Genomic DNA, 57671 nt, shown 5'->3' with positions numbered 1-57671 from the left:
GTAAGTAATGTCTTCTTCATAAAGAGGACTATTCTGGTTGGCTGCTCCTTGATGAAATTGTGCTGAGCCAGTGATAAATGCGCGGATATTTTTTCGTATGGGTAATGACAGACCCATAGAAAGTTCGGCGCCCAAATAGCCTCCTTTGGCATTATATTGTTGGCGATTGCTATTGGCGAATTTGCGATCAACTTGATAAAAGTAATCTTGTAATTTTTCAGTCGCAAAAGTTAAGCTAAAAGCGATGTTTAAGCCTACTTCTTTAAAAATTGCACCACGCTGTTGGTATGAAATGGTTGGCTCTATAACAAAACCACGATCGTCGATGCGATCAAAATCAGTAGAAAATACCGCTCTTGCTTGCAAGCGAGCTTTGAGTCTTGCATCTCCACCTTGTGAAAATTTATAGTCTTTAACGCGATAAATTAATTGTGGGCCTATTTCAAATAAGAAGTCTAATTCAGGCATACCAGCTCGAGATGTATTGTCATCACTGTCGGCAGAGAATGCACCGCCAAAGGAGAGGTCTAATTCAAAATCACTTGTTTCAACCACAACTGCACGCATGCCATCACCACCCCCAACCCGAAACACATCGCCCCGATAAACGACATAGGGCGCGGCTAATGCAATGAAATTTCGCTCGCCTGATGCCGGGTAATTAGCGACTTCTATAGCGCCACCACCAAGTCCAAACTCCCATAAAGGCTGACTTTCGTTGATGTTCTCAAAGCCAGTTAGCCCGCGAACAGGGGACTCGTCTTTGTCATTAGCAATAACGGGCGATACGAAGATAACAGCAGTAAAAATCGCTAAAAAATACAGTTTTATAAAAGACATTCAATAACCTTGTTAGAAAAAATTTTTTTATATATTAATCGTAAACCATAGTGCGCGGTGATTAAAACTATTTTAATTATTTTAGTGGTAGGTGTTTAATGTTGATACTGAAAAAAAATGTTCGTTCGATAGATAGCGTTTCTGTGGCGACTTAATAAATAATTTAAAATATTTTTTACGGATAAAATTCTTATACTTGCTAGTAATCATAACTCGTTACAATTGAATGTTTAATAACCCTCAAAAGCTATTTGTATCTTACTTGCCGATCCGGATAAAATGACATTAATTATAATTATAAAACAACGGACCGTTATGCACCTCAATTCACTAGCAACTTCATTATTATTATCACTATTCTTAGTCACAGTGTTAAGCGCTTGTAATGAAGAAAAAGTAGCAGACAAAGAAAAGAAAGTTTATCAGGTGCCCGTAGAAACTACTCTTGTTGACAATAGAACTATCACTAATACTTATCGAACAACTGCTGTGCTTGAAGCAAAAGCTGAAAGCAAAGTCACCAATAAAGTCACAGGCATGATTAACAAGATATTAGTTGAAGAGGGAATGTCGGTTACCAAAGGACAAATTTTAGCTGAAATTGATTCTGAAAATTATTTATTAGAACTTGAACGTACCACTATAGATGTCGACTCTGCGGTTGCCGAATTTAACCGCAGTAGACCAATAGATGGTGAACAACTGATATCGGTTAAAGATCTAGAGAAGCTTGAGTTTTTAGTGAAAACAAGAAAAAACCAACAAAAAGTGGCGGCGATACAAGTACGTGATTCAAAGGTAAGAGCGCCAATATCAGGTGTTATTGCTTCAAGAATGGTGAAAGAAGGCAATATGACCGCTAATGTTGGTGGTGAAATGTTTACCATTGTTGCGCTCGATACCTTACAAGGGGTTGTTTATTTACCCGAATCTGAAATGAATAATGTTCATGTTGGTCAACAAGCGTATTTAAACTTTCCGGCAAATGCAAAAGAAGTTCCTGCAACGGTTGGCTTAATCTCACCAATCATTGATACCGAGTCGGGGACTTTTAAAGTGACCTTAAAAGTTAATAATGATAACCATGTCTTAAAACCAGGGATGTTTGCCAAAGTGTCACTAACACTTGATGTTCATGATAACGCGCAAATTGTGCCACAAAATGCCTTGCTTGTTACCGACACTGAAACCAGCTTATTCGTTATTCAAGATAATAAAGCTAAGAAAGTTACAGTGGTTACCGGTTTTGAACAAGATGGCTTTGTTGAAATATTAACGCCACTAAATGCCCTTGAACCGGTAGTGATTGTCGGTCAGCAAGGTTTGAAAATTGATAGTGCTGTAAAAATAATAGGTGAAGAAGAAACCCAAAAGAAGAACGTTGAACTAACTACTGATAATAACGCCGTTAAGGAAAATGCTGATAATCAAGCAACACAAGACTAATAAGTTGTGAACTAGCTTTTACCTAATCATTAAATCTAAAGGAATTATTATTCATGAGTATTGTTAGTACTGTGGTTAAACGCCCGGTAACAGTAGCGATGTTTACCCTCGCTGTGATGTTATTTGGCATGGTGGGGTTTTCTCGACTCTCTGTTGCTTTGTTGCCCGATCTTTCTTATCCAACGTTAACCGTAAGAACCGATAACGCCGGCGCCGCACCTGCTGAAATAGAACAATTGATCAGTAAACCCATTGAAGAGTCAGTTGGTGTTGTTAAAGGGATACGCAAGGTTCATTCTATCTCAAAAGCTGGACAGTCCGATGTTGTTATTGAGTTTGAATGGGGCGTGGCGATGAACTTTGCGACGCAGAATGTCCGTGAAAAGCTTGACATAATTGCCTTGCCAAAAGATGTTAATAAACCCATTATTTTACGTTTTAACCCCGCACTAGACCCCATTATACGTTTAGGGCTGTCCACTGAAAATAAGCATCCTCGGGCATTAAAAAAGATACGTACTTTTGCTGAGCAAGAAATAAAACGACAGCTGGAAACTATTTCTGGTGTTGCCGCTGTGCAGCTTGGTGGCGGTTTACAGCAAGAAATACAGGTTGTATTTGATCAAGAAAAAGCTGCGCGCCGAGGTATAACAGCACAAAGTATTGTTGCACGTATCCAAAGTGAAAATATTAATATGTCGGCAGGTCGTGTTTACGATGGTCAGCAAGAGTATTTAGTTCGAACAGTGAACCAATTCGTCTCACTCGAGCAACTTGGCAATATGATTGTTAAGCAAGCCGATGGCAAAACTATTTATCTTAAAGACATTGCACAAGTTATTGATGGCGAAAAAGAACGCACCGATATTACTCGTATCAATAATAATGAAGCGATAGAACTGGCCATTTATAAAGAAGGCGATGCTAATACGGTAACCGTAGCAAAAGCGGTAAATAAAAAATTAGCCGAGCTTGAAGAAACTTTACCCGAAGCACTGACTTTTACGGTTATTTATGACCAATCTGAATTTATTGTCAATGCGGTAGACGAAGTGAAAAGTGCGGCTATTATTGGCGGATTACTTGCCATGTTGATTTTATATTTATTCTTGGGTAATTTTTTCAATACGATTATTATTTCACTAGCGATACCTATTTCAATTATCGCGACCTTTAATTTAATGTTTGCTAATGACATTAGTCTTAATATTATGTCGTTAGGGGGCATTGCCTTAGCGGTTGGCTTATTAGTTGATAATGCGATTGTCGTGCTAGAAAATATTGCGCGCTATCGCGAAAAAGGCGCCAGTATTATTGAAGCGGCAATAAAGGGTACCGATGAAGTCTCGGGCGCTGTTATTGCTTCTACACTGACCACTTTAGCGGTGTTTTTTCCTTTAGCTTTTGTGACCGGTTTTGCCGGGCAATTATTCAGTGACCAAGCGATGACGGTGACTTTTGCGTTACTCGCTTCTTTAATCGTGGCGCTAACCTTAATTCCTATGCTGGCATCACGTCAATTTAGCCAAAATAAAGAAATGCCTATAAATGACAATAATGATGACTCATTAGAAAAACAAACCGATAAAGTGCCGCTAACTAGAAGAAAGAAAGTCGTTAATATCGTCGTGCACATTTTGGCCTTTCCGCTTTTATTGGTTTTTAATTACTTACCTTTATTATTAACCAAAACTTTGTTATTGATTACTAATTTAATCACTAAGGTCGTCAGCTTTATTTTTAAACCGGCACATAAAGCTTTTAGTTATTATTTTGAAAAACTAGCGTCAGCCTACAGTCGGTTATTAAAAGTCGCCTTGCAAAATAGAGCTATTTTAGTGGCACTTAGTTTAGTGTTTGCGCTGGCGGTCAGCAGTTTATTACCAAAAATTGCGGTTGAACTTGTTCCTGAAGTGGCAAAGTCGGAATTTACTATCGAGTTAACCTTGCCACAAGGAACGCCCATAGATGTTACTGATCAACGGCTAAAAGACCTTGCTGCGACTATTGCCGAAGATAAACGAGTCAAGCACAGCTATTCGTTAGCAGGTAGCGGTAGCTTAATGATGAGCTCAGCCAGTAAAGGCGGTGAAAACTGGGGACAACTGTTAGTGGCACTTTACAGCAGTGATGATCTTGAATCAGTTAAAGCTGTGGTTCGCGCGAAAGTTGCTCAAATGGCTGATGTCACCGCTGAAATAGCGCAAACAGAAATGTTTACAACAGAGCGTCCTTTGCAAATTATTTTGTCAGGATACGATCTGGTGGCTTTGAAAAAATACAGCGACCAATTAATGCAAACAATGTCGATGGATAATCAGTTTATTGACCTAAACAATAGTTTACGCGCCGGTCAACCTGAGTTAAAAATCAGCTTTGATAATGAGCGCTTAGCAAGTTTAGGGTTAAAAGCGTCTGATATAGCCGATCAGTTAGTCACTAAAATTGCTGGCTCGGTGGCGAGTAAATACAACTTACAAGACCGACAAGTTGATATTCTAGTTCGCGCCGATGAAAACGCGAGAAATTCAGCACAAGCTATTCGTCAATTAACGGTTAACTCGCAGCAGGCCAAATCATTACCACTAGCCGCCGTTGCCGATATTACCGAAAGTATTGGCCCTAATGAAATCAACCGTATTGACCAAAGTCGTGTTGCTATTATTTCGGCATCACTGGCTTATGGCGACTTATCTGCAGCGGCCGCCAAAGCCGAAAATCTAGTGAAAGAACTCTATTTACCTTTTAATATCAAAGCACGAGTCGCAGGGCAAAATGAAGAAATGGAAAGCTCTTTTTCTTCCTTAATGATGGCGTTAGCGTTAGCGGTATTCCTTGTTTATTTAGTGATGGCTTCACAATTTGAGTCGTTATTAAATCCATTTATTATTTTATTCTCTATTCCATTAGCCGTGTTAGGTTCGGTATTAGGCTTATATGTTACTGGGACCAATATCAGCGTTATCGTACTCATAGGTATTATTATGCTAACGGGTATTGTGGTGAATAATGCCATTGTTTTAGTAGATAGAATTAATCAGTTACGTCATCAAGGTGTTGATAAACTTGCTGCTATTATGGAAGCGAGTCGTTCACGTTTTCGCCCGATTATTATGACATCTTTAACCACTATTTTAGGTTTAGCGCCGTTGGCATTTAGCAGTGGAGAAGGCTCTGAATTAAGAGCACCTCTTGCCATTACGGTAATGAGCGGTTTACTGGTTGCAACAATGCTAACGTTACTTTTAATTCCTGTTTTGTATAGCTTGTTTGACCGAAAAACCTATATTGTCGAAAGCGATGAACTTGACAATGATGGTTTTGAAAGCCAGCAAGCTAATAGCGCATCGTCTAATAATGTAGCCGAGGCGTAAGATGACAAATTCAACGTCTAAAAAGAAAACAGCTAAGCAAAGCATTTTTGACTTACCAGTAACTGTTTGGTTAACCGCTTTAGCGATAAGGCGGCCTGTTACCACGGCTATGTTGATGTTGTCGCTTTTTGTTACTGGGCTTGTCGCCAGTAAATTATTGCCACAAGAAAGCTGGCCATCACTGAATATTCCGATGGCTTTTATTAATGTGCCGTATAACGGCGCCACACCTGAAGAAGTTGAACGCTTAATTACCCGGCCGATAGAAGAAGCCGTTTCGACTTTAGGCGGTATTACTGAAATGCAGTCAAGAAGTCGGGCCAACGGTGCTTCTATTCAGGTAATGATGGATCTTAGTAGTGATCTCGATAGTAAAATATTAGAGGTACGAGAAAAAGTCGATATGGTGCGCCATCTTTTACCTGAAGACGTGCAAAACGTAATGGTACAAAAGTTCTCTACTGAAGATCTACCCATCATGAGCTTGGTGTTATCGGGTAATAAAGATCTCTCCACCGCTTATGACTTTATCGATAAAAAACTGAAAAACCCGCTAGAAAGGCTTCAAGGTGTCGGTAAAGTTGAAATGCGTGGCGTTGTTCAACCCCATATAGAAATTCATTTGGACAGTATTAAGCTCGCGATGAATCGTGTTGATCAAGCAAAGTTATTGCAAGATCTACGTGACAGTAATTTTTTAGTGAAGTCAGGCTCTATTCTCAATGGAGGTAGAAAGTTCAGAGTTTCTCCTGACGGTGAATATCACAGTTTAGACGACATTAAAAACTTTCAAGTTAAAGTGGGTGTTCGGTTAAGTGAAGTAGCGACAGTGAGTTTAACCGCTCCTCCTAAGAATAGCGAAATTAGAACAGATAGAAAGAAGTCAGTTGGCTTAGAAGTCTTTAAAGAGTCTGATGCTAATGTTGTCGAGGTGACAAATAACATTGTTGCTTTAATTGAAGTGCTTCGCCAAGAAGATGACTTTAAAGCGATTACCATTGGAATTAAAGATAACAGCGGTGAAGAAATTCAAGAATCATTAGGTGATTTGTTAAAGGCGGGCGCCTTAGGTATTGTCTTGTCTTTTATTGTTTTATTTATATTTTTGCGCAATAGCCACATTACTTTTATTGTTGTTGCTTCTGTGCCGATTTCGTTAAGTTTTGCGTTAGCTGGCATGTATTTTATGGGCTACACCTTAAACATGCTCTCACTGGCGGGGCTTTTTATTGCCGTTGGTTTACTGATTGATAACTCCGTCGTTATTTGTGAGAGTATCCTTCAACAACAAGATAAAGCCTTAACCTCAATAGACAAAATTCTTCATGGTGTTGATAATGTCAGTATTGCCATTATCAGTGGCACACTCACCACCACCATTGTATTTATGCCTTTGCTGATGGGTGAAAAAAACTTTATTACCATCTTAGTTGAGCAAATAGCCGTGGCGATTTGTTTACCTTTATTGGCATCATTAATTATTTCAAAAACCGCCATTCCATTAATGCTTAGTCGTGTTAACAAAAAGGCCTTGTCGTCAGTTGTTACCCAAGGAAAATTAGATCGCTGGTATCGTCCTAATTTAACAAGAATACTGACTCACCCTAAAACAACCGGGGTTTTCATTTTATTACTTTGCATTAGTGGTGTGTTAACCAAGCAAATGGTCAATATTAATGGCGAAAAGGGTAAAACTGTCAAAGAAATCAATATTGTCTATCATATCCAAGGGCAACAAAAGTTAGCTGATGTCAGTAAATTAGTCGATGAGATGGAGCAGTACTTATACGATAATCAACAAGCCTTCGAGTTTACACAAGTCAATAGCCGGATTTGGTCAGATTTTGCCATGTCTCGCATAAAACTTAACGATGGTTATTCAAAAACACTTTATGATTTAAAAGCAGAGATTAAAAAAGGTTTCCCCGATACGGCCATTGCAGAACCATCATTTGACTGGTCAGAACAAAAAGAAAATTTGGTCAAACTTACTTTAAACGGCAGCTCAACCAAGCGTTTAATACAATTGAGCGAATCTGTGATCAGTCAGTTGAGTAATGTTGAAGGTTTTGCTGAAGTTGGCATCGATAACGAAGATAAAAACATGGAGTTAGTACTGCGTATCGACCGAGAAAAAGTGTCACGTTTAGGTTTAAACACCCAAGATATCGCTAGTCGTATTTCGAGTGCACTGCGTGGGACTAACTTGCGTTCGTTTCGTGATGCTAAGCTAGGTGAAGTTGATATTCGCTTGGTCTATCACGCTGAACAGGCTGTGCCGCTCGAACGTATTAAAGAGTTACCTATTTATGAGAGTAACGGCAGAGTTATTACCTTACAGCAACTCGTTGTTTTTGACACACAACCGATAATGCAACAAATTACGCGCTCAAACAGAAGAACCACCTTAGGAATTTCTATTAATTTAGCTGACTTAAGCCGTGTTGAAGCCTCGATGAAAATTAAAGAAGTGATGGAGAATATTGTTTTTCCTTCGGGTTATGATTGGAACTTAGGACGCCAATTTGCGCAAGACGAAAAAGCAGCGAAAGACATGATGATGAACATGATGCTTGCCTTAGCGCTTATTTTTATTGTTATGGCAGCGCTGTTTGAATCGCTATTAATGCCAATCGCTATCTTGTCTTCGATTGGTTTAGCTTTTATTGGTGTTTACTGGACCTTTGCTATTTTAGGCATGGGGTTGGGTGAAACAGGCCTGATCGGTATGTTGATTTTAATGGGTATAGTGGTGAATAACGGTATTGTCCTCATCGATCAAATCAACAAGTTAAAAGTAGACGCTGAGAATATAATGACGCCGATTATCGACGCTTGTGTTAGCCGTATTCGGCCAATATTTATGACAGTTGCAACAACTATTATTGGTATGGTGCCGTTAGCATTAGCATCAAGTGATAGCCAAGCTTACCCGATGGCGGTTGCCATTATTGGAGGTTTGTTGTTTTCAACCTTTACCAGTTTGTTTTTGGTACCGTTTTGTTATTTGATGCTGGTTAAATTGGGCGAACGGTCAAGCAAGCGTTTTTCTATCGCCAAAGCCTTTGCTGATAAAAAAATTCCATTATAGTTTATCACTCGTATCGTTTCATCGAGGGGGATAAGAGTAAATGTTAACTCCCCCTTGTGCGATAAATATTCTATAATAAAGATATCAAAAAATTTCCGAGTTATCCCATGGAATACGAATTTATAAACGACCCTACTACTCGCTATGCGAAAGCAAAGTTCTCTTTTGAACATGAAGTTTTTGGCCCTTGGCTTGAAGTTGAAGTAGGTAACGATCCACAAAAATTAACCGCGTTGTTAACGCTCATCGATAAAGCCGAGCACGCAAGTGCACAAGAGCAGGAAATTGTTGGCAGTGAGTATACGGTTAGAATCATTGAAAAAGATGTTTCGATTGCTGCTAACGCGAGCTTAAATGGTATTGAAGCTTTACCTGAAGCACTCAGTGCTGATGATATAGACTTTGACGATCAAGAGTCAGCAAGTTGTGGGCTAGAAGACTTTCGCGAATTATTATTGTCTTGGGCAAGATTCACCACACGTTAACTCACTCGGTTAACCTCAAGTTATTCATTCATTATTGATAGATGAATAACGTTTTCATCCTATTTACGCTTTTATTCTTAATAGTTTTCTGATAACAATGACTTTTGGCACTGTTGTCTGACGCCACTTTTTTTTATTCTTTTACAAACTTTGTAGGAGAATAAAATGCCGATAACACGTAAAACCCCTTTCGAACTTTCTAAGCTGACTATTGATAGATCTCCGCAAACTAAAGCTGCGGGGCTATCAGGTAACTATACTAGTATCTTGATTGTTACGTTACTCAGCACAAGTTTATATTTTGTCGGTCAGACACTGTTTTTTCCAACAAGTGCTGCTGAAATTATTAATCACCTTGAAACTGATAACAAACGAGTAAATGAGTCAGTTAACGTCGATATTAAACAACACTCTCCTACCACCCATGATGTAAATAAAGCAGAACCCATAAATAACAGCGTACTTGATGCGAGCGGCCATGTGGTTGCGAGGCGCATAGCCACAGTATCTTCTCGTGTAACTGGTAAGCTAAACCGCTTAAATATTGAGGAAGGACAAAGGGTAAGTAAATCAGAAATACTCGCCGAACTTGATGATAAGCAAGCATCGATTTCATACCAACTTGCTTTAGCGGAATTATCAGCAAAGCAAGCGGGTTTTGACGAGTTCACTTTACTTTTCAAACAGCAAAATCAGCGATTTAAGCGTAATGAGACGCTGGCCAGCAAAAAGCTGATCAGTGAGCAATTACTTGAAGACAGTGCCTTTAAAAATGCACAACTCGCCATCCAAATACGTCATAAAAAAGCCATGGTTGACTCCGCAAAGCAACGAGTTGAATTGGCGCAGTATCAGTTAAATCAGCATAAAATTCGCGCGCCATTTGATGGTGTCGTGATCAGTAAAAATGCCCAAGTGGGTGAGCTTATTTCAGCGGGATCTTCTGGTGGTGGTTTTATTCGTACCGGTGTCGGCACTATTGTTGATATGAGCTCGTTAGAAATTGAAGTTGAAGTAGGTGAGAGCTATATCAATCGTGTTTATCCTGGACAAAAAGTATTCGCTAGATTAGATGCATACCCGCAATGGAGTATTAGCAGTGAAGTCGTTGCTGTTATACCTACCGCAGATCGTCAAAAAGCGAGCATTAAAGTCAGGGTGAAATTGTTAACAGCAGATCCTCGGATTTTACCTGATATGGGGGTGAAGGTTAGCTTTATGAAAAACGATCAACACTCGTTAGATGTTTTCCCTAGTAGCTCAAATAACCACGTAGATATAGCCGCACTTTAATGAAAGCCTCTCTGCAGATTTTAGGAAAAAATGATGAAAAATAGCTATAACATTACATTAAAAAATATTAACAAAAGTTACCAGAAAGGTAAAAACACGGTAGTCGTTCACCACGATTTTAACTTAACGATTAAATCAGGTGAGTTTGTCGCATTAATGGGACCATCAGGTTTAGGAAAAAGCACCTTGTTGCATTTAATGGGCGGCCTTGATCAACCGACATCAGGTGAGGTTATTATTGGTACACAGCGTATTGATCATTTAAAGCAAGCGGCATTAACCCAATGGCGCGCTGAAAACATTGGTTTTGTTTTTCAGTCACATCATTTATTACCGGTGTTAAGCGCGCAGGGTAATGTTGAACTGCCACTCGCGTTAACCTCGTTAAATAAAAAGCAACGACAAGAGCATGCTAGTTATGCGCTAGAGCTCGTTGGCATGAGTGAGCGTGCTAGTCATTTCCCCAAAGAGTTATCTGGTGGGCAAGAGCAGCGAGTTGCTATTGCACGCGCTATTGTCAGTGACACGCATATATTATTATGTGATGAGCCAACGGGAAATTTAGACCGAAAAACAGCCAATGAAATTCTGGCATTACTTGACCAACTTAATCGCGATTTTGGTAAAACCATTGTTATGGTTACACATGATAAAAAAGCAGCTGACTACGCAAGTAGAGTGATTAATTTAGAGTCTTATATTGGCGAAGAACATAACTGTCATATGGGGGAAAGCAGATGAACCTACTGATATTAGTTTGGCGGAACAGCTTTCGTAAAAAAGTACGTTTTTGGTTAACCTGTACTTCTGTCATGGTGGCTTTTTTCTTATTGACGACCTTGTCTGGAGTAGATCAGGCGCTTACGGCTAATGTAAGCAGTAGTAATCAATACCGTTTAATGACCAGTCATAAAATATCAATGACACAATCTCTCCCCATTAACACTCAACAAAAGATTGCGGCATTACCGGGCGTAAAACAAGTGAGTTATGCATCTTGGTTTGGTGGGTACTTTCAAAATGAAAAAAATCAGCTACCCGTAACTGCGGTTGACCATCATCATTATTTCAATTTATTTGATGAATATATAATCCCTAGTGAGCAACTAGCGCAATGGAAAAAAACGCGCACAGGTATTGTTATTGGTCAGGGACTTGCTGATAAATATGGTTGGAAAATCGGTGATACCGTGCCATTAAGCTCTTCTATTTGGATGAATAAAAGTGGTTCATTTAATTGGTCGTTTACCGTTTCTGCCATTTACCAAACAGCTCAGTATTCATCTGCTGATAATAAAGTGTTTTTCCAACATGCTTATTTTGATAAAGGCCGTGCTTATGCTAATAATTCTTTGGGGTGGTTATCGACTGAAATAACTGAAAATGTCAACGTAGATGACGTTATTGTTGCTATCGATTTATTGTTCTCACATACCAACAATCCAACCCGTACCACGACTGAACAGGTTTTTATTAAAGAACAAGCACAACAGTTTGTTGATATGGCTATGGTCATTAACCTTGTGGTTATTGCGGTATTCTCTACTTTATTACTGATTGTTTGCAATACCATGATCCAAACTATTCGTGAGCGTAATAATGAAAGCGCAATGATGAAAGCTTTAGGGTTTTCAGCGACACGTTTAATTCAAGGTGTTTACCTAGAGGCTTTGTTATTAATTGGCTTAGGCGCTTTGGCGGGCAGCATTCTTGCCTCTTTATCTCTAGCATTGGTCGGCCAGAGTTTTAATGATTTTTTACCGGGTATATCGATTGCGCCAAGTCATTATATAACCGTATTTGCCTGGGTAAATATTGCTGCCGCTTTTTGCACTGTATTTCCGGCGGTAGCGATTAAACAACTTGTTATCAGCAAAACGTTAGGAGACAAGGCATGAATATTTCATTAAAGGCGCAGCATTCATGGTTTATCAATATAAAACAAGCACAAGCGTTAACGGTTATTAATTTTAAAAGTTTCCCGCAGCGTATTATTGCTTCTATGGTGAGTATATTAAGCATTGCTTGTGTTGCTGGCGTTATTTTAAATGTTCTGGCAATGACTGAGGGAATGATGAAAACACTGGAACGTACTGGTTTAGATAATACCGTATTAGTGATGCGCGCGGGAGCCTCTTCAGAATTGCAAAGTGTGATGTTTCCAGTAGAAGTTAATATTTTAGCGAATAATCAAAAAATTATTAAAGATGAACAAGGGCTGGCGCAAGTATCGGCTGAAATGTTTGTTAATGCTGAAGTGACTTATATTTCTAATCTAGATACCGTAGCTCAAGAAACAAAAACGAAAAGTTTAGCGTTGCGAGGTATCAGCAAATCGACTCAACAATTTCGCCCTAATTTTCGTTTAGTCAAAGGTGAAATGTTCGCTACGGGTGTGCGTCAGCTAATTGTTGGTCAGGCAATAACGCGTAGAATGCCAGAGTTAATTGTTGGCAAAGTTATCACCTTAGGTGGAGCAGCGTGGACAGTCAGCGGGATTTTTTCTGATGGTAATAGTGTTTTTGAATCAGAATTGTGGGCTGATATTGGCATGGTACAGAGTGATTATCGTCGAGGAAATACGCTACAGTCTATCCGCTTAGCATTAAAAGATATTAGCGATTTACCACAATTAGAAAAAGAGTGGCAGGACGACCCTAGGTTAAACATTCGAGTGTTAACAGAAAAACAATTCTTTGCTGATCAAGCCAGTAACTTAACACGCTTAATTCGTTGGTTAGGTTTTCCTATTGCTATTGTTATGGCGTTAGGCGCAATAGTGGCTGCACTTAATACCATGTATGCCGCCATAGCAAGTCGCTCTAAGGAAATAGCTACGCATAAAGCGATAGGTTTTAGTCCTTTTGCAATTTCAATGTCGATTCTTTGTGAAGCCTTGCTCATTGCTTTTGTAGGTGGGTTGTTAGGCATACTACCTTTATATTTTGTCTTTGATGGCTGGACGGCTGCCACGCAAAATGCCAGTAATTTGAGTCAAATGATGTTCAATTTTGATATTACGGTTTTGTTGATGATTAAAACAATGTCGTTAGCGTTATTGATTGGTTTATTAGGTGGGATATTACCAGCAATAAAGGCGATGCGTTTACCTGTTACCGAAGCTTTACGTGACTAATCCCCCCTTAGGCACACATTAGTGGTGTTGATGATTAATGTGCTTTGTATCGGTGCTGATACCTTCTTCGGCCAAAAGTCATTTTTTTATAAGCAAACCATGACTTTTGGCACCTTTGTTTTAGCTTGTGAAACGTTATTATTTAAAATAAGTAAATAGTTAATCACTCAACGACAAGGCAGCCCGTATGTTAAATAAACTCAGTGCTTTATTACAATTTCTCCCGCTTTCACTTTTTTCAATGATTGGTTTTTGGCAAACCGAAACATCCAATGAAAGCTGGTTATTGGCTTTTAAAATAGCTGCATTGGTGGGAATTTGTCAGTTAGTGTTAATCAGTAAACTTAAAATAGTGATGAGCCGTTTAATACTATCAGCGAATATTTATTTGATTTTAGGTGGTTTAGCGGCATTTTTTCAACAATGGTGGTATTTATCGTTTTATAGCATGTTGCAAGAGTCGGCCATTTTTATTGTGATGATTGTTGTTGGTATTACCACCATGCTCTTTTCAAATCATGGTTTTGTTGGGATCAATAAAACACAGATTAAAGAAACTAAAGATCGGATAAACATTAATAAAAAATCAGCTTACTTATTTATCGCCGTACTGATATCGCTCGTTCTATCTTGGTTGTTTAAAGGTAATATCGCACTCTCTGTTATCGCACCTATTGTGATTCTCGCACTCTTTCAACGTTACCTTGTTCATCTTCATAACCAACAATATTCTTATAATGTCCTTTAACCTTTAGGTGCCAGAAGTCAGTTTTACTGCTGTGAAAATGATGACTTTTGGCACCTGTTTAACAAAAGCTTTAGCTTTACACTGATCATGAATTAATAAACAAATTTACTTATCCTCTTTCAATTTATATAAATAAAGGAATCATTATGATTTTTAAAAAATTAATCTCTTTGTCAGTAACCAGTTTAGCGCTTTCTGTAATAAGTGCATTATCGATGATTTTATTATTAAGCCAGCATGCCGTTGCCGCTGACTTAACGGTCAATATCAGTGATATTGAGCAAGGGAAAGGCCACCTTTTAATCGCTTTATATGCCTCAGAAGAAGATTATAAGACAGATAAAGCTAGTTTTTATGCAAAAGTTAAAGCTCAAAATGGCAAGGAAATCGCTATTTTTGAAAATGTACCTGATGGCGACTATGCGATAAAAATGTATCAAGACGAAAACGACAATAACAAAATGGATTTTAATATGATGGGGATCCCAAAAGAAGGCTATGGCTTTAGTAATAATGTCGGCATGTTTGGTGCGCCGAAATATAAAGAAGCTAAATTTATGGTGAAAGAAAACACAGCAATTACGATTGATTTGTTTTAAAATCATATGATTATGAAGTTTTAAATGTGCATGTTAACGGTTTAGACTGCACATTTTATCTAGGTATTTATTTATGTTGAAGTCACCATTACCAGAGCACTTACGCAAAGACTGGCTACTACATTTTTCTGGCTTTATTACTTGGTCAGTTATTTGCTATTTGTCTTTAGTCAATCTTGATTTTGGTCAGACATTTGTATTGAAATTGTTGGCATTTATTATTTTTTATCTTTCATTTGCATGGATTATTTTTTCTGATAAAAGGGCAGAGTCGAAGATAAATAAACGACTACTGGTGGTTGAAGTAGTTACGGTATTATTGTTAATTTCATCAGATACTTATAATGTTGCCGCTATTTTGTTAGTGTTGATTGCGACGCAGTTACCATCAATGTTTACCCGAAAAAAAGCATTGTTGTTGATGTTTTTTATTACAGTCGCTCATTTTACTATTGTTTATGATGGCAGTTTTATTTCTGGATTTTTTCAGGTCATTATCTATTTTATGCTACAAGTTTTTGGTTTCTCTGCCATAGAAACCATCTTGCGTGAAGCAAAAGCTAAAGAAGAATTAGCAGCTATTAATCAAGAGTTGTTAGCAACACGATTTATGCTGAAAGCTTCATCGAAAAAGCAAGAAAGATTACGAATATCTCGAGACTTACATGATGCTATTGGTCATCAGCTAACGGCGTTGTCTTTGAATTTAGAGGTCGCTAAACATAAAGTTTCCGAAGAATTTAAACCCTTACTGCAAGAAAACTTACAACTGACTAAAACACTGCTAAGCAACGTTCGACAAGTGGTAAAAGAAATGCGTGAAGAAGAACAAATAGATCTTGTTTCGTCGCTTGAAAACCTCATTAGTCAATTGCCTAATTGTCAGTTAACTGTGAAATCATCCATTGATATTAATTCACTGCAACTAAAGCAACAGCTGATGTTTTGTTTACAAGAAGGTGTGAGTAATGCGCTTCGACATGGCAAAGCGAACCTATTTACTTTAGCCTGTGAAAAAATGAGCAATAGCTTAGTCATTAACTTGTCTGACAATGGCACGGTTACCAACAAGAATAACGAAAACTTTGGCAGTGGTTTAGCTGGCATGAATGAACGATTGATTGATTTTTCTGGCAAGGTAGATCTTATTGTAAATGACAGTGGTTTCACCTTAAAAATACAAGTAGAGGATTGTTATGATTAATGTTGCGCTTGTTGATGACCAACAGTTAGTTCGACAGGGAATTGCAGGGCTACTTTCGTTAAGTGACGATATAAGTATTATTTGGCAGGCCGAAAACGGCGAACACGCTCAACAAATGTTGGCCAGTAAACCAACGCCTGATGTGTTGTTACTCGACATTAGAATGCCAAAAGTGAATGGTATTGAGTTAGTTAAAATACTAAGAAGCCAAGGCAGTACCTTGCCTATTTTAATGTTAACAACCTTTGATGATAGCGAACTGTTTATGCAAAGCTTACAAGCAGGTGCTAATGGTTTTTTACTTAAAGATGTTTCCTTAGATAAACTCGTTAATGGCGTTAAAACACTTGCCAATGGTGGTTTTGTGGCTGAGCCCGTGGTGATGAAACAATTAAATAAAGGCTTGAATGAATCTAAAGTTATTGAAGTCTTGTCTGAAAAAGAACAACAGATTTTAAAGCTGGTGGCGGGTGGTTTCTCTAATAAAGAAATTGCTAGTAGTATTTTTCTTGCTGAGGGCACAATTAAAAATCATGTATCAACAATATTATCAAAACTTAATACCCGAGACAGAACACGGGCGGTATTGATTGCACTTAACCAAGGGCTTATTTGACAAACTTATTTAAGGTAGCTTCAAGGGTTAATCAGCTTTTACATCGAATGACTCGCTGTCTTCAAGATAATCTTGATAGTTGTCTTCATCAATGTCGAGTAAGGTGAAAATCATTTCTTGTACATAAGGCCAGTCAGCAGAGTCTCGACAGTGCTTATGATTGTGTACTAGGTTTTCTGCCAGTTTTAATATTGCATAGTAAACTTCTTGACCACGTGGATTATTCATTTTGAGAAAATCACGGTCGTGATGTATTAAAATTAATTCGCAAATATCTTTAGGTAATCGCCAAGAAGAGGCAACGTAATAGCCAATGGTTGCGTGGTTTACACCATAAGCCTGGTCTTCAGTGATGGGGAGTGTTTTATCTGGGGTGCTGTAAGCAAGTTGGTAAGTATCGCTGTAGTCACTATACTTCATTGCCATAATCGGAATGCCGCAATCATGAAATAAACCAAGAGAAAAGAGCTTATCTTTTGAGGTTTTTTCTTTAATCGTTTTGCCAATATGAACACAAGTGTTGGCAATATGTGTGGCACTGTCCCAAAACTCTTCTAAAGCGATACTACAATCTTGTTGGTCAAAACTACGTTTAATCAAGGTGTTGGTTACTAATGAGTTTATTCCCTGCAAACCGATATAACGTACTGATTTGTGAATGTCAGATATTGAGCGCGACAATCCATAAAGGGGCGAGTTAATGGTTTTCAGAATAATTGAAGCGACACCGACATCTTGTGAAATAATATCGGCTAACGCATTTACGTCTGGCTCGTCTTCGGCCATTATTTTTTGTAGTTTAATTAATAAACTTGGCTGAGCCGGAATAGAAAATCCACGGCGTATATCAGCGAGTACTTTATCATCAACTTCTAGCATAAGAATTTACTGTTTTATTAATCAATTAAGTATTATCACGGCTATTTTTATTATTCTACTATCGCTGAAGTTGGCGGTATTTACAACTTAATGACTGACAATTTTGTTGCTTTGTCTCTTTGTCAGTGTTTGATGTTTATCACTTGTTAAATATTTGAAAATATTGAATAGTAGCGCTATGTTCACTTAAAATAATAATTATCATGCTATCAATTCTTTCAATATTACCAGAAGTTAAAGTAAGCACTCGCTTAATTCGTATCTTAAAATCTCTTAGTATCACGACTGTCTTTTACTCGGTAATTGCCAGTAGCACTACTATCGTTGATTTGCCGTCTTGGCAACATACGGTGCTGCCAGGTTCACCTTCTTTGCGCGGAAGTGCTGTTATCGATAATTCATTGTGGGTTAGTGGTAGTAATAAGACTGTTTTTGTTAGTCAAGATGGAGGTAAAACTTGGTTGGATAAATCAGTAGATAGCCCTATAAAAACAGGTTTTCGCGATATTGCCTTATTCGATAAGCATACCGCTATTGTTATGGGGGTTGGCAGTGGAGAACAATCTGTACTTTACAAAACCATTGATGGTGGCGATAGCTGGCAGTTACTTTATCAAAATGAAGATAAAGATGGCTTTTTTGACTCCATCGCTTTTTGGGATGGTGATAATGGTTTGTTGATGGGAGATCCTGTCGATGGCTTTTATGTTATAAAAAAAACCAGTGATGGTGGCAAAACGTGGCGCCGTATCGAGCAGAGTAATATCCCGAAATTTGTTGAAAAAGAAGCCGCTTTTGCGGCCAGTGGTAATACCTTAATTGTTGGTGACAAAGGTAAAGCTTGGCTTACTACGGGTGGATTTTCAGCATCAGTTTATAGCAGCGTCGATTTTGGTGAAACATGGCAACGTGATCGTGTGCCACTGTACTCTAAAACACAAACCGCCGGCGGTTATGGTTTAGCATTAAATGCCAAGCAACAACTTTTTGTTGTTGGCGGAGACTATGAACAGCGTCCTGCAAGTTACCCTAATATGGCAACTTTTACCGATAACCAATGGCAGTCAGTCAATGCTGGGCAATATGGCTTGCGCTCAGCAATGAGTTGTCAGGGAAATATTTGTCTTGCTACAGGAAAAACCAGTAGTGATATTTCGCTTAACGCAGGAAAAACGTGGCAAGTACTAGCAAACCCACAAGGTAAAAAAGACGATAAAGGCTTCTATACCCTTGCGAGCGATAAGATGATGTTTTTGGCGGCAGGCGCGGAGGGTAAAGTTGGCGTTTATTCATTTAGACAAAAGTAATATTTCATACTTGCTTATCAACATAGGCTGCAAGTGATAATCAAACTAAACTTTATCGTTAAAGCGTTACGCTAGTCGATAAAGTTTAGTGTTTTCTGACAATTAACCCTGTTTAGCGGTTGAATCACGGACAATCAACCTTGGTGTGTAATGATGAACACTGTCCGTTGAAAGGCCGGTTTGTTGTGGGTTATATATTGCGCTAAGATTTAACTCAATGAGCAATTATCAATTAGCTATGTTTACCGGTTGAATCACGGACAATCAATCTTGGTGTGTAATGATGAACACTATTTTGAGGGGTTTGTTTACGCGATTTTGCAATCAATAAGTTGGCTGCATCTTCAGCGATTTTTTGGTTCGGCTGATTTGCTGTCGTTAAACGTGGCCATGTTTGGCGAGAGAAGGGCGAGTTTTCAAAACCAGCAATAGAAAGTTGATCAGGTATTGATATCCCCATTAACCGAGCGGCAAACAAAGCACCCGCCGCAATTTCATCGTTACATGAGAAAATAGCAGTTGGGCGAATATCTTCAGACATTAATTGCTTTGCGCCAAGTACGCCAGATTCAAAAGAATACTCGCCATTAATAATTAACCGCTCATCAAGTGCAATGCCATTGTCAGACAAGGCTTGTTTATAACCTCTTAAACGTTCAACAGTTGACATATGTGCTGCTTCACCGGCAATAAAACCAATGTGTTTGTGGCCTAAATCAATGAGGTGTTGAGTAATACTTACCGAAGCCGCATGGTCATTTACCATAATGCAGGGGGCTAATTCATCGGGTGCTACATCGCCAGACATTATCCGAACAACATCAACATTTAGGTCGATAATTTTTTGGACAAATTCAGGCATTTCAGAAAAAGGTGGAGTGAGCACTAAACCAGCGACTCGTGTCTTTCTAACCATGTCGGCAATTTCATCAAGTACATGTACTGATTTTGCTTGGCAAGGATGAATAAGTAATTCAAAACCTTGTTGTTTACAAGCCGCTAAAATACCATTTTGCATATCAATGACATAATATGCGTTAGGGTTATCATAGATAAAAGCAATGCTGTATGCCTTAGTACCCGCTAAGTTTCGTGCCGCTAAGTTGGGCTGATAATGTAAATCATTTACGGCTTCCATGACTTTATCTCGAGTCAATTGTCGTACAGATGATTCATTGTTCATTACTCTTGAAACGGTTTTTATCGAAACACCCGCTTGTTTGGCAACATCGTTTATTGTAGCTTTCATCGGTTAAAACAGCCTTGTGTATTATTCTTGTTATGTAACCCTACTGCAGCGCAACAGAATATTGTTTCTTTGGCACGGCGGCAACTACTTATTTTAAAATAACTCAAACCTTTATACTAATCTATAGAAATAAAGGATAAAAATTCAAATTGACAGCGCTGTCATTATCAAATATGGTACAACATTGAAGGGTTAAATTAATGCACTATAGGAATATTTATGTCAAGTCGTCAAACACTCAGTAGTTGGAAAAAGCTGACTCAGCTTGCTCAACAGAAACAATCTCAGCACATGAATGATCTGTTTGCTCAAGACAGTGAACGCTTTGACAAGTTTTCTATAGAGTTACCTAGATTACTGTTAGATTATTCAAAGAACCTCATTGATACTGAAACAATGGATACACTGTTCAATCTGGCTAGTGAATGTAAAGTCGTTGAATGGCGCGAAAAAATGTTTATTGGTGCAAAAATCAATAAAACAGAAGACCGTGCTGTTCTTCACACAGCTTTACGCCGTAAAAGCAAAGAGCCTCTCATTGTTGATGGTGAGAATGTCACCACCAGCGTTCAAGTACAGTTACAGAAAATGGAAGCTTTTGTTAATCATGTTCGTGAAGGTAAGTGGTTAGGTTATTCAGGAAAGCGTATTACTGATGTGGTTAATATTGGTGTTGGTGGTTCCAACCTTGGTCCACAGATGGTCACCGAGGCGTTAAAACACTACAGTGATAAAAGCATTAATGTTCATTATGTTTCTAATGTAGATGGCGCGCAAATCGTAGAAATACTTCGTCCGCTTGACCCAGAAAGAGTGCTATTTATTGTTTCCAGTAAAACCTTTACCACGACCGAAACTATGACAAATGCTAAAACAGCAATAAGGTGGCTTACCGCATCGTCGTTTGATGATAATGCGGTCGGTAAACACTTTGTTGCAGTAACAGCGAATAAAGAAAATGCCATGGGGTTTGGCATTAAAGAAGAAAACATCTTCGGGATGTGGGATTGGGTCGGAGGGCGCTTCTCATTATGGTCAGCAATCGGTTTAGCAATAGCGTTAGATCTGGGCTTTGATAAATTTATAGACTTGCTTGATGGCGCTAATCAAATGGACGAACACTTTCAAAGTGCACCACTAGAAAAAAATATGCCGGCAATAATGGCTTTACTCAGCGTTTGGAATACCACTTTTCTAGGAGCTAGATCTCAAGCGATCCTTCCTTACGATCAAACCTTACATATGCTCTCTGCTTATTTACAACAAGCTGAAATGGAGAGTAATGGTAAATCTGTTTCGTGGAATGGCGATGAAGTTGACTATGCCACCGTACCTTCTATATGGGGTGAACTGGGTATTAATGGTCAACATGCCTTTTATCAGTACCTGCATCAAAGTAATAATGTTGTACCAGCTGATTTTATTGGTTCGGTTGCCAGTGTTACGCCGGTGTCTGGTCATCACGAAACGTTAATGTCGAACTTTTTTGCACAGACACAAGCATTAATGACCGGCGTCAATGAAAAGCAAGTTCGTGCTGATTTAAAAGCAAAAGGACGGACAGCTGATTACATCGATAAGGTGGCTCCTCATAAAGTGCACAAAGGGAATCGTCCAACCAACACTATTCTTTTAAAACGTATAGATCCTAAGACGTTAGGCAACTTAATTGCACTCTATGAACATAAAATATTTGTGCAGGGTATTGTGCTGCAAATATGCTCTTTTGACCAATGGGGCGTTGAATTAGGCAAGGGCTTAGCAGAAAGTATTCATAAAGAGCTGCAAAGCGGTAATGTTTCGCCGAGTCATGATTGCTCTACGCTTAACTTGATGAACTATTATAATAAAGCTAAATAAGCTTTAATTTTACTTTAAAACGCTGATAAATTGTCAGCGTTTCTATTTTTGAAACAATGAAAATTAATAAAATTACCTTTTTAGACTTCATTAATGACATTAAATTATAGTATTCACTAAAGTAATTCTTTATTCATTAAACGTTACTTTAAATGAATAAAGTAGTGCTAAAAACGTATAATAATTGCTTGTGTGTACGAAAATAATACAGGGTGTTTACAAAAAAACTAAAATAAAACTCTATTGTTTACAGTTCGTTGCATTAAAGGTGCTGATTAAATCGTAATCAAGTGTAGCCAGATGGTCATTTATTGTGTAATGTTTTACCCGACCTATGACAACGCTGTCATGAATTAAAAAGACAGCGCTGTCTTTGATAGGGTTATAAAAACATAACTATTATATTTAAAAAAAACGTGTGTAAGGGAAAGTCGATGTCAATTCAAAAATTTAAAAAAGGCATGTTAGCGAGTTCAATCGCTCTAGTGCTAGCGGGCGGTGCTACACCATTCGCAATGGCTGCTGAAGAAGTTAAAGCTGCCGAGCAAGAAACTGAAGTAATTGAAGTTCGCGGTATTCGTGGTTCTTTGAAACAAGCATTAAATCAAAAGAGATTTTCTAACGCGGTTGTTGATTCAATTTCTGCAGAAGATATTGGTAAATTTCCCGATAGAAACATTGCAGAGTCACTACAAAGAATACCTGGCGTAACGATTGCCAGAAGTTTTGCTGGTGAAGGTGGTGATGTTTCTATCCGCGGTACTAACTCAGAATTAACCCAAATCAGTATGAATGGTAACTATGTTGCTTCAACAGGATGGTTTTCACAAGCAGCAGCAAAGCGTTCTTTTGATATGGATTTATTACCACCAGAACTTGTCGCTGGTGTTGATGTTTATAAATCGCCAACAGCAAGCCTTGATGAAGGTGGTGTTGGTGGTACTGTCGTTGTGCGCACTCGTAAGCCTTTAGAACTAGACTCTAACACCTTGTTTTTATCTGCTGAATACCAAGATAACAGCCTTTCTGACGAAAATGGTCAAGGCTTAACGGGCATGTATAGCTGGAAAAACGATCAAGAAAACTTTGGTGTTTTAGCGAGTTTATCTACGCTAGAAACTGTTGGGCGTGCGCACAAAGCAGAAAACTATATGGATGATGGTTGGGCGGGTGCAGGTATTTCAGAATTCGCGCAAACTCGTGAACGTGATGCGGTTGATCTAACTGTTCAGTATTCACCCTCTGAAGATTTATCAATGAATGTGCATTACTTTCAAGTTGATCTTGATTCTGCTAACAGTAACCAAAACTATTTAATTATTGCGGGTACAGATCCAACCGGCTTTAATGACCAAGTTACTGGAGCGACTAAATTCTCTCCGACTAATGGTTTTGCGCTAAATGGTAACTATTCTGGTGCGCCACTTGATGATCAGAATACCCGTAATGCTGAAATGGATACCGAAGTCATCGCATTTGAAGTTGATTATACGGCTGATACCTATTCAATTAATGCCAAAGTTGGTTCTACTGAAGCAACAGGTGGTGACGGTGGTAACTACAATGCTGGTTGGGTTTCAAGTAACAGTAATACCTCTATTGATTTCGATATGAGTGGCGATAATGCGATGTTGCTTTCTCCTAATGGTACAGATCCAAGCAACCATTCTGAATACATTTTAAGTAGTGGTGCTGTTACTGCTGGCTATCGTAAAGACGAAGAGACTTTCGCACAGTTTGATGTTGATTTTAACGTTGAGTGGGGCCCAATTTCTAACTTTAAAACCGGTGTTAAGTTACGAGATCATCAATTTACAAGTTACTCAGATGCATGGACGTTTGATGATAGCTTGACTACAGGTATCACTAAAGCCACATTTGCGGATGGTCATTTTAATCACTCTGGTGCAGGGTTACTTTCGGGTACTCCAACAAACATTGCGCGTGCAGATGGTGCACAATTAAGAGCGCATTATGATGCTCACAAAACGGGTTCATCATTAAACACAAACAGTTACGGTGTTATTAAAGAAGATATTTTTGCTTTATACGGACAAGCTGATTTTAGTGGCGATAATTATCGCGGTAATTTCGGTTTACGCTATGTGGCTACTGATACCTCTGCTGATTATTACGGTTATGTAGATACCGCTACAATCGTTACAGAAGACAGTGATTACTCAGATTGGTTACCTAGTTTTAACTTAGCACTAAATCTTCATGAAGATGTCATATTACGTTTGTCTGCTGCTAAAGTAATGAGTCGTCCTAATTATTCGTTCTTAAATCCAGCGGCTAGCGTTAACGAGACTACTCGAAGCATTGCTCGTGGTAGTATTGCGCTTGACCCATATCGTGCCAACCAATATGACATTGGTTTAGAATGGTACTTTAACGAAGAATCTTTATTATCAGCAACCTTGTTCTCTAAAGATATTCGTTCTTTTATTATTAACGGTGCTAACGAGTCTACTGTTGATGTCAATGGGGTAGATTATATTCTACGTGAACCCGGTCAAGGTTTAGGTGGTGAACTTCAAGGTATAGAAGGTCAATACCAACAGCAAATGGGTGAGTTTGGCTGGTCAGCTAACATTACTTATACTGAAGGCTTTGGTTTACAGAATTTAGGCGCTGATGGCGGGGGTATTGTTGAAAGACCATTACCAGGGATGTCTAAACTTAGTTATAACTTAAGTGCCTACTATGAAACTGACCTTATTTCAGCTCGAGTTGCTTACACCTACCGTGACGAATTTATCGCTCCGTCTACCGGTATCGGTGGTAACACTGCGTGGGATGCCCATGGTTTTTTTGACGCGAATGTTACTTGGCATGCCACTGAAAACTTAGATGTAAGTGTTGAAGGTTCTAACTTATTCGAAGAAACGACTACTCAACGATTTGGTGAGGGTTTCACCGCTATGCGTTTAGCGGCAGATAATGGTCGCAACGTATTCTTAAAAGTATCTTACCGCTTATAACGGGTAATTTGTTTCGATGAGAGGATAGGTTTTACTTCCTTTCATCGTTATTCTAGGCTTAGTATATATTTTTCCTAAATATCTATTGAGCCTCAATTTTATACATGAACTCCTTTCAACCCTTCATTACATGATGAGCTTTCACAATGACTACAGTTAATAATGATATTTTAATTATTGGCGGCGGAACCGCTGGTTGGTTAAGTGCTGCTATTTTGGCTAAAAGCTTAAATTGCAAAGCAGAAAATGGCATAAAGGTCACTGTCGTTGAATCACCAGATATTCCTATTATTGGTGTTGGAGAGGGGACATGGCCTAATTTAAGAGCTACATTACATAAAATAGGCGTGAGTGAAACTGACTTTATTCGTGAGTGTGATGCAACCTTCAAGCAAGGAGCTGAATTTATAAATTGGGCTACAACACCTAAACAGAATGAAAAATCAAGTTATTACCATCCACTTGGCACGGTAAGTCACTCTTCTTATGACTTTAATTTAGCTCCCTATTGGTTGTTAAAAAATAAAACGACTAGATTACCTTATGACCAAGCAGTAGCTTCTCAGGCAAGAATTTGTGACCAAGGTTTAGCGCCTAAGCAAATCGTTATGCCCGAATACAGTGCTGCTCAAGAATACGCATACCATTTAAATGCCAATAAATTTTCTAACTTTTTAAAAAAACATTGTATTGATAATTTAGGGGTGAAATTTGTTAGTGCTAATGTGACGAACATCGTCTTGGATGAAAATGACTTTATCACACATGTTGAAACAGATCATTGTGAAGAAAAGCAAATATCCGCAGATTTTTTTATCGATTGTAGTGGCTCTAAAGGGCTTATTATTAAGCAAACTTATAATATTGAATGGCATGATATTAGCGATGTTCTTTTTAATGATACGGCTTTTGCTGTTCAAGTTCCTTATGCAGATAAAAAGCAACCAATCAAAACACACACCTTATCGACAGCACAAGAAGCTGGATGGATTTGGGATATTGGCCTACAAGAAAGGCGCGGCGTAGGTCATGTTTTTAGTAGCAAATATATTAGTGATGAAAAAGCTAAACAACAGCTCATCGACTATATTGGCGAAGATTATACCGACGATCTGGTTATTCGAAAAATTCCAATAAAGCTCGGCTACCACCAGAAATTTTGGCATAAAAATAGTGTTGCCATTGGCATGTCTGCAGGTTTTGTTGAACCACTAGAAGCCTCCGCTATTTATTTGTTTGATGCGGCAGCTACCATGATTGCAGCGCAATTTCCTCGTGACAAAAAGCAAATGCTTTATGCGGAGCAACAGTTTAATCAAAACTTTAAAATTCGTATGGAACGAACGGTTGAATTTATTAAGTTACATTATTGCATTTCAGCGCGCAGAGATTCGCAATATTGGATTGATAATTGTGAGCCAACCACAATACCAAATAAGTTAAAACAAAGACTCGAATTCTGGAAAAATCAACCACCGACAAAGTTCGACTTTGACCATGCATGGGAACCCTTTAACTTAGACAGTTATTTGTATGTATTGTATGGCATGCATTATCAAACAGATTTATCAGGCAATCTTTCGGCTTATCCAGATGTTAAAAAAGCTGAAAAATTATTTTCTAATGTTGATCGACAAAGTGAATTATTGAAAAATCAATTACCCAAACAACGCGATCTCATTGAAAAAGTAAAAGAATTTGGATTTAACAAAGTATAAAGGTGTTATTGAATGGATGATGGAATGATTAATCAAGTTGTTATTGTTGGGGGAGGCACTGCTGGCTGGCTAACAGCGGCTAAACTTGCAAAGCATCTTGGCTCGAATAAGTCAGATGCAGTGCAGGTTACTCTTATTGAATCACCTGATATTCCAACCGTGGGCGTCGGTGAAGGTACGTGGCCAACCATGCGAAAAACATTGGCTGATTTAGATATCGAAGAACATGACTTTATTAATTATTGTAATGCCTCTTTTAAGCAGGCAACAAAATTTGTTAATTGGCGAACGCCTGCTAAAAATGGTCAAGACTCTGTTTATTATCACTTGTTTAGTTCTGTTGCCCATGCAGATGAATTTAATCTCAGTCCTTATTGGTCTTTGTCAGATCAGCAAATAGATTACGCTAATTTTGTTAGCCCTCAGGCGCTTATTTGTGAAGGTGGTTTAGCACCAAAAACAATAGCTAATAGAGGTTACGATGGTTTATTAAATTATGCTTATCATTTAGATGCAGGCAAATTTGCTGATTTTTTAAAAAAGATAAGCTGCGAACGTTTCGGTGTTAAGCATTTAGCGGCAAATGTATTATCCGCAAATTTGAATGCTTTAGGTGAAATATCCTCTATTGAGACAAAAGAGTTAGGGCGTATTGAAGGTGATTTTTTCGTAGATTGTACGGGGGGGCGCTGCTTATTGTTAGGTGAAGCTTTAGGGGTCGGGTTTACGCCAATTAATGACGTTTTATTTACCGATAATGCGATAGCGATACAAGTACCTTATCAAAATGAAGAGGATGCTATAAGTAGTTCTACTATTTCAACAGCACATTCTGCGGGTTGGACATGGGACATAGGGTTGTCAAATAGGCGTGGTACTGGCTATGTTTATTGTTCTGATTTTGTCAGTCATGATCAAGCAGAGCAAACATTACGTGATTATATTGGTCCACAAGCAGAACAACTGTCAGCGCGAAGGTTAAAAATCTCATCAGGGTATAGAAACAAATTTTGGGAAAAAAACTGTGTGGCAGTAGGCATGTCTGCCGCTTTTGTTGAGCCCTTAGAGGCTTCAGCTATTTTTCTTATTGAGGCTTCAGCCAATATGCTGTGTGAATTATTTCCTCGTAATAAGCGACAATTACCTGCAGTTGAAAAAACATTTAATGACTCATTTCACTACCGTTGGAAAAGGACGATAGACTTTATTAAGTTACATTATTTTTTATCTCAACGACAAGAAAGTTTTTGGTTAGAAAATAAGTCTCTAAATTCCGTACCAGAAAGTTTATTAGAACAACTCGATAATTGGAAACATCGTCCGGTGAGTAAATATGATTTTCAAAATACCTTTGAACCTTTTATTCAAGACAGCTACCAATATGTTTTGCACGGCATGGGCTACGTACAAGCATTAGAATATAACGCTTCAACGTTTAATGAACATCGTATGCTTGAAAGCATTTTAAAGAAAAATGCTAAATTAAAACAACAGCTACAAAATAATCTGCCAACCAATAGAGACTTACTGAATAAGGTAAGGGCTTTTGGTTTTCAAAAAATATAAAAATATAAAAATATAAAATAAATATTACTGGAGAAATACATGGCTAACTTATCGCCACTCAATAAAAGTCAGCATCAAGCACTGAAAGTAAAAGTAGACCCTAGTTATGCACATAGTGCTAATAGCCATGTTACCCCTATTTCCGTTTTTGAATTGCCGCAAGTTCAGGCGGAATATCCTATTGTTTTTATTAAGGATGCAGAAACAGGACGTTTCCACTTAGTTGCGTTACTTGGCTTAAAGCCGCAGGAAAATTTGTTTCATAAAAAAGAGGGCTGGAATGCTTTATATGTTCCTCAGCATTTGACTAACTTCCCTTTTGTATTATCGTCGTCTGTTGAACAACCTAATAATTTTGTTGTGGGTATTGATTTAGACAGTCAAACGGTATCAGAGAGCGATGGCGAAGCATTGTTTACTGATACGGGTGAGCAAACAAAGTATTTAGTACAAGTCACAGAAAATCTTGCTCGAGCTAATTCACAGCTTAATGCAACGCAACTTTTTATCAATACAATGGTAGATAAAAGTTTACTCTCTTCTCAATCATTAACGATTAAACCTATTAACGCTAAAGAGTTCACGGTAACGGGGTTATATTCCATCGATGAAGAAGCCTTTAAAGATTTAAATGATTCAGACTACCAAGAATTAAAAGACAAAGGGTTTCTTGCTGCGATATATAGTTGTTTGTTTTCTACCCAGCGGATCGCGAAGTTAATTAGCCTTAGCGAAAACTAAACATCAATATCGACTAATTACAATGGAGCCTGAACCCCGAAGAAGTTTTGGCATTCTATTGATTAACCTAAACTTGTGAGTAAGAAAAACATGAACAGACAACTCATTGTCTTATTTTTGGTAACGAGCATAAATTTATTCGGCTGTGAAAAATCACCAACTCATTCCGCTACGACCAATGACAAGACCCAGCAAGATGTATTACTTAAGCGCTTAGTTAAAGCGACTCAAACTGATATTGACAAGATCGCTGAAACGCTCAATGTTAAGTATAAAGTATTGACCAATATACCCAGTGATAAGTGTGATAAAAACATTGCTGACGGTAATTGCTTTGAAGTTGAACTAAGTTTCACCGCAACTCAATCTATAACTAGTAATGATTGGCATATTCACTTTAGTCAAATTGCGCCTATTCAATCTTTTGAGAGTGAAGAATTTTCTGTTGTTCATATTAATGGCGATTTACATAAAATATCGTTGAATGATAAGTTTAAAGGCTTTACTGCAGGTGAAACCAAAACCTTATTGTTTAGAGCTATGTTTTGGTCGTTGTCTGAAACAGATGCTTTACCTAACTATATTGTCAGTGCAAATAATTTACAGCCACGCGTTATAGCCAGTACCAAGCCATATAAAAACAGTGAAACAGGATTAGAAGTACTGCCTTATGTTGTGCCGTTCACTGATGTTGAAAAGCAGTTTAAACGCACCGCCCAAGATTCTACTCAGTGGCTTGATGCGGCAAGTTTATATCAAAGAAATACTCAATTAGGTGAGCAAAAGCTCGATGTGAGCAAGGTGATTATACCTACGCCGAAGTCGGTTATTTATAGTAAGAATAATGCTCAGCTTAGTCTTACTTCTGGTATTCATCTTGATTATGGCAATGTCGACAAAGATGATGTTATCGTAGCCATTACTCGCTTAGACACCTTAGGTATTGCTAATAATACTCAAGGCAAGCCTGTCACGTTAAGACTGCTTGAAGACAACAGCAAAATGATTGGCAGTTACCAATTAGACATCACCACAACAGATATTAAGATCACAGGTGTTGACGGCGCTGGTGTTTTTAATGGCTTGCAATCACTATCAAGCTTAATCACCTTAGGTTCAACGCAAGTACCTGTGTTAACGGTTAATGATGAACCTCATTATGAGTTTCGCGGTTTGTTAATTGATGTTGCGCGTAACTTTCACGATAAGACGTTTATTTTAACGCTGCTTGATCAAATGGCAGCTTATAAACTTAATAAGCTACATTTACACTTAGGTGATGATGAAGGCTGGCGATTAGAAATCCCCTCGCTCCCCGAGTTAACCGAAGTGAGTAGCAGGCGCTGTTTTGATTTAAACGATAAAAATTGTTTATTACCACAACTGGGCGCGGGTATTGACCCTAAAAGTGAAGTCAATGGCTATTATTCTGTGGCTGACTATCAAGAGATATTACAAGCAGCAACGGCTCGCCATATTCAAGTGATCCCCTCTTTAGATATGCCCGGGCATTCACGTGCTGCAATTAAAGCGATGGCAGCGCGTACCAAGAAATACGCCATAGCTGAGCAAGATGACAAAGCAAAACAGTTTATCCTCCATGATGCTAATGACCCAACGGTCTATTCATCCGTGCAATTTTACAATGATAATACCATCAACGTTTGTTTAGAGTCTTCTTACGATTTTGTGACTGAAGTGATGACTCAAGTTAAGAAAATTCATGCTGATGGTGGTCAACCGTTAACGCGTTATCACATTGGCGCAGATGAAACTGCGGGCGCTTGGATAGAGTCTCAAGCCTGTAAAGACTTTATTGCCAATAACGATAAAGGTGTTAAAAAAATGAGTGAACTTGGTGCTTATTTTATTGAGCGTGTTGCTGGTATTTTATCAGCATTAGACATAGAAACCGCAGGTTGGAGCGATGGTATGGAGCATACCCGCAAAGAAAATATGCCGGCTATTGTTCAGTCGAACGCTTGGGATACGTTAGCGTGGGGAGGTCATAACAAAACCCATCAATTAGTCAATAGAGATTGGCAAGTTGTGCTGTCATCACCCGATGTACTTTATTTTGATTTCCCTTATGAAGCTGATCCCAAAGAACATGGTTATTATTGGGCCTCTCGCCACACTAACACCGAAAAAGTCTTTCAATTCATACCCGACAATTTACCTATTCATGCGGAGTTTTGGTTGGACCGTCAAGACAATCCTTATCAAGCCGATGATAGCCAAACCCCGATGAAGTTAGGTAATCGTTTCCTCGGTATCCAAGGGCAGTTATGGAGTGAAAATACTCGCACTGACCATACGGCGCAATATAAATTATTTCCACGACTGTTTGCTTTAGCCGAGCGTGCATGGCACTTAGCTGATTGGGCAGTTCCTTATAATTATCAGGGGGCTAAATACAGTCAGGCAACTAAATTTTTTACTGCAGAGAAAAAAGCCCTGCGCGATCAACAGTGGCAATTATTTGCGAATACTATCGGTCAAAAAGCCTTAATTAAATTAGAAAATGATAACATTTTTTATCGATTACCTACCGTAGGTGCCATCGTAAAAGAAGGGAAACTTTATGCCAATATTGCTTTTCCTGGTATCGCTATTGAGTATCAAGTATCGGCGGGCAATTGGACTCGTTACCAAGGGCCAGTAGCTATCGAGGGCACAGTAAACGTTCGCAGCATTAGCTTTGATGGACAACGTAAAGGTCGGGCAGTAACGATTAATAACCACTAATTTATGGTTTACGCTCTTGGCGGGCTAGTTAATAAAGCCCGCTTAATCAGACTATTCATTATTTATTTTGTAATAGAAAAATAAAAAAAGCATTTTTATTAAAAAAACAAATGACAACGCTGTCATTTGTCGTTAAGATAAAATCAGATTACATTTTAGACACTGGCTGTTTATTAAGCATTGTGATTAAAATAATAAATATAGAGACATGAGGTCAACATGCTGAGCAGCAGCGGCAACAACGAAATATTCTTAGGCATAGATGGCGGTGGCAGCAAATGCAAAGCTATCCTAATGTCGAATGATAATAAAATATTAGGTACTGGCATTGCGGGGCCTGCTAACCCGTTGCACGGTTATGAACAAGCTATAAATTCAATTGCTGAGTCGGCTAAATTAGCACTTGAAAATGCCGGAATTGATGAAAGTGAGCTCGGTAATATCATTGCCGGTGTTGGTCTTGCTGGGGTGAATTTACCGGTTTTATTTGAGCAAATGTCAAACTGGCAGCATCCGTTTAAAAAGATGTATCTTGCCACTGATTTACTTATTGCTTGTCTTGGAGCTCACGATGGTAAAGACGGTGCAGTGATGATAACGGGGACTGGTTCATGTGGCTTTTCATATGTTGATGGCCATCCTTATATTGTTGGCGCTCATGGTTTTCCTCATGGGGATAAAGGTAGCGGTGCATGGTTTGGGTTACAGGCAGCAAAACAATCTTTGTTATCACTCGATGGATTAATTCCTCATTCATCCATTAATGACAAAGTATTAGCGTTATTAAATGTCAAAGATGATGTTGAATTAGTCGAAGTGATTGCTGGTAAGCCAGCCGCTTTTTATGCCCGTATGGCTAATTTGGTTTTTGACTCTGCTGAAGAAGGTGACAAAATTGCGTTAGATATTGTTGCACAAGGCGCTGAATATATTAGCCATGTGGCTAGGCAGTTATTAAAGCAAAATCCACCCGCCATTGCATTAATTGGTGGCTTAACACCAAGAATAAAACCTTGGTTAGATAAAGATATTAAACGACAACTGATCGAGCCAAAGCATCCACCAGAAGTTGGTTCAGTAATTTACGCTAAACAACAACTTGCTTTACAGTAAAACCTAGCCAATTAATTGATAGAATTTAAGGAACAAGCATTGCTATGACTATATTTCGTCTTTACGTTAAAAAATTATTTGATGGGCAAAATTTTATTGACCATCAAGTGTTAACGATCACCGATGGAAAAATCACAGCATTTGATAATAATATCTCTGACGTTGATGATGTGCTTGATGGTTTAGTGGTCCCAGGCTTTATTGATCTACAGGTCAACGGAGGTGGAGGTGCACTATTTAACGACTCACCATCATTAAAAAACATTAAAACTATCATGGCCGCTCATGCCAAGTTTGGTACTACAGCGATGTTACCTACCCTTATAACCGATAAAATATCAGTGATGCAACAGGCCGCAGAAGCAATGGCAGAAGCAATGGCAGAAAAAACACCAGGTATTATTGGTATTCACTTTGAAGGCCCACATTTATCTGTTGCTAAAAAAGGGGCACATATCGAAGAGCACATTCGCGCCATTTCACCACAAGAATGGCAAGTGCTTGAACGTAAAGATATTGGGCAAATACTGGTGACACTTGCCCCTGAAACGGTAAATGTTGATGACATTGCTCGCATGGTTTCGTTGGGTATTAAGGTGTGCTTAGGCCACACCAATGCTGATTTTAACACCGCACAAAAAGCGTTAGAAGCGGGTGCTGACGGATTTACTCATTTGTATAATGCTATGTCGGCAATACAGGGCAGAGAGCCGGGTGTAACGGGGTGTGCTTTGCTCAACGATCAAGCAAGTTGTGGCTTAATTGTTGATGGTCATCATGTTAATTACGAGAGCTGTAAATTAGCGCTGAAAACTAAACCTGCAGGAAGGGTTTTCTTAGTAACCGATGCAATGCCACCGGTAGGTACAAGCGATGTTGAGTTTACTTTAGTTGGTAAAAAAGTGCGGCTTAAAAATGGCAAGTTAACGTCAACAACAGGGGAGTTGGCAGGGTCGGTGTTGAATATGGCGCAAGCAGTAGCTAATACTCATTTAGGCCTGAGGTTACCTTTAGATGAAGCGCTTAGAATGGCCTCAAAATACCCAGCCAATTATATTAAGCAAAGTGATATTCGTGGCAGTTTAACAATAGGTAGTCAAGCTGACTTTGTTGAGCTTAACGATAATTTTACCGTGAAATCGACATGGATCTCTGGGCAAGCTATTTATAGAAACTAACTAACTTAACCTATCATAAAACAATAATAACAAGATAAATATTGAGGAATATATGGAACAGATAATAACAAGTGATAAACCAAAAAGTAATGCACTGCCTATGGCAATTGTCGCGGTACTCTTTTTTATACTAGGCTTTGCGACATGGCTTAATGGGTCATTAATGCCCTACCTTAAACAAATACTCCAGCTGACACCATTTCAAGCATCACTAATATTATTCTCTTTTTACATTGCCGTTACTTTTACTGCGCTGCCGTCGGCGACGATTATTCGTAAAGTAGGCTATAAAAATGGTATGGCTTTGGGAATGGCCACCATGATGGTAGCTGGCTTATTATTTATTCCTGCTGCTCAAACCCAAATTTTTGCTTTGTTTTTGTTTGCTCAGTTAGTGATGGGCTCGGGTATTACTTTATTACAAACAGCTGTTAATCCTTATGTTGTCCGTTTAGGACCTGAAGAATCTGCTGCAGCACGTATTAGTGTTATGGGAATTTTAAACAAAGGTGCCGGTGTTATTGCGCCTTTAGTCTTTACCGCCTTAATTTTGAGTGGCTTTGAAGGTCATTCAACCGAAGTACTAACCCAAGCCAGTATTGATGAGATGGCTAACTCGTTGGTACTTCCTTATTTAGGTATGGCGATTTTCATTGGTTTACTCGGTTTTGCTGTTAAAAAATCATCACTTCCAGAATTACCCAGTGAAGATGAGGAAGAAGGAGCAAATAGCAAAGGACATATTAAAGAAGCATTATCTCACCCCAATCTAGCATTAGGTGTATTAACTATCTTTTTCTACGTTGCGGTTGAAGTAATAGCCGGCGACACAATAGGTACGTTTGCCTTGTCTCTAGGTGTTGAAAATTACAGCATAATGACCTCATACACTATGATATGTATGGTGGTAGGTTACATATTAGGTATCTTTTTAATTCCTCGTTTTATTTCTCAACAAAAAGCCTTAACTGTTTCAGCCCTGCTGGGGTTGGTGTTAAGTTTAGGTGTGGTCTTTGGTGACAATAATTCATACGCTATCGCTAATATAATTCTTGTTCCTTTTGGAGGGGCAGAACTACCTGATACCTTGATGCTTATTGCATTGCTTGGTTTAGCTAATGCGATTGTTTGGCCTGCTGTTTTCCCATTAGCACTCTCTGGAATGGGGAAATTAACCAGCGTGGGCTCGGCATTATTAGTTATGGGTATTTCAGGAGGAGCATTTGGTCCACTATTTTGGGGCTTGGCAAGCGGTTCATCACTTGGTCAACAAGGGGGTTATATTGTGATGTTACCTTGTTATTTATTTATTCTATTTTATGCGCTTAAGGGCCATAAAATGAAAAGTTGGAAATAATATAGATTCTCTGGACAGTTTCTAAATATTTTAAAAAATTTATCCACATGGATATCCGATCTCACTAGTTGAGGATGCGTTAAACGATCTAATTTGATCGACCCTGGGTTTTATACTCAGGGTTTTTTTTTACTTAAAATTTACAGCAAGATACAACAATTGCTTAAAGATAACTCCGAGTTAACTTGGTGTTAACTTAACTTGTTGATTTAATTGTATAATTAGCTTTGTGTTTTTTGCTGTGTTACTTTGTTTGGATACAAGGTTTACTGATTTTTTATTTTTAGCCATTGCTGAACAATAAAGTTTATAAGTGACTTTAACTTGATAAATTTATAACTCAACAATAATAAGAGTGAATAATGCAAATCTACCAAGAAAAGATAGTAACCTTGATTTATTACAGTGATGATTCCCTAGAACTTTTACATAAGATTGAATCATTTTTACAATCTGCAGAAGGGCGTGTGGTTATTCCTGAAAGCTTTAAGAAAGGTAAGTCGATTATTGCTGTTTGTGAAGGTGAGATTAACATTCTTAATAAAATCGGTGATCGTATTATTTCGGCTTATGATGTTGCTTAGCTAAACGATTAATCGTTTAAATTTTACAATAAAAAACGCTACACCAAGACAAATATAATATTTATCTTGGTGTAGCGTTTTTGTTTTTTACTAGTAGGTTTTCTTTTCTAACTGTTCTTTACTGTAACTGGGTTTTTGATGCTTTTCACCCATGTCATCAGCTAATTCTTTCGGTATGTAGTTCTCGTCATGTTTAGCTAATACTTCAGAGGCTTCAATAAAATTGCCATTAACTAACATACCATTTGCGACTATACCTTGGCCTTCACGAAATAAATCAGGCAGTATGCCGTCATAATGTACTTTAATGACAGGGTCCGAATCATTAAAAACTATTGGCATTCTCATATCTACAAGTTCAAAAGTCACGTCTAAACTTGATGGGTCACGCTTAACACTTCCAGGTACCACTAAACCACCAATGCGAAGACGTTGGCCTTCAATAGGTTTTATGCCGGTATCATCTTTACCCTGATATATTTCAGAGGGTTTATAGAAAAGATCTATATTTTGACTTAATGCATAAAGCACAAATCCAGCAACGACACTTAGGCCGACTAAAATAGATATAACGATGGTTAAACGTTTCTTACGACGTGGATTCATGAAACAACCTTATTAGAGTTTTTGGGTAAATTTTTTAAAACTGCGGTCTTGCTATCAGTTTGCTCTGCTTGCGCTGAATTTTGTTGAGCCGCTTTGCGTAACTTCTTTTCGCGCTGTAAACGAAGTGCTATTTTTTGTTTAACCTTTTTATGGTTGCTAAGACTGCTATAAATTAACGCGGCTAATAAAAAAGCACTAACGCCATAAGATAACCAAACAAAAAAAGCATAACCGCCCATATCAAAAAAGGCTGAAATACTATCAAACTGCATTATTTAATGCCCTCTGCGGTGATCAATTCACGTACCCAAGGACGCATACTATTACGTGCTAATATTTCGGTACGAAAACGGATAGAAATAACAAATGTTACCAACATGGCGATACCTAAAAAGCAGATAACAAATGGCCAGAACATATCCATACTCATTGAGGGAGCACTCATTTTACTTACGGTTGCTCCTTGATGAAGGGTATTCCACCATTCGACAGAATACTTAATAATAGGAATATTGACAACGCCAACGAGTGATAGAATGCCTGCGGCTTTACCTGCAAGGTTTTTATCCTCAAAGGCATTGTGTAAAGCAATAACACCTAAATAGAGAAAAAGTAGCACTAATTCAGACGTTAAGCGCGCATCCCATATCCACCAAGTTCCCCACATAGGTTTACCCCAAGCGGCGCCGGTAAATAATGCTATAGCGGTAATAACAGCTCCCACGGGTGCCATGGCTGCCGCCGATGCATCAGCCAGCCTGAACTGCCAGACTAAACTACAAAAAGCCGCTGATGCCATAGCTAAATATATACTCATTGATAATATAGCTGTTGGCACATGGATATAAAAAATTCTAAAACTGTCACCTTGTTGATAATCAGCTGGCGCAAAAACTAACGCCCAGATAACGCCAATAGTGAGTAAAGTGATCGTAATCTTTGCAATCCAAGGTAATAGTTTACCGACAAAGCGATACGACACTTCAGGATTTGCATAAGGATGTAGCCATTTCCACATTAGTTAGTACTCACTTTTAATGCTGCACTAACAGCAAAAGGGGCTAAGGTTAACGAGCCAAAAAACAATGCGGCAATTATAGCAAGTTGTCCGCTGTAAGGTAAGTTCATTGCCGCAGTATCTATGGCACTAGTCGCAAAAATCAATATTGGAATATAAAGCGGTAAGACTAATAAACTGAGTAATACCCCACCTTTTTTAATACCGACAGTTAATGCAACACCAATAGCACCTAATAAACTGAGCACGGGGGTGCCGAGTAATAACGTTAGCATTAATGCCCCATAGCTATTTTCATTTAAATGTAATAATACGGCAAGTAAGGGTGCAATAAAAATAAGGGGTAAGCCAGTAACCAACCAATGCGCAATAATTTTAGCCAGTACTAATATAAATATGGGATGAGGACTCAGCATCATTTGTTCTAAAGAACCATCTTCGTGATCAGATTTAAATAAGCGGTCGAGTGATAATAATGTCGCAAGTAAAGCCGCAACCCAAATAATACCAGGTGCAATACGCGCTAAAGTTGTCGACTCAGGACCAATACCAAGCGGGAATAAAGTCACGACAATGATAAAAAATAACAGTGGATTAATAATATCGTCGCGATGACGAAAAGCAATTGTAAGATCTCTTTTGATGATTAAGCTAAAAGCGGACGTATATGATAAATTATGAACGGTTGTCATGTTATTATCTCTAATAAAATCGGTAATCTAAAGTGATTTTTTTCACCTTATCTTCAGGATATGATAAGTCTTGGTGTGTGGTCAATATAACACAGCCACCACGCTGAGCATGTGCGAGAAACAATTGCTCTAATGTATTGACACCACGCTTATCGATGGCGGTGAAAGGTTCGTCTAATATCCAAATAGGCGCGGTACTTTGCCATAAACGTGCAAGTGCAATACGGCGATGCTGCCCGGCACTTAAATGTGAAGCAAGGGCATCTTCAAAACCTAACAAGTTTACTTTTTCTAACGTTTCTTCTGCTGTTGAAATGTCATTGCCATGCAAGGCAAGATTAAATACTAGGTTCTCTTGAGCGGTCATTTCACCTTTTACACCCGGTAAATGTCCTAAATAGAGTAAGTTTTGATGAAAGGCATCGCCATGGTCAACAATATTTTCTTGTTGGAATAACACGCTACCGTCATAGGGTTGAGATAAACCCGCTAAAATACGTAATAAGCTAGTTTTACCTGATCCATTTGGGCCTTCCACCTGTATAATATCACCGCTAGATACTGAAAAATTAAGTGCTTCAAATAATATTCTATCTTCACGAATACACGTTAATTCGTTAGCACAGAGCAATACTTGCTTATTCGTTCGTTCGTTCGGTGGTTGAATATTTTGAGAGTTTGCCAAAAGAATCACTTTTTGAATAATTTAAATACCAAATTTATGGAACAAATATTAACGTAATTTGCTACATAAAGAGTTGATTTAGATCGTAATACCAAGTTGGGTATTATCATACTATATCGGTCGGTAAAGGCTAGCCCTAGCAATGAGAAAATTAATCATTTATTTTCGTATTACATTAATGAAATTACTCACCATATAGTGCTAGAATTACCAAAATTTTTAGTTTGAATTGTTTTTCTTTAACTTGCTATTTACCGTTAATTGAACAACAAACTCACTAAAACGCCATATTAATGGTGTCTTTAATTGATAATTTTTGTATTCAGTAAATACGCTGAATCGGAGAAAGTAATGATCCCTGAAGTAATGCTCCCTGAGTTAGGACATTTCGCCCTTATAATTGGTTTAGCTTTTGCAATATGTTTAAGCATTATTCCATTAGTAGGATTGGCAAGTCATCAAGAGCGATTAGTCGGCTATGCTAAACCCTTAACCTTTGGCATGTTTGCCTTTACAGCCATTAGTCTTATTATTCTCGGTTGGAGCTTTGTCGTTGACGATTTTTCGGTCAAATATATTGCAGGTCATTCAAATTCTCATTTACCTTATTATTTTAAAATAAGTGCAGTATGGGGGGGGCATGAAGGTTCGCTGTTATTGTGGGTTTTCTCACTAACCGCTTGGACTGCCGCTGTTGCTAAATTCAGTAAAGGCATCGACGAAGCCTTTATTGCTAGGGTATTAGCTGTCTTGGGTATGGTAGCCGTTGGCTTTATGCTGTTTACGCTATTAACTTCTAACCCCTTTGAACGCTTATGGCCAATGGTCCCCACAGAAGGTCGCGATTTAAACCCATTACTGCAAGACATTGGCTTAATTATTCACCCGCCGATGCTTTATTTAGGTTACGTCGGTTTCTCTGTTGCTTTTGCTTTTGCTGTTGCTGCGTTAATGTGCGGCAAGTTAGATGCTGCTTGGGCTCGATGGGCAAGACCTTGGACTGTTGCCGCATGGATATTTTTAACTTTAGGTATCGCTTTAGGTAGTTGGTGGGCTTACTACGAACTTGGCTGGGGCGGATGGTGGTTTTGGGATCCCGTAGAAAATGCTTCCTTTATGCCATGGTTGGTTGGTACAGCACTTATTCATTCATTAGCCGTGACTGAAAAACGTGGTACGTTCAGGAATTGGACCGTGTTATTAGCAATATTTGCCTTTAGTTTAAGCCTATTGGGTACTTTCTTAGTACGTTCAGGTGTTATCACTTCTGTACATTCATTTGCCGCAGATCCTGGTCGTGGTTTATTTATTTTATTATTACTGGCGATTGCGGTCGGTGGTTCATTAACACTTTATGCCTTTAGAGCAAGTACAGTACAAACGTTTAGTCGTTTTGCCTTGTATTCTCGTGAAACGGCACTGCTTATTTGCAACATTATCTTAGTTGTGGCAACGGTTACTGTTTTATTGGGCACCTTATATCCGTTGTTGGTTGATTCTATGGGCTTAGGAAAAATTTCTGTTGGGCCTCCGTATTTCAATGCGGTGTTTGTGCCGATCATGAGTTTGCTTTTTGTTGTCATGGGAATTGGTCCGTTAATTCGCTGGAAAAAAGCTAAGCAAGGTGAATTGCGCAAACAAATGATGAGTCCACTAGTGATTAGCGTTATTGTTGGTCTTGCTTTCCCATTTTTATACGGTGGTGAATTTGTGCCCTTGGTTAGTATGGGTATAGGTTTAGCCTGTTGGGTTTTTCTGGTCGTTCTTAAAGAATTAACGAATCAAATAAACTCGGGTAATGACAAAGGGAAATTTTCTAAGCTGACATTAAGCCAGTGGGGCATGACCTGTGCTCACATGGGGATAGCGATCACTATCGTTGGTGTAACGATAGTCTCTGTTTATGAAAGTGAAACTAACGTAAAAATGCACATTAATGAAAAAGTTCAAATTTCTGATACCGATTATGAAATCGCTTTTAAAGGTATTAAGCAAGTAAAAGGTGCTAACTACAGTGCCGAACAAGGTCAGATAGAAGTGTACAATAATGGTGATTTTGTTACGCTTTTGAAACCTGAACGTCGCACATACTTAGTACAGACTATGGGAATGACTGAAGCGGGTATTGACCCAGGTTTATTCCGTGATATTTATGTGGCATTAGGTGATCCCTTAGAAGGAAATGCTTGGGCAGTTCGTGTTCATTACAAACCCTTTGTTCGTTGGATATGGTTGGGTGCAATATTTATGTCGTTTGGTGGGTTTTTAGCGATATTAGACAAGCGCTACCGTCGTAAAAAAGTCAGTAACACCACCAATAAAAAGTCAATAAACACAGCTAGCGCTGATGAACTAGCAACAAATAATCAGGGAAATGCGTAATGGGTAAGTTAATTCGTTTAATTCCACTGATATTGTTTATTGCTTTAGGGGCTATTTTATTTCGCGGTTTATCGCTTAATCCGACTGAACTACCTTCGGCGTTGATTGGCAAAAAATTCCCTGAGTTCAGTTTACACTCGGTATTAAACGCTGATCGAACTGTTACGACAGCTGACTTTAAACCGGGTATAAAACTGGTGAATGTTTGGGGAACTTGGTGTCCATCGTGTCGTTATGAGCACGAATACTTGAACGAATTGTCTAAAACAAATCGTTTTACTATTTATGGTTTAAATTATGATGATCAACGTGTTGATGCGGCAAAGTGGTTAACCCAGCTAGGTAATCCTTATCAATTCTCGGCCTTTGACGAAGAGGGAAAATTAAGTGTTAATTTAGGTGTATACGCAGCACCAGAAACTTTTGTGGTGGACCACAGTAATATTATTCGCAAACGTTATGCGGGTCCATTAACTCCACAAGTTTGGCAAAACGAATTTGAGCCACTTATCACTCAAATAGAAGCAGAATTTTTAGCTTCGTCAACGAGCAAAGGAAGCCAGTAATGATGTTCAATAAATTGTTAGTTGCTGTATTTTTATCGACGGTTACCTTGCTGAGTTCATTTGTTCTAGCCAGCCCGGTTGATACTTATGTCTTTAAAGATAAGGTCACCGAAATTCGTTTTAATGCCCTTAATAAAGAATTACGTTGCCCTAAATGTCAGAATCAAAATTTGGCTGATTCTAATTCACCTATTGCCGCAGATCTTCGCCGTGAAGTTTATGACATGCTTCAACAAGGTAAGGCCGATATGGAAATTGTTGATTTTATGGTGTCACGCTACGGTGAGTTTGTTTTATATCGCCCTAGGGTCTCTAGCTTAACTTATCTTTTATGGTACGGCCCTGCAGGGCTATTATTTATTGGTGTGATAGTCGTCGTTATTATTCTTCGTCGAAAGCCAGTTAAAAATGCCCAACAACCATTAAGCAATGATCAAAAAAATAAGCTTGATCAAATTCTAAAGCATAAATAAGGCTGTCTCATGGAATTAATCTTTATCATTATTGTCTTTTTATTGCTGGTTTTAGCAGTAGTGTGGGCACCATTTATTAAACAACACCAAAACAACATCTCGATTGATGATACTCAGCGTGACGAAACTAATGTGCGCTTATATCACGAACATAAAGCTGAGATAGAAAAAGACTTTCAGCAAAATAATATTGATGATGAAAATTACCAATATTTATTAACAGAGCTCGATAATACTTTATTGCAAGATATGGAAAATCAAGATCTTGCAGATAAAACGCCACAAGACACGAAAGTACTAGCTATGGCTTGGCCTGTTGGCTTGTCTGTTTTTATTTTAGCTTTTAGTTTTTATCTATATGCTGAAATAGGCACTTATGAAAAATTGACAACAATGACGCCTCAAGAGCCAATGCAGCAATCGGCTAATGCGGAACAACAAACTATTAATGAATTAAAACGCTTAATGGATGTCACTAAAACCGAACCAGACAACTCAGATGCTTGGTACGCTTTAGGTCAATCTTTAGTCACCGTCGGTGAATTTGACAGTGCAGTAAAAGCTTATGACCAAGTTTTACGCATTGAAGGCCCGCAAGCCGATGTGTTTGGTGCTAAAGCCCAAGCGATTTACTATAAGAACGAACAACAAATTGATGAAAGGGTGCAAGGATTTATTGATCAGGCTTTAGCGATAGACCCTAACGATCCTTCGACAAATATATTACTCGGTATGCATAGTTTTGTTGCTGGTAAGTATCAAGTGGCTATTTCTCATTGGCAACGTGTTGTTGATTCAGATAAAAAGAATGTCAATAAGCAAGCATTAATTGAAGTTATTGATGAAGCGAAAAAGCGTATTGCCCAACCCAATATGACCAACGATGCCAACAGTCAAATCGAACCAAGTATTGCTGGTCCCAAGCTAACGGTTAACGTTACATTAAGTGATGAAATACAAACCTTGCTGTCAGTGGGTGATGATAAAACGGTTTTCATTTATGCTATATCTGCAGATACTTCTCGGGGGCGTATGCCTCTTGCCGCCGTTAAATTAGTCGCGAGTGATTTGCCCATAACCATAGTACTTAATGATGCAAGTGCAATGACGCCACAAGCTAAGTTGAGTGATGTCGATGTGGTACACATTTATGCAGTCGTTTCTGCTTCAGGCGGCGCTGGTATTAAATCAGGTGATTTCAAAGCTGAACTTAACAATGTGCCAGTAACGACTACAGAGCAATTAAATTTAGTCATTAGTAATATCGTTCCATAATTTAAATATAGTATGGGTTTGAGCCTTTTAACACATCAGATGAACTGATTCTTGTTTGGTGTGTTAGGGTAAGCTTACCCGTTGTCTTTTTGTCGTCATTTAAAAAATAGAGTATCGAATTCATGCCTAAATTTAGTGGACGTTTTCACGGCCGTACCAAAGAAATACATAATAAAACGGCTAAAGTTGGTGTTTTACTCACCAATCTTGGCACACCTGAAGCGCCTACTGCATCAGCTTTGAGACGCTACTTAGGCGAGTTTTTATCTGATCCTCGGGTCGTTGAAATACCTCGACTTATTTGGTTAATGATCTTGCATGGCATTATTTTAAGGGTTCGACCTAAAAAATCAGCAAAGCTCTATGAAAGTATTTGGACACCATCAGGCTCACCTTTATTAGTTATTAGCCAACAGCAAAAAGACGCAGTCGCTAAAGTGCTTACTGAGAAATATGGCGATGATGTCAGAGTTGAGCTGGCAATGCGTTATGGTAAGCCTACAATCGACGAGGCTTTAGACAGATTACAACTTGCAGGAGTCAGTAAGATAATTACTTTACCTCTGTATCCCCAGTATGCAGGTCCAACGGTTGGTTCTACTTTCGATGCGGTCGTTAATAAAATTAAATCGTGGCGTTGGATCCCAAGTCTAAGTTTTATTAGTGGTTATCATGACAACCCTAAATACATAGCGGCCCTTGCGCAAAGTGTAAATAAGCATATTGCCGAACATGGTAAGCCGGATAAGTTAGTATTATCTTTTCATGGTATGCCTAAGTATTTCTTAGAGCAGGGTGACCCTTATTATTGTTGTTGTGCAAAGACAACGCGTTTATTAATGGAAGCGTTAGCCTTTACCGAGGATGATTTTGTGATGACCTTTCAGTCACGCTTTGGTAAAGCAGAGTGGTTACAACCTTATACCGATGTAACGCTTGTTGATCTTGCTGCTGATAATAAGCATGTCGCTATTATTAGCCCAGCATTTAGTGCTGATTGTTTAGAAACTTTAGAAGAGTTAGTGCACGAAAACCGAGATATGTTTATTGGTGCTGGTGGTGAAACGTATCATTATATTCCAGCTTTAAATACCGATGAAATGCATATTGATGCGATTGTAGATATTATTTCTGCAGAGATAACTCACTAACTAAAATAAGGCACCGTATTTTATAGCCTTGCTGATACCTTTCACGGGTGTTTCCGCTGCGCTATTTAATAACGGTGTCACTATTGTAAACCTCCCTTCATTAGCTCACTTCTTTTTATTAATTAACAAACACTATGGCTGCGCCAATAAGTTCTTTTAAAACGCGATTCATCGGCCCAGCCGTACAAATAAACTCATAGCAATAAGAACACATACTCTTGTTCAATCACTGATGCGTTTTTGATGATCTTTAGTAATGACTTTGTTAATGGCTTTGATAGCAACGGGGTGTTTGAAGGTATGTGCGTTCTTTAAAAAATGTGGTGGGTTGAATTTTAGTATAAAAAAAAGCGCAACAATTTTCATTGTTCCGCTTTTTTTATTCGGATCCTAAGATCCTTTAATAACTACAATAAGTCGTTATTAAGAAGCAATTACGTTTTCAGCTTCAGGACCTTTTTGTCCTTGCTTGATAGTAAAAGTAACAGCTTGGCCGTCAGTTAGTGTACGGAAACCGTCACCAGAGATAGCGCTGAAGTGAACAAAAACGTCAGGTCCGTTATCTTGCTCGATGAAACCGAATCCTTTAGATTCGTTAAAAAATTTTACTTTACCAGTTACTGAATCAGACATGTCAACATTTCCCGTAGGTCATTAATTAAAAAATAGTAATAAGTGGATTATCCACTATGAAATATACGGAGTAAATGCTCTCTACCTATAAAAGTACAGACAGAGAAAGGTTTCCAATAACACAAACTAGTAGCGTCTGAGGTTAATCAATAATCGACCTTGTTAAATTAAGGTAAATAGTTGAAATATCCTTCTCCCGAAACGCAAAAACTCAACGCGAAAGTATGTTAGCACAATATTTTCTTGAAATCCTATAAAAATCTTAAGATTTGATGACTTTTTTATGACATAAAAAAGCCAGCTAAGATGCTGGCTTTATTAGATATTTATGATTGAGAATCATTATTATTATCAATCATAAGATAAACAACGCTTACAACGCCGAAATTTGTACTATTTGTTCAGCAAGCTTGGCTAAGGCCGATTCGGTATCAGCTAACTTGGTCTTTTCTTTGTTGATAACTTCTTCAGGAGCTTTACCAACAAACTTTTCATTGCTTAATTTCCCACGGGTTCTCTCAGCGTCTTTCTCTAGTTTATCGACCGCTTTTGTTAAACGGGCTAGCTCAGCTTCTTTATCAATTAATCCCGCCATTGGGATTAATACTGATAAATCACCAACAACAGCAGTAGCAGACAGGGGTGCATTGTCCTTGTCTGTTAATACCGTAATACTTTCAAGTTTAGCTAAGGCACTTAAAAACTGTTGATTTTCATCTAAGCGACGTTGGTCGTTAGCATTAACATTTTTAAGCAGTACCGGTAATTCTTTACTGGGTGAAATATCCATTTCGCCGCGAATATTACGTATAGCAACAATAAACTGTTTAACCCACTCTAAATCACCAATAGCCGTCTGGTCACATTGGCTTTCATCAAACTGTGGAAAGCGCTGGACCATAATACTGGCGTTTTCATTACCTTTGTTATCAGCAACAAAGTTACTTAATGGCACAACACGTTGCCAAATTGTTTCAGTGATAAATGGCATAATAGGATGCATCAAGCGTAATAAGCTTTCGAGCACAGTCACTAAGGTATGACGAGTACCACGTTGCTGTGCTTCGCTACCTTTAAACAATACTGGTTTTGTTAACTCTAAGTACCAATCACAAAATTGGTTCCAGGTGAACTCGTATAGTGCTTGTGAAGCTAAATCGAAACGAAAGGCTTCAAAAGATTCATGGACAGTTTTTACGGTTTGCTGGAATTGACCTAATATCCAACGGTCAGCTAATGAAAACTCCATTTCGCCTTGTTGACCATTAACGACTTTACCGCAGTCTTGCTCTTCGGTATTCATTAACACGTAACGACTCGCATTCCATAATTTATTACAGAAATTACGGTAACCATCTAAGCGTTTCATGTCCCAGGTAATGTCACGGCCTGTTGATGCAACTGAGGTTAAGGTAAAGCGTAATGCGTCAGTACCATGAGCTTCAATACCTGCTGGGTATTCTTTCTTGGTTAGCTTAGCTATTTTTGCCGCCAATTTTGGCTGCATCATGTTGCCGGTGCGTTTTTCTAATAACTCATCAAGGGCAATGCCATCAATCATATCAAGAGGATCGACAACGTTGCCTTTTGATTTACTCATCTTATCGCCATTTTCATCGCGAATAAGACCGGTAACATAGACTTTTTTGAACGGTACTTGTGGTTGGCCATTTTCATCTTTAATGAAATGCATGGTCATCATGATCATGCGGGCAACCCAGAAGAAAATAATGTCAAAGCCAGTAACAAGTACATCAGTTGAATGGAATTTTTTAAGATCTTCCATATTGCTTGGCCAGCCTAAGGTAGAAAACGTCCATAATGCTGATGAGAACCAAGTGTCGAGTACATCATCGTCTTGCTTTAAGACAAAATCTGCCGCTAACGTGTATTTAGCACGCACTTCAGCTTCGGTTCTACCGACATAAACACCTCCATCTTCATCGTACCAGGCTGGAATTCTATGTCCCCACCAAAGCTGACGAGAAATACACCAGTCTTGAATGTCACGCATCCAAGCGTTGTACATATTTTCATACTGTTTAGGCACAAATTCAATTTGACCCGTTGCTACTGCGTCAACGGCAGGGCCCACTAAAGGCGCGGTGCGAACATACCATTGATCGGTTAATAATGGCTCAATAATCACACCTGAACGATCACCATAAGGTGCGACCAAATCATGATCTTTTACTTCAACAAGTAAACCTAGCTCGTCAAATTTAGCGACAATGGCTTTACGGGCAACAAAACGGTCGAGCCCTGCAAATTCACTTGGTAATTCAGTGCTGTAGGCATCAGAATGCTCGCCGTTATTTTTATAAACTTCAGCACTTGCTAAAATAGCAGCATTTTTATCTAAAATATTGATTAATGGCAAATTATGACGTTTACCGACTTCATTATCGTTAAAGTCATGTGCAGGTGTGATTTTCACACAACCTGAACCTTTGGTCATATCAGCATGGTCATCGCCAACAATAGGGATTAAACGATTAACTAAAGGTAATAAAATATGTTTGCCGATCAGATCTTTATAACGGTCATCTTTAGGGTTTACCGCGACACCGGTATCACCTAAAACAGTTTCTGGTCGAGTTGTCGCTACCACTAAGTAGTCTTTACCTTCAGCAGTTTTAACGCCATCAGCCAAAGGATAGCGTAAGTACCACATGTGACCTTTTTTATCTTTGTTCTCAACTTCTAAATCAGAAATAGCGGTATGGAATTTTGGATCCCAGTTAACTAAACGTTTACCACGATAAATTAAGTCGTCTTCAAATAAGCGAACAAAAACTTCTTGCACCGCTTCAGACATGCCATCATCCATAGTAAAACGTTCGCGAGACCAATCGATAGAGTTACCCAAACGGCGCATTTGCTTGCCAATCGTGCCACCAGATTCGTCTTTCCATTCCCATACTTTATCAATAAAAGCTTCACGACCGTAATCGTGACGAGTTTTATCTTCTTCGGCAGCAATTTTACGTTCTACCACCATTTGTGTGGCAATACCCGCATGGTCCATTCCGGTTTGCCATAAAGTATTTTTACCTTGCATACGCTGATAACGAATTAAGGTATCCATAATAGTTTGTTGGAACGCGTGTCCCATATGCAAACTACCGGTAACGTTTGGTGGTGGTATAGCAATGCTATAGCCATCTCCTTCACCTGTAGGGCTAAAATAACCTTGCTCTTCCCAACTTTGATAAAGAGATTGTTCGATTTCTGAAGGATTGAATGTTTTTTCCATGGGGATGACTACTTAACTTGATTAAAGTGCATTAATTGACTGTGACGGTTGTGGCGCGGTTTGATTATCCACTTGAAATCCCCATTGACGATAGCCTTTATAGCGCTCTCGAGCTTGTTGTTTTAGGGTTTCATCACTGGGTACAAAGTCAACAATGTGTGAAAATTGATTAGCAAAGTGAGGCACTGTGCTGGTTAAATTTATTAAAATAGCGCGTCGGTTAGTGGGCGGTTGCCAACTAATTTCAACGGCAGCGCCATTTTTAGGGCCTTCGCCCGGTAAATTGTGAGGAACAAAACTGTCAGGTTCAAAGGCCCAAAGCAGTTCATCTAACTGGTGAGCTGTTTGCTGATCAGCGCAGTAAATAAATACCCGCTGATTTTGGCGATAAAAATTAGCAGCCTGCAAACAAGCATGAGCATGTGACTGTTCAGCCACCGCTTCATGCTTTGCATCTTCTTCAAGCAAATAAAACATTACTTGTGTTTGCATGTTTGCGTTGTTCCTTTTATTTCTTTTTAGTCTAGAGTTATTCGCTTTGCTCTGCGCCAGCACGATTCAATAAAAATTGAGTCAATAAGCTTACCGGACGACCAGTAGAGCCTTTATCTTTGCCACCGCTGCGCCAGGCCGTACCGGCAACATCAAGATGTGCCCAGTGGTACTTTTTAGTGAAACGCGCTAAGAAACAGGCAGCCGTAATAGTACCTGCGCCTTTGCCACCTAAATTGGTAAAATCAGCAAATGGGCTTTCTAATTGTTCTTGATATTCTTCCCATAACGGTAAACGCCATGCGCGGTCACCACTTTGTTCAGAGGCATTTAACAACTCATGTGCTAATGGGTTGTGCGTACTCAATAGACCAGATGCATGTTTACCTAAGGCAACCACACAGGCACCGGTAAGGGTTGCTACATCGATAACAAGTTCAGGATCAAAGCGTTCAACATACGTCAGCGCGTCACATAAAACCAAGCGACCTTCTGCATCCGTATTTAATACTTCAACCGTTTGTCCTGACATCGTCGTTAAAATATCACCAGGGCGGTAAGCATCGCCACCGGGCATATTTTCACAACCGGCTAAAACACCAATAACGTTAATCGGCAACTGTAATTCTGCTAGGGCGTGCATAGCACCTAAAACACCCGCTGCGCCACCCATGTCATATTTCATTTCATCCATGGCTTCACCAGGCTTTAAAGAAATACCACCGGCATCAAAAGTCACACCTTTACCGACTAAAACTATCGGATTAACATCATCACCAGCACCATTATATTTAATAATACTCATAATAGATTCATTACGTGAAGCTCGGCCAACGGCAAGGTATGAATTCATACCCAATTCTTCCATTTCTTTTTCGCCAACTATTTCGGTGCTGATATTGTCGTAATCATTTTCTAAAATCTTAGCTTGTTCTGCTAAATATGCTGGGTTACAGATATTTGGCGGCATATTAGCAACATTTTTACAGGTTGTTATACCTTCAGAGACAGCAAGCGCATGAGAAATAGCGCGTTCGCCCATCGGTAACTCTCGACGTGTTGGTACATTAAAAACCATTTTACGTAGAGGTCGGCGTGCTTCAACTTTACGCGTTTTTAATCCGTCAAAGCTGTATAAACAGTCTTGAGTCGCTTCAACGGCTTGGCGTACCTTCCAATAGGTATCACGACCTTTAACATGAAGTTCTGATAAAAAGCACACAGCTTCCATCGAGCCCGTTTCATTTAACGTACTAATAGTTTTACTGATAATTTGTCGGTATTGACGTTCATCAAGTTCACGTTCTTTACCACAACCGACCAGTAAAACACGTTCGCTTAAGATATTAGGCACGTGATGAAGCAGTAACATTTGCCCTGATTTACCTTCTAAATCACCGCGACGCAATAAGTTACTGATATAGCCTTCACTAATTTCGTCAAGTTGTTCAGCAATCGCTGAAAGACGGCGAGGTTCAAAAACGCCAACGACAATACAGGCGCTACGTTGCTTTTCGGGACTACCACTTTTTACGTTGAACTCCATGAGCTCTCCTAATTCGTACAAAAACAAGCTGTTTTTAAATGAAATTTACGAGTAAACTTGTTTAAATCTATAAATAATCGTTATGCTTACTTTTAAAAGTATTCAGCTACAGGCTATAATTATAGCTTGGTGCAAGCGAATTCCCCTCAGAGCAAAAATTAATATTACTTATGAAAACGACAAGTTTACTTAAAAATAGAGCAGATGTCAGAAAAAAACGATGTTTTTATAGGGAATTCTTATGATTATCTTTCGTTATTTACTTAAAGAAGTCGCTAAAACTCAATTAGCGGTTTTCTTAGTGCTGATGACCATTTTTATTAGTAATAAATTTGTTCGTATTCTTGACGATGCTGCCGAAGGAGGGATCCCCGGACACTTGGTTATGGTCTTTATTGGTTTAAAGATACCTGACTTAGCGGGAATGATTTTACCCTTAAGTTTATTTCTCGGGGTTTTATTGGCTTACGGGCGTATTTATGCCGATAGCGAAATGACAGTATTGCATGCTTGTGGTGTCAGTGAATGGTACGTAGTGCGGGTTACACTGATTTTAAGTTTTGTGACAGCGATATTTACCGGAATTTTTACGCTGTACCTATCACCTATGGCCTCGGAATATGAGTATCAAGTTAAAGAACAATTAGCCGCAGACTCGGGGTTAAGTTCGCTTATTGCTGGTCGTTTTCAAACGACAGGTAATGAAAAAGCCGTCATTTTTATTCACGATAAAAACCGTAATGACAACACCTTTGAAAAAGTGTTTGTTGCGCAACTTCCTGATAAAAAAGCCACGGATAAAAGTATTATTAATGCCAGTTTAGTTTATGCACAAACCGGACAAGTGATTGAGGAAGAAAGTGGCTCACAGCGTTTAGTCTTGAGTGACGGTACACGTTATCAAAACGATACTAAGAGTAAAGAATTCAAAGAAGTCTTTTTTGATAAGTATTATATCCAAATACAAGATCAAAAAGTGGCGCACAAAAATAGAAAATTAAGGGCTATTCCCACCCAAGATTTGTTTGAGGAAGATACCGCTGCTTTTAGTGCGGAAAGTCATTGGCGCATTGCTTTTCCTATTGCGTGTTTGATCATGACATTAATTGCCGTACCTTTAAGTGTTGTTAATCCTAGGCAAGGTAAATTTGCTAAAATGTTACCGGCGTTATTGCTGTTTTTAGGTTATTTCTTGATGCTGACAGCGGTGCGCTCTGGCGTTGAGTCGGGCACAATACCTAAAAATTTAGGTTTATGGCCAGTACACTTATTTGTGCTTGTGTTAGGCGTAAGTCTGCTTATAAAAGATCGCAGTTTTGGGATGAAAATCAAAGCTAAGCTTCCGCTATTATTTCGCAATTTCACCCGCAAAGGAACATCATCATAATGCGTATATTAGACATGTACATTGGTCGAATTATTGCATCTACAACGCTATTAACGTTATCAGTTTTTGTCAGCCTAAGTGGTATCATTAAGTTTGTTGAAGAAATGAAAACCGTGGGCAAGGGTAACTATGATATTGCGCATGCTGCTTTATTTGTGCTTTATAAAATCCCACCCGATATTGAAATGTTTTTCCCGATGTCAGCACTAATTGGTGGTTTAATCGGTATGGGCATGCTGGCAACAAACAGTGAGCTTGTGGTTATGCAAGCGGCAGGTTTGTCGCGGGTAGACATTATAAAATCAGTGATGAAGTCAGCGACTATTCTCGTTTTTATCAGTATGGCGGTCGGAGAATGGTTAGCGCCGGTTGGTGAATTAGCCGCAAGACAGCTTAAAGCACAGGCGATATCAGGCGGAAGCTTAATTTCATCCGCTGATGGAACTTGGGCGAAAGACGGCGATTATTTTGTTCATATTGGTGAAGTAGAAGATAAAGGGAAATTAAACGATGTACAAATATACCGCTTTGATAAATCATTAAAACTATCAAGTTGGTTATCTGCAGATAGTGCTATTTATCAAAAAGATGCTTGGCAGTTACGTGATGTTGTCGATACCCATTTAAGTGAAAACAAAATGGTTACCGAGTCATCGCAGGTAAAAATGTGGACATCGAGTTTGACGCCTGAAAAACTTGGCGTCGTTATGGTTACTCCCGAAGCTTTATCATTACGGGGCTTATCTGAATACTTAAGTTATTTGGAAGAAAACAACCAAGACTCAAGTCGTTACGTTTTAGCTTTTTGGCGTAAAATCGTTCAACCACTAACCGTTGCGGTGATGCTGTTACTTGCCTTGTCTTTTGTTTTTGGACCTTTGCGTTCAGTATCGATGGGGGCAAGAATTATGATGGGAGTAGCAACAGGAATCTTGTTCTTTATTACAAACGAAGTGTTAGGGTCGTTAAGCTTAGTGTATCAGTTGCCTGCGGCTTTTGGCGCGTTAATGCCCAGCTTTATCTTTGTATCATTAGCGTTATATCTAATGAATAAACGGCCCAGTTAACTTTTACTTGCGCGCCTTTTAGTCGATAAATGTGATTAGTGGGCATGATAATCACATTTATCATGCCTCACTTTTATTGCCCCGTATTAGCAGGAGTACTCTACAAACGACCGCGGTTAGCGTCTAACGTTAAAACCACCACTTCTGTATCCGTTAACCTGTCTTGTAAGCTTAATTTGTTTTTACGATCAAAAATCACCGTAAAGTTACCTAAACCTAATAGCGTAGGCAGTAATCTTTTTAGGCCAGTAACCTTATTGATCAAAGTACCATCTTGGTTTTGCACACGTAAACGCCACGCTTTCATCCCTAAGGTTTGACCGGTTTTAGACCAAAACCAAATAAAGAAAAACGACACCCAAGCAAGCTTCCAAAACTCATTTGGCCACTTTAACCAAGCCGTATTGGCAATAGCATCAGAAAAGTGTTCGTACCCCTGTAAGCCGAATAAGCCAAAGTGAAAACCTAAGTACATCAATAGAAATGACATTGCGCCAGCAGTCATATATACCGCAATGGCAATTAAAAGATCATATACCCAAGAAGCTAAGCGGCGGCGAAAACCGGCACGGGGGAAATGTTGAGATGAAATGAAAGTCATAAGTCACGTGAATAATAAATTTTTAACAGTTTATCAAACACAATAGCTAAAGTATAAGAGAGATGATTATTTGTGTTTTTTATCGCTAAAATAGTATTAAAAAACGACATACAAAAATGATAGTAGCATTCAAATTTGCTACCTTTTATATGTCGTTAACGCTATTTGACTGTAGTCACTACGTTGTTATTGAGGAGCTTCTTCATATTGCTCAGTTGGCGCGTTAATCGTGTTTTTTTGCAATGTAACAGCAGTTTGTGCCAATAGTCTCCCGTTAACAGTGGTTCCAGTATTAACAGAAATCAAGGTTTTACTGAGCACGATGCCTTCAAAGGATGCATAAGTGCCGAGTGCGGTATAACCTGCGACTTGCCAGAAAATATTTTTGGCTAAAGCGCCACCCGTTAAAGTAACGCGCTTGGCATTTGCCTGATTTAAATTACCTGATATTTGCATGATCCAAACATCATCCATAGTGCCATTAAAAGTAACATCTGTACTGATATTGACGTCTGAAGACCATTTATAAACGCCAGGTGCTAGTGTTAGGCCACCAATTTCACCCGCACCAAGTTCGGTATGATCAGCAGGAACTCTGCCTGCAGCATCATTGTAGGCAATGCCCATATCACTGACTGCTAATCCTAAAAGGTAAGGTGAATTTATTGAGCAGGGCAGTGGACCAGCAGAGTCAACCGTATACATAGCGCCGGTTACTTCATCACAGTTGAGTAAAAGCGCAGCGCCTGTAATTGGGCTAGTGCCGACATTACCGGTAACAGCAGACGGATAAACATCAGTAATTCCAGATTTACTCAATATGGTGAAAGTACCTGCTTCGCCAAGTTCAACCGCATAAGGGCCTGCGGCCATAACATTTCCAGCAAAAATACTTCCCATAATTAAGGGGATAAGTACTTTTTTAGAATTGTTTATTAAGGTTTTCATAATATTTCTCCATATGGAATTGTCAATTTACAGTAAGTAAATTGTTACTAAGCTTTTTCCATAGTTATGTTATATCACACAAGAATGATTTTAGATTGGCATCAAATGACTTGTTTATATATTGCCCCGTGTATTTTGATTAAAATTATTTAAATTTCGATACAATAGCCGATGAAGGCAAGGTTTTTCTTGAGTGTTGCGAGCTATACATAATCGCATTGTTGGAGGGGAATAGTCACCTAAGCATTAATTAAGTCGGTGTTTAATGCTCTAAACTTTCAAATCCCTCCAAATCGACCAAATAATAAACATACACACCAACGATTGATAAAAACTATTGCTTAATAAAGTTATTTTCGTATAATGCCGAACAGATTCATTAACGCACTGGCGTTATTGATAAACAGTTTAAATTTTTGGTAGTTACTACGAAAAATATTTAAGCCGCAGTGGTGGAATTGGTAGACACGCCGGATTCAAAATCCGGTTTCGAAAGAAGTGACGGTTCAAGTCCGTCCTGCGGTACCATTATATGAAAGCCCTGATTCGAAAGAGTCGGGGCTTTTTGTTTTCCGAAAGATAATATTCAAATAGATTAGTCATGATCCGCTATAATATGCGTGTTTATTAGACAGTATTAAAAAGGTTTCAATATGGCAGCAACAGCGCATGCACTTCACATCTTGGTTAAACATAAAGAAATTGCAGAAGATATTATTAAGCAGCTAGCTAAAGGAGCTAAGTTTCAAACATTAGCTAAAAAACATTCGTCATGTCCATCGGGTAAAAAAGGGGGCGATTTAGGCGAGTTTAAACGAGGTCAAATGGTACCTCAGTTTGATAAAGTGGCTTTTAGCGGTGCAATATTAGAGCCCCATCTTGTTAAAACTAAATTTGGTTGGCATGTAATTAAAGTGCTTTACCGGACTTAATTTACAACGAGTGATTTTTAATACCACTTCTTTTCAAAATCGCTGCCAAAGAAATTTTTGTTCAAGCCCGACGGCTGTTATCACATTTAAAGCCCTGCTTTTCATTAGATGAAGCTATTTATGGAAATTTTGTCTGCAACATCAGCTAGGTCTAACAATGATAGCTGTTTTGATTAAAACAGCAGGTTTACTCTAGCTATGCTACCGGTAATAAGTAATGACGTTGGTAATAAAATGGTTTATCAATGATGACTAAAATTTAATAGCTAAACCAACCGAAATACTCCCATCAAGCCACAGACCATCTTCTAGCAAAGCGTGGCAGATGGTTTCTTGACAAAATAACTGATTATCCTCTTCTATATAACTTGCATAACCTCGAAGCTCTGTAACAAGAGCGACATTTTTTGATAGTTCGTAGCGCGTGCCAAAAGCCATAGTGAGGGAGGGGTAAATTTCGTCTTTACTGTCAGTTTCAAAATAAGTGGCACCGATACCTAGCGAGATGGTCGTCACATAATTTTGCTGTTTAAGCTGAGTAACGCCACTGAAATGCAAGTAGGTAATATCGAAGGAGTGCTCTTGTTGATCTGAACTACTGATAAAATCATGGCTAACAGTGTTAAGTAATATTTGTCCTTGGCCATTAGGTGAATCTTGCCAAGCGATTGCTAATCCATAATTTTTATCATCAGTGACAACCAGGTCTGTGCCGTTTTGGCTATTAATTAGATCAGCACTGAACATTTGCCCGATAAAGGGAGTTATTTCTATATCTCGAGCATGACTTGTAAAAGGTAATAACAATAAAACTGAATTAATAAGTAGGATGCAAATGAGATTTGCTGACTTTAATGACGTTCGCATTTTATGACCTTTTCAATACGGATAAAAACATAAAAGAGTAAAGCTATTATTAGCTGGGTTATTAGACTATTTCAAGCTTTACAATGTTTTTGTAAGCATAGTTGCTTGGTTATTTAATGCGCTCAGTAATTTTTCAAATAACTCAATACCTATGGTTTCACCAGTGCTACCGGTTTCTTTATCAACAATTTCTAATTCAAAACGAGGTAATTTTTTAGTGATTATTGGTGCGTTTTTATGGCCTATTAAATTAAGTACTGGCGAATTTACTGTTATTTTAGCCACCTTTAATAAACGTGGCGTCGTTGTAACTTGTTGCTGATTTTTGACACTACTGTCTTTGAGGGTGAATTGATCTATATTTTTTTGCACGGTTAATAGTAGTTGTTTAAAGCTGTCACCATCTTCGCTGTAATAAATTGAAGCACTTAAACCATCGATGGTAATACTCTCGATAAGAATAATATCTTCTTTTAAGCTATCACGATCAACCACTAAATGAATGGCGGCAATACTTAGTGTTGATTTTTCATCGGTCGAAATATTTGATAACTGTGACGGGGCCAACACAAAATTGCTAATGGTTCCTGTTCCCTGATACCCATGGATTGTTACGTTTTCAACCGTTACTTTTTGTTGGCTTAGTTGCGAACCAATATTTTGAAGTTGATTTTTAATATGAAAATTTAAAGAGTCACTGGCTAAAAACCATAGCGCAGCACCACACGATAATAATAAAACAAAAATTATGGCTGCAAATTTGTTCAAGGTTTGATCCTAAGTTGTATAACAAATATTTATTATAACGTACTTTTATTATTGAATTTTAACTGGATAAAAATTTTAACTAAATTGAGTGATGATAAGCGTATTTTTTATTCAGCTTGATTAAAAAATAAACTTGGGATATAAGGTGGGTGAATATCGAAAATTAATAAAAAATATATCTACGTATAAAATAAAAATAAAAATAATGAT

The 57671-nt window shown here is 38.6% G+C and carries 47 protein-coding genes and 1 tRNA gene (1 of these 48 running past the window's edge); 32 read left to right on the top strand and 16 right to left on the bottom strand.

Annotated elements, in window-relative coordinates:
- Nucleotides 1-840, bottom strand: the 5' portion of a protein-coding gene (locus H4J70_RS08665; protein ID WP_182250948.1) for a MipA/OmpV family protein. 60 nt of this gene lie to the left of the window's left edge; the window shows 840 of its 900 coding nt (coding positions 1-840); it begins with the start codon at nt 838-840; its stop codon lies off the left edge, out of view.
- A 315-nt stretch (nt 841-1155) separates the two neighbouring features.
- Here H4J70_RS08665 and H4J70_RS08660 point away from each other — a divergent pair, with 315 nt between their 5' ends.
- The 12 genes from H4J70_RS08660 to H4J70_RS08605 all read left to right on the top strand — a co-directional run bounded on the left by H4J70_RS08660 (nt 1156) and on the right by H4J70_RS08605 (nt 16832).
- Nucleotides 1156-2286 carry an efflux RND transporter periplasmic adaptor subunit gene (locus H4J70_RS08660; protein WP_182213639.1) on the top strand — a complete coding sequence of 377 codons (1131 nt, stop codon included), beginning with the start codon at nt 1156-1158 and terminating at the stop codon, nt 2284-2286.
- 53 nt (nt 2287-2339) lie between these two features.
- A complete protein-coding gene (locus tag H4J70_RS08655) occupies nt 2340-5660 on the top strand; it encodes an efflux RND transporter permease subunit (RefSeq protein WP_182250947.1) in 3321 nt (1106 codons plus the stop codon).
- A gap of 1 nt (nt 5661) precedes the next feature.
- Entirely contained in the window at nt 5662-8751 is a 3090-nt protein-coding gene (locus tag H4J70_RS08650; RefSeq protein ID WP_182213635.1) for an efflux RND transporter permease subunit, read from the top strand.
- 107 nt (nt 8752-8858) lie between these two features.
- Nucleotides 8859-9236, top strand: a complete 378-nt coding sequence (locus H4J70_RS08645) for a YacL family protein (RefSeq protein ID WP_070375813.1) — start codon at nt 8859-8861, stop codon at nt 9234-9236.
- Between the two features lie 165 nt (nt 9237-9401).
- Nucleotides 9402-10529, top strand: a complete 1128-nt coding sequence (locus tag H4J70_RS08640; protein ID WP_182250946.1) for an efflux RND transporter periplasmic adaptor subunit — start codon at nt 9402-9404, stop codon at nt 10527-10529.
- Nucleotides 10530-10562: 33 nt separating this feature from the next.
- A complete protein-coding gene (locus H4J70_RS08635; protein ID WP_182250945.1) occupies nt 10563-11270 on the top strand; it encodes an ABC transporter ATP-binding protein in 708 nt (235 codons plus the stop codon).
- Nucleotides 11267-12427 (top strand): ABC transporter permease, encoded by a 1161-nt coding sequence (locus H4J70_RS08630; RefSeq protein ID WP_182244586.1) that lies wholly within the window; start codon nt 11267-11269, stop codon nt 12425-12427. The genes H4J70_RS08635 and H4J70_RS08630 overlap by 4 nt, the downstream gene beginning before the upstream one ends.
- A complete protein-coding gene (locus tag H4J70_RS08625) occupies nt 12424-13665 on the top strand; it encodes an ABC transporter permease (RefSeq protein ID WP_182250944.1) in 1242 nt (413 codons plus the stop codon). Before H4J70_RS08630 ends, H4J70_RS08625 begins: the two co-directional genes overlap by 4 nt.
- A 187-nt stretch (nt 13666-13852) precedes the next feature.
- A complete protein-coding gene (locus H4J70_RS08620) occupies nt 13853-14413 on the top strand; it encodes a hypothetical protein (protein ID WP_182213626.1) in 561 nt (186 codons plus the stop codon).
- 146 nt (nt 14414-14559) lie between these two features.
- Nucleotides 14560-15012: a DUF2141 domain-containing protein gene (locus H4J70_RS08615; protein WP_182213624.1), complete on the top strand. Its 453-nt coding sequence runs from the start codon at nt 14560-14562 to the stop codon at nt 15010-15012.
- Between the two features lie 73 nt (nt 15013-15085).
- Nucleotides 15086-16216: a sensor histidine kinase gene (locus tag H4J70_RS08610; protein WP_182250943.1), complete on the top strand. Its 1131-nt coding sequence runs from the start codon at nt 15086-15088 to the stop codon at nt 16214-16216.
- On the top strand, nt 16209-16832 hold the full coding sequence (locus tag H4J70_RS08605; RefSeq protein WP_182250942.1) for a response regulator transcription factor: 624 nt from the start codon (nt 16209-16211) through the stop codon (nt 16830-16832). The genes H4J70_RS08610 and H4J70_RS08605 overlap by 8 nt, the downstream gene beginning before the upstream one ends.
- 27 nt (nt 16833-16859) lie before the next feature.
- Here the strand turns inward: H4J70_RS08605 and H4J70_RS08600 are convergent, their stop codons facing one another.
- Nucleotides 16860-17711: an HDOD domain-containing protein gene (locus tag H4J70_RS08600; RefSeq protein ID WP_182213620.1), complete on the bottom strand. Its 852-nt coding sequence runs from the start codon at nt 17709-17711 to the stop codon at nt 16860-16862.
- 203 nt (nt 17712-17914) lie between these two features.
- Between H4J70_RS08600 and H4J70_RS08595 the strand changes: the two genes are divergently transcribed.
- Nucleotides 17915-19018, top strand: coding sequence for a YCF48-related protein (locus H4J70_RS08595; protein ID WP_182213618.1), 1104 nt, complete (start codon nt 17915-17917; stop codon nt 19016-19018).
- A gap of 232 nt (nt 19019-19250) precedes the next feature.
- Here H4J70_RS08595 and H4J70_RS08590 read toward each other — a convergent pair whose 3' ends face one another.
- A complete protein-coding gene (locus H4J70_RS08590) occupies nt 19251-20267 on the bottom strand; it encodes a LacI family DNA-binding transcriptional regulator (protein ID WP_182213617.1) in 1017 nt (338 codons plus the stop codon).
- Nucleotides 20268-20486: 219 nt separating this feature from the next.
- Between H4J70_RS08590 and pgi the strand changes: the two genes are divergently transcribed.
- The 10 genes from pgi (at nt 20487) to H4J70_RS08540 (ending at nt 36116) form a co-directional block, all read left to right on the top strand.
- Nucleotides 20487-22127, top strand: a complete 1641-nt coding sequence (pgi, locus tag H4J70_RS08585; protein WP_182250941.1) for a glucose-6-phosphate isomerase — start codon at nt 20487-20489, stop codon at nt 22125-22127.
- A 434-nt stretch (nt 22128-22561) separates the two neighbouring features.
- The gene (locus H4J70_RS08580; protein ID WP_182213613.1) at nt 22562-25111 is read left to right on the top strand and encodes a TonB-dependent receptor; all 2550 of its coding nucleotides are present in this window, start codon (nt 22562-22564) and stop codon (nt 25109-25111) included.
- Between the two features lie 146 nt (nt 25112-25257).
- Nucleotides 25258-26829: a tryptophan halogenase family protein gene (locus H4J70_RS08575; RefSeq protein WP_070375820.1), complete on the top strand. Its 1572-nt coding sequence runs from the start codon at nt 25258-25260 to the stop codon at nt 26827-26829.
- 12 nt (nt 26830-26841) lie between these two features.
- Nucleotides 26842-28395: a tryptophan halogenase family protein gene (locus H4J70_RS08570; protein WP_083278020.1), complete on the top strand. Its 1554-nt coding sequence runs from the start codon at nt 26842-26844 to the stop codon at nt 28393-28395.
- A 39-nt stretch (nt 28396-28434) separates the two neighbouring features.
- Nucleotides 28435-29136, top strand: coding sequence for a SapC family protein (locus H4J70_RS08565; protein WP_182213612.1), 702 nt, complete (start codon nt 28435-28437; stop codon nt 29134-29136).
- Between the two features lie 90 nt (nt 29137-29226).
- Entirely contained in the window at nt 29227-31884 is a 2658-nt protein-coding gene (locus tag H4J70_RS08560) for a family 20 glycosylhydrolase (RefSeq protein ID WP_182250940.1), read from the top strand.
- 219 nt (nt 31885-32103) lie between these two features.
- The gene (gene nagK / locus H4J70_RS08555; protein ID WP_182250939.1) at nt 32104-32997 is read left to right on the top strand and encodes an N-acetylglucosamine kinase; all 894 of its coding nucleotides are present in this window, start codon (nt 32104-32106) and stop codon (nt 32995-32997) included.
- Between the two features lie 44 nt (nt 32998-33041).
- Nucleotides 33042-34175 carry an N-acetylglucosamine-6-phosphate deacetylase gene (gene nagA / locus H4J70_RS08550; RefSeq protein ID WP_182221796.1) on the top strand — a complete coding sequence of 378 codons (1134 nt, stop codon included), beginning with the start codon at nt 33042-33044 and terminating at the stop codon, nt 34173-34175.
- Between the two features lie 64 nt (nt 34176-34239).
- Nucleotides 34240-35532, top strand: coding sequence for an N-acetylglucosamine MFS transporter NagP (nagP, locus tag H4J70_RS08545; protein WP_070377171.1), 1293 nt, complete (start codon nt 34240-34242; stop codon nt 35530-35532).
- A 362-nt stretch (nt 35533-35894) separates the two neighbouring features.
- Complete coding sequence (locus tag H4J70_RS08540) at nt 35895-36116, top strand: TIGR02922 family protein (RefSeq protein WP_070375825.1); 222 nt, start codon at nt 35895-35897, stop codon at nt 36114-36116.
- Nucleotides 36117-36206: 90 nt separating this feature from the next.
- Here the strand turns inward: H4J70_RS08540 and ccmE are convergent, their stop codons facing one another.
- The 5 genes from ccmE to ccmA are packed head-to-tail and all read right to left on the bottom strand — an operon-like array spanning nt 36207 to nt 39117.
- On the bottom strand, nt 36207-36722 hold the full coding sequence (ccmE, locus tag H4J70_RS08535; protein ID WP_182244580.1) for a cytochrome c maturation protein CcmE: 516 nt from the start codon (nt 36720-36722) through the stop codon (nt 36207-36209).
- Nucleotides 36719-36994, bottom strand: a complete 276-nt coding sequence (gene ccmD / locus H4J70_RS08530; protein ID WP_182218286.1) for a heme exporter protein CcmD — start codon at nt 36992-36994, stop codon at nt 36719-36721. The genes ccmE and ccmD overlap by 4 nt, the downstream gene beginning before the upstream one ends.
- Nucleotides 36994-37740 carry a heme ABC transporter permease gene (locus tag H4J70_RS08525; protein WP_182221797.1) on the bottom strand — a complete coding sequence of 249 codons (747 nt, stop codon included), beginning with the start codon at nt 37738-37740 and terminating at the stop codon, nt 36994-36996. The genes ccmD and H4J70_RS08525 overlap by 1 nt, the downstream gene beginning before the upstream one ends.
- Nucleotides 37740-38432, bottom strand: coding sequence for a heme exporter protein CcmB (gene ccmB / locus H4J70_RS08520; RefSeq protein WP_070375829.1), 693 nt, complete (start codon nt 38430-38432; stop codon nt 37740-37742). Before ccmB ends, H4J70_RS08525 begins: the two co-directional genes overlap by 1 nt.
- 10 nt (nt 38433-38442) lie before the next feature.
- On the bottom strand, nt 38443-39117 hold the full coding sequence (ccmA, locus tag H4J70_RS08515; RefSeq protein ID WP_404842433.1) for a cytochrome c biogenesis heme-transporting ATPase CcmA: 675 nt from the start codon (nt 39115-39117) through the stop codon (nt 38443-38445).
- A 366-nt stretch (nt 39118-39483) separates the two neighbouring features.
- On the opposite strand from ccmA, the gene H4J70_RS08510 reads away from it, so the two are divergent.
- The 5 genes from H4J70_RS08510 (at nt 39484) to hemH (ending at nt 44964) form a co-directional block, all read left to right on the top strand.
- Nucleotides 39484-41499, top strand: a complete 2016-nt coding sequence (locus tag H4J70_RS08510; RefSeq protein WP_182250973.1) for a heme lyase CcmF/NrfE family subunit — start codon at nt 39484-39486, stop codon at nt 41497-41499.
- Nucleotides 41499-42065, top strand: a complete 567-nt coding sequence (locus tag H4J70_RS08505) for a DsbE family thiol:disulfide interchange protein (protein WP_070375830.1) — start codon at nt 41499-41501, stop codon at nt 42063-42065. Before H4J70_RS08510 ends, H4J70_RS08505 begins: the two co-directional genes overlap by 1 nt.
- Nucleotides 42065-42538, top strand: coding sequence for a cytochrome c-type biogenesis protein (locus tag H4J70_RS08500; RefSeq protein ID WP_310740323.1), 474 nt, complete (start codon nt 42065-42067; stop codon nt 42536-42538). Before H4J70_RS08505 ends, H4J70_RS08500 begins: the two co-directional genes overlap by 1 nt.
- A gap of 9 nt (nt 42539-42547) precedes the next feature.
- On the top strand, nt 42548-43813 hold the full coding sequence (gene ccmI, locus H4J70_RS08495; RefSeq protein ID WP_182250938.1) for a c-type cytochrome biogenesis protein CcmI: 1266 nt from the start codon (nt 42548-42550) through the stop codon (nt 43811-43813).
- A 122-nt stretch (nt 43814-43935) separates the two neighbouring features.
- Complete coding sequence (hemH, locus tag H4J70_RS08490) at nt 43936-44964, top strand: ferrochelatase (RefSeq protein ID WP_182250937.1); 1029 nt, start codon at nt 43936-43938, stop codon at nt 44962-44964.
- Nucleotides 44965-45387: 423 nt separating this feature from the next.
- Here hemH and H4J70_RS08485 read toward each other — a convergent pair whose 3' ends face one another.
- From H4J70_RS08485 to pepA, 4 genes are all read right to left on the bottom strand, one after another.
- Entirely contained in the window at nt 45388-45597 is a 210-nt protein-coding gene (locus tag H4J70_RS08485; RefSeq protein WP_070375833.1) for a cold-shock protein, read from the bottom strand.
- Between the two features lie 373 nt (nt 45598-45970).
- Nucleotides 45971-48853 carry a valine--tRNA ligase gene (locus H4J70_RS08480; protein ID WP_182250936.1) on the bottom strand — a complete coding sequence of 961 codons (2883 nt, stop codon included), beginning with the start codon at nt 48851-48853 and terminating at the stop codon, nt 45971-45973.
- A 21-nt stretch (nt 48854-48874) separates the two neighbouring features.
- Nucleotides 48875-49345 carry a DNA polymerase III subunit chi gene (locus tag H4J70_RS08475; protein WP_070375835.1) on the bottom strand — a complete coding sequence of 157 codons (471 nt, stop codon included), beginning with the start codon at nt 49343-49345 and terminating at the stop codon, nt 48875-48877.
- A gap of 37 nt (nt 49346-49382) precedes the next feature.
- Nucleotides 49383-50891, bottom strand: coding sequence for a leucyl aminopeptidase (gene pepA, locus H4J70_RS08470; protein WP_182221800.1), 1509 nt, complete (start codon nt 50889-50891; stop codon nt 49383-49385).
- Between the two features lie 241 nt (nt 50892-51132).
- On the opposite strand from pepA, the gene lptF reads away from it, so the two are divergent.
- Nucleotides 51133-52278, top strand: coding sequence for an LPS export ABC transporter permease LptF (gene lptF, locus H4J70_RS08465; protein ID WP_182242367.1), 1146 nt, complete (start codon nt 51133-51135; stop codon nt 52276-52278).
- Nucleotides 52278-53345 carry an LPS export ABC transporter permease LptG gene (lptG, locus tag H4J70_RS08460; RefSeq protein ID WP_220465994.1) on the top strand — a complete coding sequence of 356 codons (1068 nt, stop codon included), beginning with the start codon at nt 52278-52280 and terminating at the stop codon, nt 53343-53345. The genes lptF and lptG overlap by 1 nt, the downstream gene beginning before the upstream one ends.
- A 100-nt stretch (nt 53346-53445) precedes the next feature.
- Here lptG and H4J70_RS08455 read toward each other — a convergent pair whose 3' ends face one another.
- Both H4J70_RS08455 and H4J70_RS08450 read right to left on the bottom strand, forming a co-directional pair.
- Nucleotides 53446-53946 carry an RDD family protein gene (locus tag H4J70_RS08455; protein WP_182218268.1) on the bottom strand — a complete coding sequence of 167 codons (501 nt, stop codon included), beginning with the start codon at nt 53944-53946 and terminating at the stop codon, nt 53446-53448.
- Between the two features lie 186 nt (nt 53947-54132).
- Nucleotides 54133-54894: an ice-binding family protein gene (locus H4J70_RS08450; protein ID WP_182218267.1), complete on the bottom strand. Its 762-nt coding sequence runs from the start codon at nt 54892-54894 to the stop codon at nt 54133-54135.
- A 443-nt stretch (nt 54895-55337) separates the two neighbouring features.
- Here H4J70_RS08450 and H4J70_RS08445 point away from each other — a divergent pair.
- Nucleotides 55338-55422, top strand: a tRNA-Leu gene (locus tag H4J70_RS08445).
- 125 nt (nt 55423-55547) lie between these two features.
- Entirely contained in the window at nt 55548-55826 is a 279-nt protein-coding gene (gene ppiC, locus H4J70_RS08440; RefSeq protein WP_070375841.1) for a peptidylprolyl isomerase PpiC, read from the top strand.
- A 252-nt stretch (nt 55827-56078) separates the two neighbouring features.
- Here ppiC and H4J70_RS08435 read toward each other — a convergent pair whose 3' ends face one another.
- Both H4J70_RS08435 and H4J70_RS08430 read right to left on the bottom strand, forming a co-directional pair.
- Nucleotides 56079-56693 carry a hypothetical protein gene (locus H4J70_RS08435; RefSeq protein WP_182250935.1) on the bottom strand — a complete coding sequence of 205 codons (615 nt, stop codon included), beginning with the start codon at nt 56691-56693 and terminating at the stop codon, nt 56079-56081.
- A gap of 78 nt (nt 56694-56771) precedes the next feature.
- The gene (locus H4J70_RS08430; RefSeq protein WP_182221804.1) at nt 56772-57461 is read right to left on the bottom strand and encodes a hypothetical protein; all 690 of its coding nucleotides are present in this window, start codon (nt 57459-57461) and stop codon (nt 56772-56774) included.
- Nucleotides 57462-57671: the final 210 nt, after the last annotated feature.

Source organism: Colwellia sp. BRX8-9 (assembly GCF_014077245.1).
Taxonomy (GTDB): Bacteria; Pseudomonadota; Gammaproteobacteria; order Enterobacterales; family Alteromonadaceae; genus Colwellia_A.
Note: the sequence above shows the minus strand (reverse complement) of the source record. Positions and strands in the feature narration are given on the sequence as shown.

Bases quoted from the DNA above. Each gene is read 5' to 3' on its own strand.
- H4J70_RS08660 (WP_182213639.1), top strand. From the start codon at position 1,156: ATGCACCTCAATTCACTAGCAACTTCATTATTATTATCACTATTCTTA.
- H4J70_RS08655 (WP_182250947.1), top strand. From the start codon at position 2,340: ATGAGTATTGTTAGTACTGTGGTTAAACGCCCGGTAACAGTAGCGATG.
- H4J70_RS08650 (WP_182213635.1), top strand. From the start codon at position 5,662: ATGACAAATTCAACGTCTAAAAAGAAAACAGCTAAGCAAAGCATTTTT.
- H4J70_RS08645 (WP_070375813.1), top strand. From the start codon at position 8,859: ATGGAATACGAATTTATAAACGACCCTACTACTCGCTATGCGAAAGCA.
- H4J70_RS08640 (WP_182250946.1), top strand. From the start codon at position 9,402: ATGCCGATAACACGTAAAACCCCTTTCGAACTTTCTAAGCTGACTATT.
- H4J70_RS08635 (WP_182250945.1), top strand. From the start codon at position 10,563: ATGAAAAATAGCTATAACATTACATTAAAAAATATTAACAAAAGTTAC.
- H4J70_RS08630 (WP_182244586.1), top strand. From the start codon at position 11,267: ATGAACCTACTGATATTAGTTTGGCGGAACAGCTTTCGTAAAAAAGTA.
- H4J70_RS08625 (WP_182250944.1), top strand. From the start codon at position 12,424: ATGAATATTTCATTAAAGGCGCAGCATTCATGGTTTATCAATATAAAA.
- H4J70_RS08620 (WP_182213626.1), top strand. From the start codon at position 13,853: ATGTTAAATAAACTCAGTGCTTTATTACAATTTCTCCCGCTTTCACTT.
- H4J70_RS08615 (WP_182213624.1), top strand. From the start codon at position 14,560: ATGATTTTTAAAAAATTAATCTCTTTGTCAGTAACCAGTTTAGCGCTT.
- H4J70_RS08610 (WP_182250943.1), top strand. From the start codon at position 15,086: ATGTTGAAGTCACCATTACCAGAGCACTTACGCAAAGACTGGCTACTA.
- H4J70_RS08605 (WP_182250942.1), top strand. From the start codon at position 16,209: ATGATTAATGTTGCGCTTGTTGATGACCAACAGTTAGTTCGACAGGGA.
- H4J70_RS08600 (WP_182213620.1), bottom strand. From the start codon at position 17,711: ATGCTAGAAGTTGATGATAAAGTACTCGCTGATATACGCCGTGGATTT.
- H4J70_RS08595 (WP_182213618.1), top strand. From the start codon at position 17,915: ATGCTATCAATTCTTTCAATATTACCAGAAGTTAAAGTAAGCACTCGC.
- H4J70_RS08590 (WP_182213617.1), bottom strand. From the start codon at position 20,267: ATGAAAGCTACAATAAACGATGTTGCCAAACAAGCGGGTGTTTCGATA.
- pgi (WP_182250941.1), top strand. From the start codon at position 20,487: ATGTCAAGTCGTCAAACACTCAGTAGTTGGAAAAAGCTGACTCAGCTT.
- H4J70_RS08580 (WP_182213613.1), top strand. From the start codon at position 22,562: ATGTCAATTCAAAAATTTAAAAAAGGCATGTTAGCGAGTTCAATCGCT.
- H4J70_RS08575 (WP_070375820.1), top strand. From the start codon at position 25,258: ATGACTACAGTTAATAATGATATTTTAATTATTGGCGGCGGAACCGCT.
- H4J70_RS08570 (WP_083278020.1), top strand. From the start codon at position 26,842: ATGGATGATGGAATGATTAATCAAGTTGTTATTGTTGGGGGAGGCACT.
- H4J70_RS08565 (WP_182213612.1), top strand. From the start codon at position 28,435: ATGGCTAACTTATCGCCACTCAATAAAAGTCAGCATCAAGCACTGAAA.
- H4J70_RS08560 (WP_182250940.1), top strand. From the start codon at position 29,227: ATGAACAGACAACTCATTGTCTTATTTTTGGTAACGAGCATAAATTTA.
- nagK (WP_182250939.1), top strand. From the start codon at position 32,104: ATGCTGAGCAGCAGCGGCAACAACGAAATATTCTTAGGCATAGATGGC.
- nagA (WP_182221796.1), top strand. From the start codon at position 33,042: ATGACTATATTTCGTCTTTACGTTAAAAAATTATTTGATGGGCAAAAT.
- H4J70_RS08540 (WP_070375825.1), top strand. From the start codon at position 35,895: ATGCAAATCTACCAAGAAAAGATAGTAACCTTGATTTATTACAGTGAT.
- ccmE (WP_182244580.1), bottom strand. From the start codon at position 36,722: ATGAATCCACGTCGTAAGAAACGTTTAACCATCGTTATATCTATTTTA.
- ccmD (WP_182218286.1), bottom strand. From the start codon at position 36,994: ATGCAGTTTGATAGTATTTCAGCCTTTTTTGATATGGGCGGTTATGCT.
- H4J70_RS08525 (WP_182221797.1), bottom strand. From the start codon at position 37,740: ATGTGGAAATGGCTACATCCTTATGCAAATCCTGAAGTGTCGTATCGC.
- ccmB (WP_070375829.1), bottom strand. From the start codon at position 38,432: ATGACAACCGTTCATAATTTATCATATACGTCCGCTTTTAGCTTAATC.
- H4J70_RS08510 (WP_182250973.1), top strand. From the start codon at position 39,484: ATGCTCCCTGAGTTAGGACATTTCGCCCTTATAATTGGTTTAGCTTTT.
- H4J70_RS08505 (WP_070375830.1), top strand. From the start codon at position 41,499: ATGGGTAAGTTAATTCGTTTAATTCCACTGATATTGTTTATTGCTTTA.
- H4J70_RS08500 (WP_310740323.1), top strand. From the start codon at position 42,065: ATGATGTTCAATAAATTGTTAGTTGCTGTATTTTTATCGACGGTTACC.
- ccmI (WP_182250938.1), top strand. From the start codon at position 42,548: ATGGAATTAATCTTTATCATTATTGTCTTTTTATTGCTGGTTTTAGCA.
- hemH (WP_182250937.1), top strand. From the start codon at position 43,936: ATGCCTAAATTTAGTGGACGTTTTCACGGCCGTACCAAAGAAATACAT.
- H4J70_RS08485 (WP_070375833.1), bottom strand. From the start codon at position 45,597: ATGTCTGATTCAGTAACTGGTAAAGTAAAATTTTTTAACGAATCTAAA.
- H4J70_RS08480 (WP_182250936.1), bottom strand. From the start codon at position 48,853: ATGGAAAAAACATTCAATCCTTCAGAAATCGAACAATCTCTTTATCAA.
- H4J70_RS08475 (WP_070375835.1), bottom strand. From the start codon at position 49,345: ATGCAAACACAAGTAATGTTTTATTTGCTTGAAGAAGATGCAAAGCAT.
- pepA (WP_182221800.1), bottom strand. From the start codon at position 50,891: ATGGAGTTCAACGTAAAAAGTGGTAGTCCCGAAAAGCAACGTAGCGCC.
- lptF (WP_182242367.1), top strand. From the start codon at position 51,133: ATGATTATCTTTCGTTATTTACTTAAAGAAGTCGCTAAAACTCAATTA.
- lptG (WP_220465994.1), top strand. From the start codon at position 52,278: ATGCGTATATTAGACATGTACATTGGTCGAATTATTGCATCTACAACG.
- H4J70_RS08455 (WP_182218268.1), bottom strand. From the start codon at position 53,946: ATGACTTTCATTTCATCTCAACATTTCCCCCGTGCCGGTTTTCGCCGC.
- H4J70_RS08450 (WP_182218267.1), bottom strand. From the start codon at position 54,894: ATGAAAACCTTAATAAACAATTCTAAAAAAGTACTTATCCCCTTAATT.
- ppiC (WP_070375841.1), top strand. From the start codon at position 55,548: ATGGCAGCAACAGCGCATGCACTTCACATCTTGGTTAAACATAAAGAA.
- H4J70_RS08435 (WP_182250935.1), bottom strand. From the start codon at position 56,693: ATGCGAACGTCATTAAAGTCAGCAAATCTCATTTGCATCCTACTTATT.